The sequence below is a fragment of the Arthrobacter sp. P4_F10 genome (assembly GCF_056401435.1).
The window spans coordinates 56577-112773 of the sequence record NZ_JBFUJJ010000003.1 but is presented as its reverse complement, the minus strand read 5'-3'; the positions used below and the strand labels follow the sequence as shown (position 1 = coordinate 112773).

The window sequence follows — 56197 nt, the reverse complement described above, 5'->3', positions numbered from 1 at the left end:
CTATTGCCTTCGGTGTTGGCGATCAGGAGGGCGTATCCATGTTTCCAGGCCTCATCCTGGGCCCCGTGGATGATCTGGCCTGCGAAGGGTGTGGTTGCGATGGAGTCKGCTACGAGGCCGATGAACCGGGAGCTGCCGCTGACCAGGGTTTGGGCCATCGCATTGGGCCGGTAGCCAAGGTCCCGAATCGCGTCCCGAACCCGTTTCCGGGTGGCGGCAGAGATGCGGGCGTCCTTTTTCATGTTGACGACCAACGAGACGGTGGCGGTGGAGACGCCGGCTGCTTCCGCGACCTGACGCAGGGTGATGGGGTGGGCGCGCGTGGGCTGCTTCGGGGGTGCAGCCTCAACCGATGGCGTGCCCGAACTATTCTCCATTGAAATCATGTGCCCTCCTTCAGGAGTATATCCGTCCGTTGCTGCTGTCATCCCTTGGTCGCCCCGCTTTCCAGGCCCTGGATCATCGCCTTGTTGAGCACCAAGAAGACCAGCAGCAGCGGGGTGATGGTGACGCAGACGGCGGCGAACGTGGCTGTCCAGTCGGTCTTCCCCATGGCTCCGATGTAGTTCTGCAGGCCAAGCGGGATGGTCTTGAGTTCCTCAGAGAGGACGAAGGTGTTGGCGAAGATGAAGTCGTTCCAGATGAAGATGCTGTTGACCAGCACGACGGTCACGACGGTGTTGACCGACAGGGGCAGGGTGATGAGCCCGAAGATGCGGTAGGGCCCCGCTCCGTCAAGTGAGGCCGCCTCGTACGTTTCCCGGGGGATGTAGTTAAAGAATGAGGAGAACAGGTAGATCGACATCGGAAGGGCAAAGCCGGCCAGGGGAATGATCATCGACGGGTAGGTGTCGAGCAGGTTGATCGTCGAGTAGTCGATGAACAGCGGCACGAGAGCGATCTGCACGGGCACGATGATGCCGATCAAGAACAGGCCGCGGACGACCTTGCTGAAGCGGAAGCCGAGGACCTGGAGTGCATAGGCTGCCATCATTCCCAGCAGCACGATCAGGAGGTTGGCTCCCATGGTGACGATGAAGCTGTTGAGGATGTTCATCCCGAGGTTGCCGGTTTCGAAGGCGCGGGCGTAGTTATCCCAGGTAAGGGACTTCGGCAGTGCAAACGGGTCGCCCGTCGCGAAGTCCTGTTCGGTGCGAAGGCTGGTGATGAAAAGCCATGCGAGGGGGTAGACCTGCACGATGACGATGAGGGCGATCAGCACCTTTGACAACGTGCCGTAGAGACTGGGCTTGCGCCGTCTGCGCAGCGGAGGCGGGCTGTCCGGTGAAGTCATGACAGGTCTTGTAATCGGGGCTGCTTGCGCGGTCATGCGTCCGCCTTTCGTTTGAGCATGAAGAGGATGAGCCCGACGGCGGCCAGGCATTCGACGACGATGAACACGGAGATGGTGCTGGCGTAGCCGAAGTCGGTGCTCGTGAATGCCGTCTTGTACATGTAGGTGGTCAGGAGCTCCGAGGACTGTCCGGGCCCGCCGTTGGTCATCAGGTAGGGGATGTCGAATCCGCGCAGGCCGTAGGTCGTAGCCATGATGGTGGTGGTGATCCAGACGGGCCGGATGTGGGGGAAACGGATCTTGGTGAACAGTTGCCACCGCGAAGCTCCGTCGAGGCGTGCTGCTTCCTCCAGTTCCAGTGGAACGGAGAGCAACGCCGCGTAGAGGATGAGCATGTACAAGCCCGTGAACCGCCATCCTTCCGGCACCGACACTGCGGCCAGGACGGTGTTGATGTCCGAGAGCCAGGGGCGTTCGAGGGCGCCGAGGCCAATCCACTGCAGGACCTGGTTGAGCAGGCCCACCGGGTCGATCGAGTAGATACGCACGAAGAGGAACGCGATGGCCACCGTCGAGATCACTGCCGGCAGCAGGTAGAGGGTTTTTATCAGTTCCCGGCCCCGGCTCAGCGAGGTGAGGAGGCTGGCGACCAGCAGGGCGCCGCCAAGCTGCAAGACCAGGCAGATGGCCAGATAGCCGAGAGCGTTGAAGAAGGAGCGCCAGAAGATGTCGTCGCCGGTGAACATCCGCACGTAGTTTGCCAGTCCCACGAATTCCATGTCGCTGATCCCGTTCCATGAGAAGAAGCTCAGGACCAGGGACTGGAGAATCGGGAACAGTACGGCAGCGCCGTAGAGCAGCAGCGGCGGAAGGAGGAAGACCAGGACTGATAGTCGTGACCTGTTGGGAAGCATGATGAGGCCTTTCGGGTGGGGACCGGAGCCCCCCACCGCAGCGGTTACTTGAAGAACTTCGGGGCGTTTTGCGCGACGGCGTTGTCCATCGTGCTGGTGAACTGTTCGGGCGTGATGTTGCCCTGGACGAGGAGCACGAGTTCCTGCTGCAGCCGACCGTTGGTGGTCGGGTCGAGCTGGGTGTCCCACGGCATGGCCTGTTCGTTCCCGAGGTCGTTCGCCTTCTCAAGGGCCTTCTTGTACAGGGGTGTTGCGTTGGCCGGTACGGCGGTTTCCACATTGGTCGTCGGTGAGAGCGCTCCTGTGGCTGCGTATTCGGAAGGGTACTTCACCAGGGCGAACTTCAGGAAGTCGCTCACGAGCGGGTCGTAGGTCTTGGTGTTGACCGCCATGCCGATGCCGGACGGGGAGACGTACTCGTTGGCCGCCGTGACGGATCCCTGGGTCGTCGGGAGGGTGAAGAAGTCGGTGTTATCGCGGACTGCCGGATTCAGTTTGTCGGTTGCCAGGCTGGGCAGTTCCCAAGTGCCGATGTTGTACATGGCGGCCTGGCCGGAGGTGAACTGGTTCTGGGCATCAGAGTATCCCTGGGAGGAAAAGCCGTCCTGGAAGCACTTGGCCTTGCCGAGCGCTTCCATCCACTGAACGGACTTCTGGCCTGCGGGGTCGGAGAACTTGGCTTCGCCCTTCTTTAGCTTCTGGATGAAGTCCGGACCGGCTTCCCTGAACGGCTGGTAGGCGACATACCGTTCGAGGGGCCACTGGTCCTGGCCGTCGATGGCGATGGGGGTGATGCCGGCCTTGCGCAGGGCGGTACACATGGCGGGGAGGTCATCGAGGGACTTCGGGACGGACACTCCGGCCTTCTGCAGCAGGGCTTTGTTGTACCAGATGAACTCCAGCTCGAACTGGAACGGAATCATGTTCAGCGACCCGTCGTCGAACCGCTGGTAATCAAGTGCGCTGGGCCGGTAGTTGTCGTAGACGCCTAAGTCTTTGAGCAGCTTCTCGGCGTCGACCATCTTGCCCTGTTTCGCCAGCTGCTGGGCGAACGGTGTGGCGTCAGTGTCGAAGAGTTCCGGAAGCTTGTTCGCGGCGGCGAGGGTCTCAAGTTTCTGGATGTATGAGGGCCTGTCGGGGGTGGTGATCAGGTTCAGCGAGAAACCCGGGTGGTCCTTGGCGTAGTCGTCCGCGAGCTTCTTCATGATGTTGATGACGGCGCCGTCGGCCGGCCGGGACAACAGCCACGAAATTTCGCGGGGCTTGATTTCCCCGGTGGGGCTCACGTTGGAGGGGTTACTGGCCCCTCCGCCGCATGCTGCCAAAGCCAGGGCGGTGACGGCTGCCACTGCGGCAGTTCGGAAAAGTTTTATCATTACGGCAATCTCCCTTGATTGGAGTGAGGATGGGTCGAGTTAGATATCGGTGCGCTGGCGTGTTTCAAGTTCGGTGATGGTGACGGATCCTTCTCCGGCGAAGATGCCGATCCGGCCCTCGGACAGGTCATAGAGCCTCGTGCTGAGGGACACCTGCCGGTCCAGGACGGCGACACAGAGGTCTCCGTCCACGACCACTTCGAGTACGTGTTCGCCGGGGCTGAGGTCACAGGGGCGTTCCAACTCGATGTCGTACGGAACGTCGCCCGAGACATGCCATTGTGCATCGCCGGTGATTTCCCGGGGCCACCGGTCAAACACCATGCGGCCGCGCTTTGGTTCCAAACGGAGAACGTAGGACCGGTCTCCGTCGGCACTGGAGCGGAGCAGCAGGCCGCATTCTGTGGTGCCGGGTGCGATCTGCAGAACCGCCTTGGCGTAGAACTGCGGAGGCAGGACCTCTTCGGACACAACGGCTGCGAAGCCGTCCGGAACAGTGAGCGTCGCGGGAAGGTCCCGGTCGAAGGACACCGGAACCTCGTCCCAGAAGCTCTCCACCAGTTCGTCGGCGAAGGAGAACGCCAGGGTGCCGTCGGGGTTCCGGTGTGCTTCCAGGACGGACATGGTGCCCGCCCACTGCCATGCGCCGTCGTCGGAGTTGTCTTCCTTGCTGGCGATCCAGCCGAAGAAGAAGCGGCGCCCGTCCCGTTCGGCCGTCTTGGAGGCATAAAAGGCGCGCCCGTCGATGCTGTCCAGGTCCGGCACCGTCCAGGGGCCGTCGGGGCTTTTGGCCATCCGGTAGCGGGTTGTGAACGACTCGGAGAACTCTGAGTAGACCATGTACCACCAGTCGCCCCAGGAGAAGACGTCCGGGCATTCATGGGTGATGTAGCGGCGCGGATCCCAGAACGGCTCGGTGTGCTGCCAGGTCATCAGGTCACTGGACACGCACTGGGCTATGACCCCGCGGCGGCGTTCCGGCCCGTCGGAGTGCCGTGCCGCCAGCAGCATCCGCCACTGGCCTGCGGCCTCGTCCCGGAAAACGAAAGGGTCGCGCCAGTCGCCTGACTCGTAGCCGGCCGGGGCGCCGAACGTCAGTTCCGGGTGCTTGACCCAGGTCGTCATGCCGTCCGTGCTCGTGGCGTGCATGACGAGCTGCAGCGGCGCTCCGTCGGAGCCGAGGTTCCGGGGGTTCTGCCCCGTATAGAACAGGTGGTGGATGCCTGACTCGTCGCACACGATGCTTCCCGTGTACGCGTTGAAGTCCAGGTCGGTTTCACTTCCGTGCTGGAGGGAAACGCCCTGGTCTTCGAACTGGGTGAGGTCTTTGGTGGTGACCAGGTTCCAGGACGTCCCGGGCTTGGGGTCGGTGCGGACCTCGTGAAGGTAGAAGAGCCAGAACTCGCCGTCCTTCTCGAAGGGGATGAGATCTCCGACCCAACCGTCGGCGGGCTGGAAGAATACTGAGCGTTTCATCGGCGCTGATGTCCATTCTGCTTAAGCGTTTGATCAAAATCAAAGATAGCCTGATGCAAGACTTTGATCAAGCGTTTTAGCAATTTAACGTGGACGCAATCTTCGGCCCCTACTCTGAATTGGTGGGGGTTGGCCCTGCTGGCAGGGGAATGAGGGGTCATGACGGAAGAACAAGCAGCCGGCATCGTGCGAGATCTGAGGGATCTCACCGCGGGCGATGCAATTGAAGCCTGGCACGACGGACGACGCTACCACCGCGGCAAGGTGCTTCAGACAGTGCCGTCTATGGGCATGTTCTGGATCCTGGACAGCGGCAGCGGAACCCGGAAGCTCGTTGAGTTCGAGGCCATGATCGTCCGGCTTATCGAACAAGAACGCTGAAACAAGCCAGGCCCGAAAAATAAGAGAGGGCCGGATCTTGGGTTAGGGGAAAAGGGGCCGGCACCTTCAAAGATCTCAGCCTAGGTCCAGGCATCGGGGGAGAGCAGCCGCACGGCACCTTCGGCGGCCGCGAGACTCACGCGCTGACCCCCAGGGTCGGGTACACGCGGGCCGTGAGCGGCTTGCCGTTGGCGAAAATCTCGACGGCGGATCGATCCAAAAGGACGCGCAGGTGCACCCGGCCGTCGGGCATGCGGACGGGGCCCAGTTTGTCCTCCATATCCACGGTGGGGTCGAGGCTGCTGCGGGTTTGGTCGAGACGAAGGGTGCCATGGCCAGCGGTTCCGGGGCCTTCAAGCGTGCGGCCAAGTTCAATGACCGTTTCCTCGTTGTCGTCCGCGGAAGTTAGTACGCCGAGGCGCAGCGCAGCACCGAGGCGCGTTGGACGCGCGGCCTGGAATTGCCATGGGAGCCTACTCCCGCGTCGAGGTGAAACATTTAGCCGATAACCGACGTTTCGTCGAGGCTCGCCGGCTTGTCGGCAGAGGCGAACCGGCCACGCAGCCAGGGACATGGGAAGGTCACGGGCGACGCTCTACGGAAGAATTCATGAACTCGGAGCCCGAGGATAGCTGGCGAAGATAAAGCTGGACTGGCAGGGCTGCGGCTTTCGAAAAGCACTGGTTGTGCCCGGATTTGTCGCCTTCAAGCCGGTTGCGTCGGCGACGGCAACGCGGCGCGTACCCGGGGGACCGGCCACGAAGGCGGCCCAATGCAGCGGAAGCTGGGGAATCAGATCGTATTGCCCCGTGAGGACGTCATCGATCGATGTTTGACCTGCAATGTATTGAGCATCATCTGTTCCTTTCGCTTCTCCTTTCCTTGGCATGCCTTGACCCTATGAGCACGGCGCGCGGCCTACGTCCCGGACACGCGGGCACGGCACATATACGACCGATCGCAGACGCAGCTCATCGTGGCCTCTCCTCGTTGAGGGAGCGCGGATCTGCGAGGATTATCCAGTGAGCATGAGGGGAATCGAGAACCTGGCCGGGCCGGACTGGGTCCTGGAGCTGCGCGTGGGCCTGGTTGACAGTGACCCGGAGATCTGGCGTCGGTTGGAGGTTCTGGGCTCCATGCCGCTGGGGCTGGTTCACGAGGTGCTGCAGGTGGCGTTTGGCTGGGAAGATGCTCATCTGCATCGGTTTGTCGACAGCGATCCTTTCGCGCCGCTGCGGCCGGTCAACGGCGAAGTTCCCGAGTCCCTGCAGTGGCTCCCGGCACAGTGGTGCGAGGAAGAGACCGACCTGGACGAGGACGGCTGTTCGCTGGATCAGCTTCTTGCGCGTGGATCGGGGGAGGCCTTCTATGAGTACGACTTTGGCGACAGCTGGCTCCACCGGATCGAACTGGTTTCCCGCCGGCCGGCTGACCGGGACGCCCCGCCGGCGCAACTGATTGACGGTGCCCGGCGCGGCCCGTTGGAGGACTGCGGCGGTTTTCCCGGTTATGAGGAGATTCTGGATGCCCTGGCCGACCGGACGCGCCCGGATCACGCCGAGTACTCGGCCTGGGCCGCGGAAATGGCGGGCACTGACGGGCCCTTCGACCCGGATTCCCTGAGTATCGCGGACGTCAACCGGGACATCGCCAGCCGTTTTGCAGCCATGGCAGCCGCACCCCCTGAGTAGGTCCGGGGACAGTTGCTTCTATCCCCGAAGATATTGGCGAAGCCCTGGGATGGCGAAGTCAACTTTCCCGTAGCCGGCGGATTCGATCAGGCCGGCGGCGATGAGCCGGTTCCGGTATTTTGAGACCACGTTGGGTTTGGACTTGATGAGGTTTCCGATCTGGGCAGCTGCGGACGGGCCGTCCTGCTGGGCCATGGCATCGAGGAACTCGCGGTCCTTCTCTGAGATGTCCGAGAGTGCGGACTCGACGACGACCAGGGTGTTCCGTCGCTGGGCGGCCGCGATGGCGGTGCGGACATTGTCCTGATCCAGGGTCCAGCCGGCCTTGTCCGCCGCCATCCAGAGGTAGTAGCCAACGAGCTGGATCAGGAAAGGGTAACCCTCGGTGGCTTCCGCCGCTTCGCTGATCAGCTCGGGGGAGACGTCGATGCCTCCCTCGCTGAAAAGCTCAAGGTAGGAGGCGGTGACTTCGGCGGTGGCTGCTTCGTGAAGGTTGATCCTGTCGGCCCGCCGCAGGAACGTGGCCACGCCTTCGTTGAGCAGATCGGACACGGCCGAGGGGAGGCCGGCGAAGATCAGGMCGATGGGCAGTCCGTCGCGGATGAAGTGCTGCACGTCGGCAGCCAGTTGGGAGATTTCGGTCCGGTCCACGGCGTGGATTTCGTCAATCGTGATGACCAGGCCCGTCCCCTTGGCCTCCAACAGCCGCAGGAGTTCCTCTCCGGTCCGGCGCCAGTCCGGAACGCGGTCCTGGGGCAGCTGGGTGGTCAGTCCGAACCCGGCGGCGGAGAAGGCGGTGATCTTTCGCGTCGGCGGGCCGTCCCCGAGCTCGTCAACCAGGCGCAGCATGTCGTCACCGATTCTGGCCAGAAACCCGGGGTTGGCTGTCCGGGAGATCACGGCCCAGCCGTGGTTCCTGGCGATCGATTCCGCTGCGCTGAGCATCACGGTCTTGCCGATGCCCCTGGACCCGGTAATGATCGTAAGGAGCCCCGGGGCGCCCGGCCCCTGCTGCAGCCCGTATTCGAACTCGTCCAGGAGACCTGCCCGGCCGACCAGATCCGGCGGGGTCGCCCCGGCGGTCGGCTTGAAGGGGTTTTGCACCGTTGCCTCCAATGCACGTGGTTGTGGGGTGAAAGATGGTGAAACCGGTGAAAGTGGTGAAACTCCGGCCAGCCTACCAGCCCGGGCCTCATCCATGATCTTCAACCGGCCTGGATCAGCCGCCGGCCCCGACGTCACCTCGGCGGGCAGCGGTAAACCTTGGTGGACGGACCTGCCGCTGGTGCCCTAACGGCCGGAATAGGCGTTAGCGGATACTGTCTGGCAGGCATGGGGTGCATGCGCCCAATTCACACACGAACCCGCTATTCCCACCATTTTCGAGGACCGCGGCGTGGGGCCCGATGCAATCTACCTCCCGGACCATCCAAACCGGCAAGGGCCGCAGAACGGCCGTCAACCGCCAGGACCGGGCGCCTCGGCGCCCGGCGCTTCCACCTGAGCGGATTGGGGGGGCGGGGAGTGCGCACGAGGCTGGTGAGATGTAGACTGAAAGGAGCGCAATTTGTCCTTACATTCTGACAACTTTACATAACGTCGGTTATCGGCCTTCGGTAATGGGTGGGGAGTTGCCGCGGAAGGGCTGTCCCTGGCATCGCCTCACGTGTCATGCGTTTCTCAGCGACCGTTTGCGTCGGCAGCAAGCCTCGGATTCAACGCTTCTTGCCCCCAACACCCGGCACGGACGCGACTTGTTTCATCCACGCCGCGATTTGGCGTTCGTCGATATCGTCCACGGATTCGAGCTCCACACCCCGCGTCGACTTGCCCATCCCCACCGGCGTCACCGGCGGTACAGGCTCGAGCGCAACGCCATTCACAAACATGAGCTTGACATGGCCGGCAAAGCCGCCGCAGCTGAAGCACCACCCGTCGCCGACGCCGTAGTACGACATGCCCCACTTCACCGAGCGCCGGAGGTCGGGCAGCGTCTTCGCCGCCAGCGCATCGACCGTTTCGGCGATGCCGCGCTGCGGCTGTGGCAGGCTGGCGATATATGCGAAGACCGGCTTGTCGCCGACAGCCGCTTTCGCGGGGCTTGCCCTGGTCGAAGAGTGAACCCCGATTCGCAGTCTTTAAGCCTCCGGCACCCGCAGCACCCCAACAGCGGCCACCAGATACGGCAACGGATCCGGGTCCGTTCCGGCGGCCCATTGCATCCAGGCCTCGAACGTCGCGCCGATCAGCGCGGCGCACAGATAGCCGGCAATGTCCTCGGGGACGCCGGCCGAAACCAGGTACGCCCTGGCCCGCTCGCGCTGCGGCGCCAGGGACTCATAGCTCCGGCTGGCCAGCTCGGGGTGTTCGGCGATCAGCCGCAGACGGCCACGCGTGACCGCCAAATCCGGAAGCACGGCAACCCCGGCGACAGCCACCTCGCGCAGCCGCGCCAGGACGCCGCCGTCGGAAGCCCCGCCGGCAGCGCGGGCTGACTCCAGCACCCGCCCCGACGCCTCAATCACCGGCTCCATGCCGCCCCAGACGAGCTCGGCCTTGCTGGAGAAGTAGCGGTACAAGCTCTTGCGCCCGATCCCGGCCTCGCGGGCGATGTCCTCCATGGAGGTCTGCTGGTAGCCGCGCTCGGCGAACAGCCGCAGCGCGATGGCGGCCACGGCGTCGGGATCAATCGTCACCGGCCGCCCGGTGGGGCGCGGAACGGTGGTGGTCACAGCATCCGAAGGCATCCCACCAGTATTCACCCTTACATAATGACACAGAGTGTCATAAGCTGGGCGGCATCACCGTCAGCAACGTCTGGAAGGACATCATGGGCAACGAAGCTACATGGCAGGAAGTCGCCACCACCGGCCGGTTCGCCGGCAAGACCGTCATCGTCACCGGGGCCGCCTCGGGCATCGGCCAGGCCACCGCCCTGCGGATCGCCAAGGAAGGCGGCCGCGTCATCGCCGCCGACATCAGTAAGGAACGCCTGGACGACCTGGTGGCCGAGAACGCCGGCCTGGACCTGGTCCCCGTGGCCGGCGACATCTCCACCGAGGAGACCGTGGCCGCCGTCGTCGCTGCCGCCGGCGGACGCATCGACGCGCTGGCGAACGTCGCCGGCATCATGGACAACTTCGCCCCCATCCACGAGGTGGACGACGACCTCTGGGACCGCGTCTTCCGCATCAACGTCACCGCCCTCATGCGCCTGACCCGCGCCGTGGTCCCGCTGATGCTCGACGCCGGCACCGGCTCCGTGGTCAACGTCGCCTCCGAGGCCGGCCTGCGCGGATCAGCCGCCGGCGCCGCCTACACCGCGTCCAAGCACGCCGTCGTCGGCCTGACCAAGAACTCGGCCGTGATGTACGGGCCGAAGGGTCTGCGCTTCAACGCCGTGGCCCCCGGCCCCACCATCACCAACATCGTGGCCAACTGGGGATCCCAGCTCGCGGCCGAACGCCTCGGCCCGCTGATGCAGGCCACCGTCCCCACGCCCGCCACCGCCGCGCAGCTCGCCGCGTCCATCACCTTCCTGCTCAGCGACGACGGCACCAACATCAACGGCGCCATCCTCGCCTCCGACGGCGGCTGGTCGGCACTGTAGGGCAGCGGCACCGAACGCAAGCGGACGACGGAAGGACGTGCCGTCGTCGTCCGCTTGTGTCGCTCGTTCACCTGGTCGTCGCCGCAACACCGTGGCAGTCACAGACCCCGTGTCGGTCACCAGGGACCGTTCGACGCTGACCTCGTTCGGCCCCGTCCGCTGTTGGGGTCTTGAACTATATTCGGACAAGGGAAAGGATCGGGCTGCAGTGCAGGCACAAAGGAAGGCGGATTTCTGAATGGCTGAAATGCCGCCGGCCACGGTGGAAGTGAGTAACGCGGTGGTCCAGCGCCTCGTCCGGGACCAGCGGCCCGACCTTGGCGATTGTCCGATAGCGCTGGTTGCGAACGGCTGGGACAACGCGACCTTCCGGCTCGGTGACGGCCTGGCCGTCAGGTTGCCGCGCAGGGCGGAGGCTGTTTCGCTGATACTTCATGAGCAGCGCTACCTTCCCGATATAGCTCGCCGCTCCCCGGTTGCGGTTCCTGTCCCAGTCCATGCCGGCAGGCCGACGTCGGACTTTCCATGGCCGTGGAGCATCGTGCGGTGGGTCCCCGGAGCCGCTGCGGCCGACGTCGGCCCGGCAGGCCGCGGGCCGGCGGCTAAAGGCCTGGCCGATTTTCTGCTGTCCCTTCACGTGCCCGCCGAAACCGGCGTCCCGGTCAACCCTTTCCGAGGTGTGCCGCTGACGGACCGTGACGCTGTGCTGGTGGAACGGCTCGGGGACCACGAACGCTACCCCCAGGCGGCAGCGCTGAAAGCAGTGTGGGCGCAGGCCCGTGCCGCCAAAGCCTGGGATGGTCCGGCGATGATGCTCCACGGTGACCTCCACCCTGGCAACATCCTGCTGGCAGACGACGGCTCCCTGGCCGGCATCATCGATTTCGGCGACGTCGGGGCAGGGGACCCGGCTGTCGATCTTGYGGTGGGGTGGCTGATGTTCGACGCCGGCACTCGCCACCGCTTCAGGGGCGCCTTTGGCTCCGCAGTGGAAGGGGACACCTGGATGAGGGCCCGCGGTTGGGCCCTTATCCTGTCCACCGCCATGCTGAGCAACTCCGACGACAATCCGCGGATGTTCAGCGTAGGAAAGTTCGGGATCAGGCAGATCCTGGATGACGGACTTCGCCTGCAACTCTGACGCCGGCGTTAAATGTCAGTGGCTCCTGCCATGCTGTGGGTATGGAAGGCAGAGCAGCTGCGGAGACGTTGGAGGCCATGGAGGCTTCCCTTGCCAGGTTGGCTGCATTTGCCGGTCGCGGAGCCGGGAACGCGGACTCGACTGGCGCTGACCCTCTTCGGGACGAAGCGGACGCGTGCCTGGACGGTATGGCTGAGGTGGGCAGCATGGAAGCCAGGCTGGCCGCGCTGAAAGTGCACTTCGCCGCCGGATATGCCCGCGCTGCCGTCGCCATGGCGGCCCCAGCCGTTTCCCCGCAGGAGCGCACCGCCCAGGAAATGGCGGTGACAGCAGAGGTGGCCTGTGTCCTGACCGTGAGTGAAAGATCGGCGGCGGCGCTCTTGGCGGAGTCAGCCACCCTGACCACTGTGTTGCCCCTGACGCTGTCTGCGCTGCAGGCAGGGAGCATTTCATGGCAACACGCGCGGGTGATGTGTGATGAAACGTCCGGTCTGGACCCCGCTGCGGCGGCTGCTTTGGAGGCTCATTTCCTGGACGTTGAAGCTCCCTTTGCCGCGCGTGGCTGCCCGGCGGGGGAGCTGGTGCCGGGCAGATTCCGGGTCAAAGCGCGCAGATGGCGTGAGCTGCACCATCCCGTGAGCATCGAAACGCGCCACCGCAAGGGCGTGGAGGACCGTCGGCTGGAAGATGTGCCGGACCGGGACGGCATGGCCTGGCTCTCGGCATATCTGACTGCGGATGTGGCGGTGGCTGCATGGTCCCGTGCCACGGAAGCGGCGCGTGCCCTGCAGGAGCCGGATGAATCCCGGACCCTGACCCAGCTCCGTGCGGACGTCGCCGCTGACTGGCTGCTGGCGGGGGTGGCGGAAGGAACTCCGTCACCCAAGGCGCGGGTCCTGGTGACCGTGCCGGTGCTGTCTCTTTTGGGCGCCGTGACTGAACCGGCCACGCTGGACGGGTATGGTCCCGTGCCGCCGAGCATCGCCCGCCGGCTTGTGGGGGATGGCGCCGGATCGTTCCTGCGTGTGCTGACCGATCCGCGCAACGGAGCGCCGCTGGAGATCGGACGGACCAGCTACCGGGTTCCGAAGGCGATGCGCCAATGGTTGCGGCTTCGGGACGGCCGGTGCCCTTTTCCAGGCTGTAATAACCATTCCCTGGATAACGAAGCGGATCATCTGTTGGCTTGGTCCGAGGGAGGCGGCACAGGGGTCACCAACCTGGGCCAGCCATGCCGGCGGCACCACCGACTCAGACACACCACAGCGTGGAGGCCGGTTGACGCGACCCGGGACCAGCCACCCGGCTGGATCTCACCTGCGGGACGCTCCTATCCAAGCGAACAACAAGACTGGGAGCCGCCACGCTGGCCACAGCTCCTCGGCCACGCGGGTGAAGGCCGGGAGTTGGAACCGCCCGACCGGCTCGACGTACTTGCCGGCGCCGTCGGACAGACCGGGCCGCCGTTACCCGTGGATCCCTTTCCTGACTGGGCGCTGTTCATCGCGGCGTAGGATCGGCGCTCCATGTTCCTGCCCGTTGCCGCCGCCCTCCCTCCACCAGGCTCCCTGGCCTGGCACCCTCCGCCGAGCCTGGGAAACTTTTGGCGGTTATGAGCTAACTTAGGTACAAAACAGGCGGAATGGTTGCTACTCTGGATTCTGCACCTAGAGAGAGTGAGCAATGATGCTTCTCGAAAGAGACCTCATCCAGTCCGTCGGCTTCCGCAACGTAACGGACGGCGGACGTGTAACCGGCTTTCAGTTCCGGGTCCGGATGCCTTCCTACCGGGGCATGGCCGCGTCCCTCATCGATGGCATCGCCGTTCGCGTTGGCGGCATCGTCGACGTCGGACCTGACGTTCCGCTGTGGACCTTCGGCGGGCGGACCTACACCCTGCGGCAGCTCTGGGAAAGTGATGGCGTGCGCTGGCCCCTTGAGGAAGCGGCAGTGGTCACCGTTCCCCTCGACGGCGGCCTGCCGCAGGGCGTCCACGAGCTCTCCATCGAGCTGCGGCTGCGGATGTCCTACATACCAGTCGAGCACCAGCCCACCGTGCACCGGACCAGCCGCAAGGTGACGCTCGCGCCGGAAGGCGGCGAAGGTACCTTCCGCTACGGCGTTTCCCTCTACAGCTTTATGGGCGATTACGGCACGGTGATGGACCTTGAGGCGGCGCTGGCCGCCGTCGCTGACGTGGGCGCCACCGGCGTCGAGATCCTCGGCGAGGGCCACGTTCCCAACTATCCGGAACCGTCGCCGGCCTGGATCGATAACTGGTTCGGCCTGCTGGAGAAGTATTCGCTGGTGCCGACGAACTACGGTTCCTGGATAGACACCCGTCTTCACCCGGGCCGCACCATGACGGTCGCGGAGGGTGCGGAGGCCCTGCAGCGGGACCTGCGGCTTGCCAACCAATTGGGTTTCGGCTTCGTCCGCCCCAAGATCGGCGTGGTGTCCAGCGATCTGGTCCCAGACCCCATCTGGACCGAGTCCGTGGAACGCTCCCTTGATCTGGCCCACGAGCTGGGGATCATCATCTGCCCCGAGATCCACTCCCCGACGCCCATCAAGCACCCCGTCGTCGAGGACTACATCGGACTCATCGAACGGACCGGAACCAAGAACTTCGGCCTGCTCATCGACACCGGAATCTTCCAAGACCGGCCCATCCCGCTGCGCGCAGGTGAGACCCGCGAGACCCGGCCCGCCTTCCTCGACGGCATCGGCGTCGACCCCGCCGACTTCGCCGATATCGCCCAGTACGTGGTGTTCGTGCAGGCGAAGTTCCACGACATCAACGAGCAGCTGGAAGACCAGCAGATTCCCTGGCTGCCCGTCCTCAAGGCCCTCAAGGAATCCGGCTACACCGGTTATCTCTCCAGTGAATATGAAGGCGAACGCACGCCGTGGCGCGCCATTGAGCAAGTGCGGCGCCAACACGCCCTGATCCGCCGCATCACCGGCGAACTTACCTGACCCATCCCATTTCCCAGTAAAGAGAACAACAATGCCAAACGGACTTCTTGACGATGCAAGCCTCCGCACCCACCCCGACGGTCTCGCGCTTGCCCTGACTCTGCCGTGGTACCGGAGTCTGTGGCTCTCCTCGGTCTCCAGCCTGCGGCTCACCGTCGACGGCCAGGATATCCCCGCCGAGAACTTGTCCCTGGAACTGGGCGGTGTCCGCTATGCGCTCCCGGACCTGCCCGCTCAAAGCGAAACGCTCTGGTACCTCCAGGAACATCCCTTGCTTATCGCCAAAACGGAGAGCCCTGTTGCCTTGGGCGAGCAGCACACCGTCCGGCTCATCGGTGAGCTGCGCCTGCCGTACATGCAGATTGCTCCCGGCCAGGACGGCGGTCCCGGCATGTACGTTCCCAACTTCGTGAACCAGGCGCTGGAGCTGACTGTCACGGACAGGGCTGCGGCGGCACCGGACTTGACGACGGTGGTCACGCCGCCCCCACCGAAAGCGGAGGACGATCCGTTCTCGCTGGGGCTCACCCTGTACTCGGCAAGTGCCGAATTCCGGGCCGGCTGGTACGACTTCGACGGTCTGCTGAACCGCGTGGCCGAGCTGGGCATCGGCCCCGGGATCGAGATTGTGGCGTCGCAGGTCCTGCCTACCTATCCCAACGTGACTGACGACTTCGTGCGCTCGTGGCAGGAGGCCTTCGACAAACACGGCTTCACCGCCAGCTCCTTCGGCGCCAATCTGGACATGGGACGCCGCCGTGACCGCGACATGACCCCGGACGAGGAGTACGAGTTCACGCAGACACTCTTCCACGGCGCCAAGAAGCTCGGTTTCCCGCTCGTCCGCATCCAGAGCGCGAAGCCGGAGCTGCTTCGCCGGCTGCTGCCGCTCGCCGAGGACCTCGAACTCAAACTTGCCTACGAGATCCATGCACCGCTGGGACCCAACTCGCCCGAGATCATGAAGGTTCGCGACGTCTACGCCGAGCTTGATTCACCGCTGTTGGGCTTCGTGGCTGACTTCTCCTCAACCATGCACAGCATGTCTCCCACGCTCCTGCGCGCGGTTCGCCGTGCCGGGCTGGACGATGAAGCGGTGGAAAGGCTGCAGGCTATCTGGGGCACTGAGGCGCCGATGCGGGTGCGGCAGGAGGAGTTCATTGCGTACCTGCGGGGACGTGACTTCGATCCTGCCCGGCTTGGGTCCTTCGCACACCTGGCGTTCAACATGCACGGCCACGTCAACCCGAAGGAGTGGGCTGACATCATGCCGCAAATCATGCACGTCCACGCGAAGTTCTACGACATTGATGAGCAGGGCAACGAGCCGGCCATCGACTATCCGGAACTGGTCCGCGTATTCGTCGAAGGTGGCTACCGCGGTTACTGGTCCAGCGAATGGGAAGGCCATGCCTTCGCTGAGCTCGGTGAGGTGGATCCGCTGCTGCTGGTGCGGAAGCAGCATGACCTTGTCCGCAAGAGCATGCGGACGGCGCTGGCATCAGCCTGACCTGAAAGACCGACGTCCCATAGCCTCGATGCCCGTCCGTTTTAGCCGGCCGGGCATCGAGGCATTTAAGGGGCTCCCTTGGTTGCGGCGGCTGCCACGATGTCAGCAGCCTCTTTGAAGAGGCCCCGCATCCACTCATGCTCGGAGTCGCGGTTGTGCACGGGGTGCCACCACAATGCATTAACCAGCGGCGTGGCATCGAAGGGCAGCGGCAGGATCCGAATCCCGCCCACGCGCAGAGCGAACGGCACCAGGGCCGCCTGGATGAGCGCGATCCGGTTGGTCCCAACCACAAAGTGCGGCAAGGACTGGAAACTTTCAACAACCACGTCCACGCGTGGCTCAACGCCCAACTGCTGGATCTGCCGTTCCGCCGATGTTGAGGCTGAGCGCGTCTGATAGGTCATCACCCAGGGAAGTTCAGCGATGTTTTCCATGGTGATTTGCTCGCCGACGGCTTCATTGGACGTGGAGACCATGGCCACCCACCCGTCCCTCCACAGGTCCAGGTAGGGCAGCCCGGTGAGGAATCCATGGGGAATCACCATGCCGTCCACCGATCGAAGGCGGTTGGCTGCATCCTCCACCACCATCGGATTGTGGAGCATAAACCGGAACCGGACTCCTGGGGCGCGCTCGGCTGCAAGCTCGGAAGCAACCCGGCCAATGGTAGTGAAGCCGTAATCCGAGCCGTAGATGGAGAACTCGCGCTCGGATTCTGTGGGCTCCCAGGTGGCCTGGCTTTCGAAGACGCGGCGGGCGGCCTCCAGCGCGGTGGTGGTGTGCTCCGCGAGCCGGAGGGCGAAGGGGGTGAGCTCATAAGCATTACCGCGGCGGGCCAGGATCGGGTCCCCAAAGTGGGATCGGAGCCGGGCGAGCGAGGCGCTGAGCGCCGGCTGGCTGAGGTGGAGCCGCTCGGCCGCCCTAGTAACGCTTCGCTCGGTAATGAGGGCATCCAGCGAGATCAGCAGGTTGAGGTCGAGACGGGAAAGCAGGACATGTTTCGTCACGGCGCAGCGATCCTTTGGAAGTGGAACCGTTTCAAGTGAGTTTATCAGCGGGATCTATAACATAGGCGAAGTCATCAGGCATCTGGATAGACCTTCCGCGGACCTCCGTTGGACTTATGTCCGTCATAGCGAATACTTATGTGTGTTTTAGGCACATCTCCTGCATACTTGTGAGTGACCGGGGTCACGACACCCGGATTTTGGACAATGAAGTCAGAAAGGCTGGACATGACACAGCACCGTCGCTATTCGGGCCTGAAGGTCGGCGCCCTCGCCGTCCCCACCGTCGCAGCACTCATTCTTACCGGTTGCTCGGCCTCCACCGGCAGCAGCTCCTCTTCGGGTGGTTCCCAGGAATTTTCACTGTCCTTCGCGACGTCCAACACCATCGAGAGCCCCTTCCAGGTGTTGGCAGAAAATTACATGAAGTCACACCCGAACGTGAAAATCACCTTCAATCCTCAGCCGAACGACTCCTACGACCAGACCCTGCGCACACAGCTCCAGGCCGGAAACGCCTCAGACGTCGTAGTGACCTCACCCGGCTCCGGCACCGGCCGCAGCATCCTGCCGCTCGTCCAGGCAGGTTTCCTTGAACCGCTTGACGATGCCGCGAAGCAACTGCTCCCCGAAGGAAGCGCCAGCACCTTTGGATCCGACGGCAAGGTGTACGGCCAGGCCACGGAAATCACGATCTCTGCCTTGGTGAGTAATGAGACGGCAGCTGATGCAGCCGGTGGCTTCCCCGCCGACTTTTCTTCCCTCCAGCAGCAGTGCAAGGCTCTGGAGTCCTCCGGTAAATCCCTCTTTGCCCTTGCCGGATCAGCCCCTCCCAACACGGGGCTGATGGCGATGTCCCTGGCAGCCTCGCGCGTCTACGCGGAAGACCCGAAATGGAACGATAAGCGCGCCGCCAAGGAAACCACCTTCGCCGGCTCGGACGGTTGGAAGTCAGCCCTCGAAGCGGTTAGTACCTTGAAGGACGCGGGCTGCTTCCAAAAAGGTGCTGCCGGAGGCGGCTTCGACGCCATCACCAAGGGGCTTGCCAGCGGGACGTCCTTGAGCGGCTTCATCCCGGCCCCAAGCTGGAAGCAGCTGCAGTCCGCCGCTGGGGGCTCCCAGTTCGCCGTACGGCCGTTCCCGGCGGAACAGGGCTCAGGTCAGAGCTACGTATTTGCCAGCGCAAACTACGCCTTTTCCATCAACGCAGCCTCCAAGAACAAGGACGCTGCCAAGGCCTTCCTCGACTGGGCCGCCCAGCCTGAGCAGACCAAGGCCTTTGCAGAAATCGACGGTGCCCTGCCGGTCAGCGGACTCGACAAGTACGATTTCGACGGCGGCGCCTACAAGAACGTCGGCGTCCTGATCAAGGACGGCAAGTACGGCCCCCTGCCCAACATCCAGTGGCCGAATTCCGCCGTCTACGACGCACTGGCCACGGGGGTCCAGGGCATCATCACCGGCCAGAAGAGCCCCGACCAGGTCCTGCAGGCCATGGACGCGGCCTGGGAACAGTAGCAGTTCTTCACCATCAACGTTCCGACGACTCAAAGGGACAAGCAAGGAATACCAATGACTGCGACGATGCAACCGAAAAGCGAAGCAGCTGAAGCACCCCGGCGAGGCAAGCGTACGCCGGGGACGGGTGAGAACACCCGTCCCCGGCGTGGGCCCATGCAGTTCGGACACTGGTGGTGGGCGCTGCCCGGGATCGCCCTGGTGTTTGCCATCCACTACGTGGCAACCGGTATCGGCGGATTCTTCGCCTTTACCAACTGGACGGGCATCGGCTCGTTCAAAATCACGGGCTGGGCAAACTTTGAGGCCATCTTCAAGGACCCCACGAAACTCGGAGCCCTCTCCAATACCCTCTTTCTGGCCTCTGGCTCGGTTCTCCTGGGCAACATCGCCGGGCTGGTCATTGCGCTGGGCCTGAACCGCGTCCTCAAGACGCGCTACATCCTCCGGACCCTCTTCTTCATGCCGGTGGTGCTCAGCCCGCTAGCCACGGCCTACATCTGGAAATATATCTTCGACTTCGACGGTCCGCTCAATGCTTTTCTTACGGCAATAGGCGCCGGCGACCAAGCCAAGCCGTGGCTGGCCGACCCGCAGTGGGCCATCTGGACCGTCCTGGTGGTGCTGGTCTGGTCTTCCACCGGCTTTGCCATGGTGATTTTTATGGCCGGCCTGGCAGGTGTCCCCGTGGAAGTGGAGGAGGCGGCGGCCATTGACGGCGCCAACCTGTGGCAGCGGTTCCGCAACGTTACCCTGCCCGCCATCCGCCCCGCCGTCGCCATCGCCACCACGCTGGGAATCGTCCAGGGGCTGCGCGTCTTCGATCCCATCATGGCGCTCACCGGCGGCGGACCGGCCGGAGCGACGGAAACGCTGGCCACGCTGGTTTACAAGCAGGCCTTTGCGCTCGGGAACTTCGGGGGCGGTGCCGCCCTGGCCCTGGTGCTCGCCGCTATCATCCTGATCTTCGCCGTTCTCCAGCAGCGGCTGACGCGTTCGAACCCTGAGGACTAAGCCATGTTCCGCTACACCAAACTCACCCTGCTCCGCGAAGTTGGCCTGTGGGCGCTCGCCCTGCTGTTCCTCGCGCCGTTCTACTTCCTGGTGACAACTGCCCTGAAACCGGACAACGAGTTGTTCACCACCTCGGCCCTGGCTCCGCCAACAAGCCCCGACTTCAGCAACTTTGTCGACGTCCTCACCGCCACCGGCAACTCCAACGTGGTGATGGGCCTGGTCAACAGTGCCATCATCACTGCGGGCAGCATCGTGGGGCTCATCGCACTCGGTTCCATCACCGGATACGTCATCTCCCGCAGCACCCGACGCTGGAGCAAGGGCGCGTATTACCTCTTCCTGATCGCCATCATCCTCCCCGGCCAGCTCGGCGCCGTCCCTCTCTACATGGGTGCACGGGCCCTTGGACTCACCGGATCCGCTTGGGGCCTGATCATCCTGTACACGGGCATGCTCCTGCCGTTGTCGATCTTCCTCTACGCAAACTTCTTCCGCGGCCTCGGCACGGACTACGAAGAAGCGGCCACCATCGACGGCGCCAGCAAATCCCAGATTTTCTCCAAGGTGGTGTTCCCCATGATGGCCCCAGCCACGGGAACGGTCACCATCTTCGCCGGGCTCATCGTGTGGAACGACTTCTTCACGTCGCTGATCTTCCTGGGCGGCTCCGCCAACCAGACACTGCCGGTGGCCATGTACTACTACATCGGTTCCCTGGTCTCCCAGTGGAACTCGATCTTCGCGATAGTGATCGTCTCCATGATTCCCATCCTGGCGCTGTTCCTGTTCGCACAGAAGCGGTTCATCCAGGGCTTCTCCGGCGGCCTGAAGGGCTGACCCGCGATGGTGGACAACCCCGCAGCGTTCGAGCGCTTCGTGGAGATCTTCTACACCCAAAAACGGGTGCGTGAAGCCTTCGACTTCCTTGTGGCCGGCGACTACCGGCAGCACAACCCGACCATTCCTGACGGGCCTGAGGCGGCAGTAAGAATGCTGACGCCGAAGTTCGACGGATCGCCAGACTCCCGGTTCGAGGTTCAGCGCATCCTGGTGGACGGTGACCTGGCGTTGGTGCATGTACGCGCTTCAGGTCCCGGGCGACCCGACGCCGCCGTCGCAGACATTTACCGCTTCGAAAACGGGCGGATTGTTGAGCATTGGGACGTGCTTCAGCCGGTTCCTGAGCATCCGGTCCACGACCACCCCATGTTTTAGACCACTATTTCAATTCTCTAGGAGACATCCATGTTCCAACTTTCGCCCAATATCGACCTTTTGTTCGCCGAAGCAGGCGAAAGTGCTGCTGACCGGGTTCGCGCGGCGGCAGCGGCCGGCTTCGACGCCGTCGAAATGTGGGGCCCGACGGGCAAAGACATTCCGGCCCTGAAGGACGCACTCGAGGAAACCGGAGTCCAGCTCACCTCCCAACTGGCGGAACCGCGCATGCAGTTCATGATCCCGCCCCGCAACCACGATGCTTTCTACACCGGTCTGGACGCCGGCGTCGAAGTTGCCCAGCAGCTCGGCTGCCCCCGGATGGTAGTGGGCAGCGGTACCGGATTCGGTGGGCGCAAGCGGCAGGACCAGCTGGACGAACTGATCGAGATCTTTACCAAGGGCACAGCGCACATCGAGGGTTCGGGCATCACGCTGGTCCTCGAGCCGGTGAACGTCAGGGTTGACCACCCGGGAGCCCTCCTGGACCGGACCTCGGAAGCCGTCTACATCGCCCAGGGCGTCAACTCGCCCAACTTCGGCGTTCTCTACGACCTCTACCACTCCACGGTCGAGGGCGAGGATGTGGCGGCCGAGCTCGCCAATGCCGGCGACCTCATTAAGTACGTGCAGATCGCCGACGCTCCGGGGCGCGGGGAGCCCGGTTCCGGTTCCATCGACTGGCGCGCCCGGCTCACGGACCTGAGGAACAGCGGCTACGCCGGCCCCATCGGGCTTGAGTACTACCCGACCATCGACTCGGCGAAGTCCGTCCGGCGCATCCAGGAACTGGTGGCGGGACGGTGAGCGGGAACCGGTATCCCGCTGCGGTCGACGTCGCCATCGTCGGCAGCGGCCCCACGGCATCGGCGTACGCACGGATCCTCAGCGAGGAAGCCCCTGGCGCCACCATCGCCATGTTCGAGGTGGGCCCCACAGTCAGCAATCCACCCGGGGCGCACGTCAAGAACATTGAGGATCCTGAACGCCGAAGCCTCGCGCAGCGGGCATCGGAAGGCCCCGGTGCAGGTGCCGAGACGGTGAACTCACCCGGCGCGGTCAAAAGCGGGGAGCGAAGGGCCAGGCCCGGAACCTACCTGCTGCAGGACGGCTACGCCTTCCCCGGCGAGGACGGGATGCCCGTTGCCGCCATGTCCAGCAACGTGGGCGGCATGGCCGCCCACTGGACCGCTGCCTGCCCCCGCCCGGGCGGCAAAGAGCGCATTCCGTTCCTGCCGGACCTTGAAGAGCTTCTTGACGACGCCGACCGACTGCTGGGGGTGACCACCCGCGCCTTTGACGGGGCCCCGTTCTCCGACCTCGTCCGCGAACGTCTTTCAGCCACGGTGGATCAGGGTCGGGACCCTGCCCATCGCGTCCAGCCCATGCCGCTCGCCGTACACCGGCGGGAGGACGGCGGCCTGGTCTGGTCAGGTTCCGACGTGGTTATGGGGGATGTGACCCGGGAAAATCCGCAGTTTGAACTTTATGATGAGTCGCTGGTGACGCGCGTGCTCCTGGAGGATGGCGCTGCTGCCGGCATCGAAGTCCAGGACCGCCGCAGCGGCGAAACCCATCAGGTGGCCGCCCGCTACGTTGTGGTGGGTGCGGATGCCCTGCGCACGCCGCAGCTGCTGTGGGCTTCCGGGATCCGGCCCGACGCCTTGGGCCGCTACCTCAACGACCAGGCGCAGGTGGTGTTCGCGAGCAGGCTGCGCGATGTCACGGCTCCGCAGGGCCGGGCAGCCGCCAACGGCGCGCTCAGTGAGCAGAGCGGAGTTGCCTGGGTTCCCTACACGGACGAGGCGCCCTTCCACGGCCAGATCATGCAACTGGATGCGTCACCTGTTCCCTTGGCCGATGATGACCCCGTTGTCCCGGGCTCTATCGTGGGGCTTGGCCTGTTCTGCGCCAAGGATCTGCAGCGAGAGGACCGGGTGGTGTTCGAGGACGGCACCCGCGACTCGTACGGGATGCCCGCCATGCGCATCCACTACCGCCTCACCGGGCGGGACCATGAGGTACTGGACCGCGCCAAGCAGGAAATTGTCCGCCTGGGCAAGGCTGTAGGCGAACCACTCGACGAGCGTCCGTTCGTCATGCCGCCCGGCGCATCGCTTCACTACCAGGGCACGACCAGGATGGGTGCAAGGGACGACGGCGAGAGCGTGTGTTCGCCCGACAGCCAGGTGTGGCAGGTCCCCGGCCTCTTCGTGGCTGGCAACGGCGTCATTCCCACCGCAACGGCATGCAATCCCACGCTGACGGCCGTCGCCCTCGCCGTGCGCGGGGCCCGGAAACTCACAGAAGAACTCAACAGCTCTTTACTTATGTCTGAATCAGACAATAGACTGACTAAATAATGAATAAGTGGCGCGATGCCGCTGCTATTTCGTTCAATCACAGGCAAGGCATGCCGCAGACAAGGAGGTCTCGATGATCGCCGACCGCATAATCGAGCAGGGAACACTGATCACCCAGGACGGCCGTACCGCCGTCGAAGTCCGCATCCCCTGGTACCGGGCCCTGCCGGGTTCCTGCATCGCTGGAGCTGCATTGACAGTGGACGGCGTCAGCGCCCCCGAGGGCTCACTGCGCTGGACCATGAACAACCGCACTTTCAGCTTCGAGGAACTCGTGGACGAGACCGGCGAATGGTGGTTCCCGCTGGACTCGGCAGTCCTTTCGGGCGACCTTCCCGTCCCGGACAGCCGGACCGAGCACGAGGTCAGGGTGGACCTGAAGCTCTACATCCCCTACATCATCACCGACCACGGCGTGCTGCACATCGAAGAGCACGACACCAAGACCATGAAGGTGGCACAGCGATGACCAGCCTCGGCACGCCGATCCAGGGCGTCACCCTTTACAGCTTCACCCGGGCCTTCCACGCCCGGCAGTACGACCTCGATGGCCTCATCCGCAAAGTGGCGGCCGAAGGCTTCGGCCCAGGGCTCGAAGTCATCGGATTCTCCAGCCTGCGCGGCTTCCCGGACCGGATCGATGACAACTTCGTTGGCCGGTTCCGTGATCTTGTGGCCGAGGTTGACCTGGTCCCCACCTCCCTCGCAGTCAACGTTGACACCGGTATTCGCCGCGACCGGCTCATGAACCATGACGAGCTTGTCGAATACATGCGCAAGCAGATCGAAGTAGCCGCCAGGCTCGGCTTCCCGATCGCCCGGGTGCAGATCTCGCTGACTCCGGACGCCATGGAAAGCCTGCTGCCCGTGGCCGAGAAGTACGGCGTCACCCTGGCCCTCGAAGTCCACGCGGACCAGCACGGCGCCCACGAACGTGTCCTGGCCCTTCGCGACCGCTACGAGAAACTCAATTCCCCCTTGCTCGGCTTCACCGCCGACTGGGGTGCCACCGTTACCGGCTTTGCGCCCTCCCTGCTGGAGGCCTACCGCCGCCGTGGTGCTTCGGAGGAACTTCTCGGACAGGTGGTTGACCTGTGGAATGGTTTCCACGCCGACGGACCGCCAAACACGCAAAAGGTTCACGGCGAACGCTTCGGTGCCTTCATCGGCCTGGCGGCCCGGAACGGCCGGCCCGATCTTGGCATTGACTTCGCCATCAACGGAACAGGGCTTTTCGGTCCTGCACCGCTGGACACCTGGTTGGAGATCATGCCTTGGGTCCGCCACGTGCATGGCAAGTTCTTCGGCATCGACGAGACCGGCGAAGAGCCCTCAGTACCGGTCCGGGGCCTTGTCCGGCAACTGGTTGAGAACGGCTACACCGGCGCAATCTCCAGCGAATACGAAGGCTGGCACTGGAACAACTGGCAGGATCCGTTCGACATCATCCGCGGCGAGCAGGCCGTCCAGCGCTCAGCGGCCGCCAACGCCGGTTCGGCCATGATCACCGACGCTTCAGAAGCCCGCCGCATCCTCAATAGCCATCTCGCCCAGCCCGTCCGCGGCTGACAACGAAGGAACCAGAAATTATGTCAGAAGGCATCGCAGGCTCGGGTATCGAGCTTGGAATTACCCTCTATTCGCTCACCTCCGAGTTCGCCGCCGGGCTCTACACCCCTGAGACGCTGATCAAAGCTGTTGCAGATGAAGGCCTCGGCCCGGGGGTTGAGTTCAACATCGCGCAGATGCTGCGCACCTACCCCGACGTCGACGATGACTTCGTCCGCCTGTGGCGCGACAGCATGGACCGCTACGGCCTGACCCCCAGCGCAGTGGGCACCAACCTGGACATGGGCCGCCGCAAGGACCGGGACATGACACCCGATGAGGAGTACGACTTCTTCGCCGCGCAGCTGCACACGGCTAACAAGCTTGGTTTCCACCGCGTGGTGATCCGCTCCGCGGGCAAGGAATTGCTCCGCCGGCTGCTTCCCCTGGCCGAGAAGTACGACCAGAAGCTCGGCTACGAAATTCACGCACCGCAGGGCCCGAACGATCCCAAGATCCTGCAGATCCGCGAGATGTACGAGGAACTGGGAAGCGACCGGCTCGGTTTCACCGCAGACTTCAGCTCGACGATGCACAGCCTTTCCCCGACCCTCTTCCGCACGTTGACGCAAATGGGGCTGCCCGAGGAGCACTTCGCCGTCATGCAGGAGATCTGGCGCAAACCGTCGCCCATGCATGAGCGCAACCAGGAGTTCGAGGACTACCTCAGTGCCAACAACTTCGATCCTGCCCGTCTGGGCCCGTTCACCCGGCTGGCATTCAACATGCATGGACTGGTTCCGCCGGAGGAGTGGCTGGATATCATGCCGCAGATCTTCCATGTCCACGCGAAGTTCTACGACATCGACGAACACGGCAATGAACCCGCGATGGACATTCCCCGCATTGTGCGCCAGTTCGTCAAGGGCGGCTACCAGGGCTACCTGTCCAGCGAGTGGGAGGGCCACGCGTTCGCCGACCTGGGCGAATCCGATCCGATCGACCTCGTCAAGAAGCAGCACACGCTGATGCGGCATGCCATCGAAGAGGCCGTTGATCCAAATGCACCCGACTCCCACGCGACCCTGGTCGAGACAGTTAAGTAAGGAAAGTCATGGCAACTCACAATTCCCTGTTCCAGGATACCGACGTCCGCAGGCACCCCGAGGGGATTGCCGTGTCGGTGCAGCTGCCCTGGTACCGCAGCCTCTGGCTGTCCGCCGTTGACGACGTCGTTGCAACCGTCAACGGTGTGGAGATTCCCAAAGAGTCCCTCCGCTTCGAACTGCAGGAAAAGTCCTACTCCATAGCTGAACTCCCGGAGCAATGGGAAACCCTGTGGTTCGTCGCAGACAAGCCCGACGTGATCATCCCCCTGGACCGCGTCCCCGACGCCGGCGAGGAGATCGACGTCGAGGTCATCCTCACCCTGCGCCTGCTCTATATGCAGATCGCGCCCCTGCGCTACGTGGGCAACCGTGTCGCGGTTGACCGGAAAGTGGTGCTCGCATGAAAGCCTTGCGCGTAGCCATGATCGGTTATGGCTTCATGGGTGCTGCCCACTCCCAGGGCTGGCGGACGGCGCCGCGGGTATTCGACCTGCCTGCCGAGCCGGAAATGGCGGTTGTTGTCGGCCGCAACACTGAAGCGGTCGCTGCCGCTGCCAGCAAGTGGGGCTGGGCTGAGTCAGCAACAGACTGGCGGGACGTGATCGCCCGGGACGATATCGACGTCGTCGATATCGTCACCCCCGGCGACTCCCACGCCGAAATCGCGATCGCCGCGCTGGAAGCCGGGAAGCACGTTTTGTGCGAAAAACCACTCGCCAACACCGTGGCGGAAGCCGAAGCGATGGCCGAAGCTGCCGAACGGGCGGCTGCCCGGGGCATCCAGGCAATGGTCGGTTTCACCTACCGCCGCGTTCCGGCCGTCACCTTCCTCCGCAACCTCATCGCCGAAGGCGCCGTCGGCACGATCAACCAGGTGCGTGCCTCCTACCGGCAGGACTGGCTGGTGGACCCGGAGATGCCGCTGGCGTGGCGCCTGCAGAAGGAACACGCCGGCTCGGGGGCTCTGGGGGATATCGGTGCCCACGCCATCGACCTGGCCCAGTTCGTCACCGGCTTGAACCTGGAGAAGGTGTCCGGCGTTATCGACACCATCGTGAAGGAACGGCCGCTCCTGGATTCAGGCTCCGGGCTCTCCGGCGCTGCCAGTGTCGGCTCCGGCCAGGTGACGGTGGACGATATCGCCATCTTCACGGGCCGCTTCGAATCCGGCGCGCTGGCGTCGTTCGAGGCCACCCGGTTTGCCACCGGCCGGAAGAACGCGCTGCAGATTGAGGTTTCCGGGGACAAGGGCGCCCTGGCCTTCGACCTGGAGGACCTCAACAGCGTCCAGTTCTACGACCGTACGGCACCTGCGGATCGCCAGGGCTTCCGGAAAGTCCTGGTCACGGAAGCGGAGCATCCCTACGTTTCGGCGTGGTGGCCGGCAGGCCACATGCTCGGCTACGAGCACGGGTTCTCCCACCAGGTCAAGGACCTCGTGGAGGGCATCGTGGGCGGCACCGTCCCGCATCCGTCGTTCGCTGACGGGCTGAGGGTGCAGCGGGTGCTCGACGCTGTCGAGCGCAGTTCCGAAAATGATTCCGCCTGGACACGCGTCGCTGCCGGCGTTCCCGTGCCGGCCAGTTGAGGAGGGGAAGTACGTGGCACGACCAATTACCTTGTTCACCGGTCAGTGGGCCGACCTGCCGTTCGAGGAGGTGGCCCGGCTCGCCGGCGAGTGGGGCTACGACGGGCTGGAGATCGCCTGCTGGGGTGACCACCTGGACCCCTGGCGCTGGGACGACGACGCCTATGTGCAGGGCAAGCTGGACATTCTTGAACGCCACGGCCTCAAAGTGTGGACCATCTCCAACCACCTCAAGGGCCAGGCCGTCTGCGACGACCCGATCGACGAACGGCACCGCGGCATCCTGCCGGACGTCGTATGGGGCGACGGCGATCCTGAAGGGGTCCGCCGTCGTGCCGCCGAGGAACTGAAGAACACTGCACGGCTCGCCGCAAAGCTGGGCGTGAAAACGGTGACCGGCTTTACGGGATCGTCCATCTGGAAGTACGTGGCGATGTTCCCTCCCGCCTCCGAAAAGATGGTCGACGCCGGCTACCAGGATTTTGCCGACCGGTGGAACCCCATCCTCGATGTCTTTGACGAGGTGGGCGTCCGGTTCGCCCATGAGGTGCATCCATCAGAGATCGCTTACGACTACTGGACAACGCAGCGCGCCCTCGAGGCGATCGGGCACCGCGAGGCCTTTGGCCTGAACTGGGACCCGAGCCACATGGTGTGGCAGGACATCGACCCTGTGGGGTTCCTGTGGGACTTCAAGGACCGGATCTACCATGTGCACTGCAAGGACACGAAGGAGCGCCTGTCCAACGGGCGCAACGGCCGGCTCTCCTCCCATTTGGCCTGGGCTGATCCGCGCCGCGGCTGGGACTTCATCTCCACCGGCCACGGTGACGTGCCGTGGGAGGATGCGTTCCGGATGTTGAATTCCATCGGCTACCGCGGCCCGCTGTCCGTGGAGTGGGAGGACGCCGGCATGGACCGCCTGGACGGTGCCCCCGAGGCGTTGGCTTTTGTGCGAAGGCTTTCCAGCTATGAACCCTCGGCAGCGGCTTTCGACGCCGCTTTCAGCACGACGTAATTCGCATACAAGTGAGGCCGGCCCCGCGGGGCCGGCCTTTCCTGTGCCATGAGCTTCTTGTATCCGGTCAGAGGGCAGCGCGGGCCGCTGGTGCCGGCTCCACGAATGCTGGCTCTGCGAGGGCTGCTCCCGCCAGGGCCAGGTGGCTCCGCGTCATCTCCGTTGGGTCGTCCTGCAGCCACTCGTGGCCGCCCCATTCGCTGGTCAGCGTGCCCGTGAAGCCGGTCCCGCGCAGCAGGCTGCCGAGGTCATGCAGCGGCTGGGAAACCCGGCCGCCGTCGTCGTCCAGGTCCCAGAATTTCAGGTGGAAGGCGCCCACCAGGGGGAGGATGCCCTGCAGGTCTGCGGCGTCACTGCGGCCGAACCGGATGAGCAGGTTCATAAAGAGGGTGTGGATGCGCGGCGGAACCTTCCCTGCGCGGAGCAGGGCGGTGACGGCATCGAGGGTGGCGGGATCGCGCCAGTCATTCTCCAGGCGCGCCAGAAGATCGGAAGAAACGCCGCCCTGCCGCAACTCATGAAGGTAGGTGACCGGAAGGGCCGGCATGAGCATGCTGATGTCAACGAGTACCCGCACGTGCTCATCTGCCAGCCCGGCTATAGCATCCAGGGCTGGTGCCACCGAAGGGTTGTTTGGAGTCTGCTGCCCTTGGATTTCTTCGTACAGCACCAGATCGAGTTCATGCAGCAGCGGCTGCAGCAGCGTGAGCAGTTCCGTGCCCGCCTGTCCGATCGGTAACCGGATCCCGCGGGCGCCCACCCGGCGGGCGGCGCTGAGTTGGGGGACCAGGAAGTCCAGACGCTCCTGCAGCGAGCGGCGGTCGGTTGGGGACGTGAAGTCGTCGAGGCTGGCGCCAACGATGCTGACGCGTCCCCCTCTTGCCGCCAGCGAATCCCGCAGTTCGTCTACCTCGGCGTCCTGCGTAGCGGGGAAGGACCGCCACAGCAGCCCAGGTTCGAGTTCTATTGTCTTCGTCACGGAATCCGCGATGCCAATCACAACGTCCGCGGCTGTCCGCCGGGCTGCCGTGATCTCCGGAGTCCAGTTGAACGAGCTGGCGCAGAGGGTCCAGTTGTCAGGAAGTGCGGGGGCCATGTGACGCCTTCCCAATTACGCTTGTTAATGACAAACTTATGTCACTTTTAGGATAAAGGATGGAAGCCATGTTGCAAACCGCTTTGCGCGAAGATGCGCTGACGGCCACGCCGGAAGGCTTTGAACTCCGGCTCGGCCTGTCATGGATCCGCTCAATGCCCCTTTCCAGCGTAGCTGAGCTCGCAGTTGAGGTCGACGGCATCCCGGTGGCACCAGGGGATTTGGCGGTGGTGCTGGGGGCCCGGCGCGTGCGTGCGGACGCATTGCAGGCGGAGTCCGGGTGGTGGTTCGTGCAGGACAGGCTGGTCTTGGCCGGCCGGCGCAAGCTTTCCCGCGGGGTGCACGCCATCGCCGTCGACTTCCAGCTGCTGGTGCCCTACCTTCAGACGCATCCCGGTTCGCCGCTGGTCCTGCCGTTCCATCTGGAGGCCCGGCTGGAGCTTGACCGGGCACCGGTGCCCAGCGTCTCCCGCGACGTGGCCTGAGCGGCTATGCCCAGGCCGCGCAGTGGACCCTAGGCGGGAACAGCGGCCCGTTCCGGTGAGGGCCTGCCGTCAGCAAACCAGCGCGGGAAGGTGACATCGAACAGCTGCTCGCGCGCCAGCTCAGCTCCTCCGCGCAGGGGCTCGCGCTCATCGTTGACGGACAAGGTGATGGTGAGGTCGCGGGTGGCGAGCGGCAGGGACAGTTCGTAGACCCGCTGGCGCACTTCGGCCAGGAATACTTCGCCGGCCGATCCCATGGCCCCGCCGATGACGATGATTCCGGGGTTGAACATGTTCACTAGGGCTGCAATAGTCTCACCCGCTACCCGGGCCGACTTTTGAATCAGTGTGATGGCCAGCGGGTCCCCGGCCTGGGCCGCGAGGGTGATCTCCTCGAGGGTCAGTGTCCCCTTTTTTACCAGCGGAGCCAGGGAGCTCTGGGTGCCTTCCGTGACAGCCTGTTCCGCGTCCCTGACCAGGGCCCAACCGCTGGCCACCGCTTCGAGACAGCCGATCTTGCCGCAGCGGCATTGGGCATGGGAGTCGGAAACCCGGACATGGCCGATGTCGCCGGCCGCGCCGTTGGCACCGCGGTGGATCCTGCCCTGGGACAGCAGCCCGGCACCGATGCCCGAACCGATCTTGCAATAGATGAGGTTCGCAAGGGATTCGCGACGCCGGGCGCGCTCACCAAGGGCAAGCAGGTTGACGTCGTTATCCACCCACACCGGTGCGTTAAAGCGGTCCTCGAAGGGTGTGCGGACATCGAATCCATTCCACCCGGGCATGATCGGAGGTGCCACCGGTTGTCCCGTGGCGAAGTCAACCGGGCCGGGGAGGCCCACCACGACACCCCAGACGGGCACTTCGTGATCCTTTTTCAGCACGTCGTCAACGAGGGCCATCACTGCGTCAATGGTCTTCTCGGGGCCCTGGGCGATATCCCAGGTGCGGTGCGTGTGTTCCAGGATGTCGCCGTCAAGGGCAGTGACGCCAACCCTTATATGAGCGGCTCCGAGGGCACATATGACGATCCGTCCCTGCTCCGCGCGGAAGCGAAGGGTCCGGGGCGCGCGGCCACCGGAGGAGGCGCCGAATTCTCCATCCCCGAGAAAGCCGATCTCAATGGCCTGGTCCACACGCTGGCTGACAACGCCCCTGCCCAGCCCAGTGACCTTGCCGATTTCAGGGCGCGTTGTGGCCTCGCCCGTTCGCACCAGGTTGACGATCCTCAGCAGGCTCGTCACTTCATCCGTTTGTGCTCCAAAGCGGAGTGTGGACTCTGTCGTCATGATCACAATTCTCACACATAGGAGGGGACTAAGGTGGGGTTGAACGCGACTATAGCCGGATATTTCCGTACTTATGAATAATAAGGACAAAAGAGGGGGAGGCGACGATGCCTTGGAATATAGGAGTTCTTGGAGCCGGGCCGGGCGTCGCGGCCCTGCATCTGCCGGTGCTGGGGCGGCTGGCGGAGCTGTTCAAGGTGGTGCACATTGCCGATGCGGGAAGCGGGCGCGCCCAGGGCCTGGCCGAAAGGCTTGATGCCCGGTGGTCGGTGGGGGAGGCAGACCTGCTTGCGGACCCGGCTGTCCAGGTGGTGGCCATCTGCAGCCCGCCCGCTGAACACGCCCGCCAAATCCTGGCGGCTGTAGCCGCGGGGAAGCCAGCCATCTTTTGCGAGAAGCCGTTGGCCACCAGCAGGGAAGAAGCCGATGAAGTCATCTCTGCCTGCCGGGTCGCGGGAACGGTTCTTCTGGTGGGGACGAACCACCTGTTTGACGCCGCGTGGGGGCGGGCGAAGCATCATCTCGTGGCCCTCGGGGGCCGGGTGCAGGCGGTCTCCGTGACGCTGGCACTCCCACCGAATGAGAGGTACCACCGGCTGGTCGCCGAGGGTGGTCCTTTACAGGCAGCCCGGCGGGGACGTCTGGACCTCGGCAGTCCTGCAATTGCGGCCGGAGTCCTGCGGCAGTTGCTGACCGGTCTTGCGATCCATGATCTTCCGGCCGTGAGGGACATCGCGCCAGGCGTCGATGAGGTTGTCTACGCGCGGGTCGCTCCGCCGATCGGCTACCTTGTGGGGTACCGGGCCGGCGGAGTCATGGTCCAGTTGGCGCTTGCCATGCTTCCGGAGGGGCCAGACGCCCTCTGGAGGATGGGTATCGCCACCTCCCACGACCGCATCGAGGTGAATTTCCCGCCCGCCTTTGTCCATGCCGGAAGCGCGGCCGCCCGGGTGCGGAGCGCGGACGGGCAGTGGACGGAGTACCGGCGGGATCCGGAAGACGGGTATGTGGCCGAGTGGCGCCTGCTTGCGTCACTCCTTGAAGGCGGGGCTCCTGTGGAGTACGACGAACTGCTGGCTGACTCGCACTTTGCAATCGACCTGGCCGAGGCTGCCGCAGCGAAAGTTCTTGAAGGGGTGTCGCAATGAGTTCAGCAGATCTAGGGTTCGGCATCTTCACGGCGTTACCCTCCTATGTCGCCGCCGTCGCCGAGCTTTCCGTCAGCGCTGCGCTCACCGATGACATCAGTGGGGCGGTGGCTGTGGTGCCTGGATCCGGCGATTGGTGGCAGGGCATGCTGGCCGCCCGGGCCGGGGGAGCGGCAGCAGTGGTGATTGCGGACCCTGCTGTGCTCCCGCAGGAGGCGCTTGAATCACGCCCCTGGCCAGCTGACATCCCGGTCATCGTTGACCGTCCCCGGCTGCGCCCGGATGTGGTTGCCGATGCCCTCCGGGCCAGACGAGGCGGCCCGGCCCGGATCGTCACCGTCGAGTGTGCCGCCCCCGCGGCAGGTCTTGAAGCGGTAATCCGCGACGGCTTGGGCTGGGCGCGGTCCCTGGTCCGGGGCCCGTTGACGCTCCAGGTGTGCAGTGCCACGGCGGAAGCCAGGATTGCTCTGCTGGACTCAGGGGGATCCGCGGGCGGGGCAATACCGGTCACCCTTGGGGTGGCGGCCGCAGCGGGCCTTCACGCCGACGGCCTGCTCCAGGTGCTGGCCCTCGGCGAGGTGCGAACTGAAGTCACCGTGGACCGGCAGGCCGGGCTGACGAGGCTGGAGACGTCCACCGAGGACGGGACACTGAGGGCTCCGGAGCGCTATGAATCATCAGCCCGTCTGGCGCTGCGCCGGGCCATCGAGGCGCAGTCTTCGGGTCAGCCCGGAACGGAACTGGATGAGCTGCTCGAGGACATGTCCCTCACGCGCGCAGTGCTTGCTACATAAAGGGGCGCCCGCCACCGGCGTCTAATTCACGCATTCTTTTGTTGCTTTTCAACTAAAGTCGGGTAACATGAGTAACGGCGCCGGGGTTCCTTCCGAACCCGTTCTCCGTCGTGATGGTGCGCCGGAGGCACAATACGTCGCGTCGACGGCCCGATCGTTCGGGTAGATCACTATGCCACTTTCACCTTTGAGACTCCGTCTCCTTGTTATCTCCTTGCTCACGGTTTCCTTCCTCGGGGCCCTGGACCACACCGTGGTGTCGACATCCCTGGCCACGGTTGCGGGTGAGCTGGGCGCGCTGAAGCTCATGAGCTGGGTTGTTGTGGGATACACCCTCGCGAGCACAGTGCTGCTGCCGGTGCTCGGCAAACTAGGTGATGTCCTGGGAGCCCGCCGGATCTTCCTCGGTTCGCTGGTGATGTTCCTGGCGGCCTCCCTGGCCTGCGGCTTCTCGCAGGACATGGCATGGCTTATCGCCGCACGCGTCCTGCAGGGGATGAGCTCCGCAGGCCTGCAGCTGATGTCGCAGACCATCATCGCCAGGGTCACCTCGCAGCGGGAACGTCCGCGCTACATGGCCATCATTGGCGCAGCTTTCCCCATCGCGGTCCTGGTTGGCCCCGTTCTCGGCGGCGCCATCACCGATTACTGGGGATGGCAGTGGGTTTTCTGGATCAACATCCCGGTGGGCGCTGCAGCCCTGGCCCTTGCCTTGGTTGCCGTTCCCCACCTGGAGCCTGGCCCCATGCCCCGCCACTTCGATGTTGCCGGGGCGGCTGTATTTACCGCTGCACTGGTGGCCCTTGTCCTCGCCGCCACCTGGGCCGCAGAACGCAGCGCGGGCCCCGCCACCGCTGCCGCGCTCGCGGTCAGCATGCTGGGCTTTGTTGCCTTCTACTTTGTTGAGCGCCGCGCACCCGAACCCATCGTCCCGCTGCAGCTCTTCGCCAACCGGACCATCGCTGCAGGCACCGCACTCTCGGCGATTATCGGCGTGGGCCTCTTCTCCATCACCGCCTATTTGCCCACGTACTTCCAGATGGCGTACCAGACCACCGCCACCGTGTCCGGGCTCGTACCGATCGCAACCGTGTTCGGCATGCTGACCAGCAACCTGCTGACCGGATGGCTGGCCAGCAGGACGGGGCGGTACCGGATCTTCCCCATCCTGGGAACATCGTTGGGGGCCGCCGGACTATTTGTGATGGCGGTGCTGCCCGCCGGGCTTCCGCTGTGGGTTCCCATGATCGTTATGGCCGTTGTTGGGATGGGCACCGGCGCGTTCATGAGCCTGATCGTCACTGTGGTCCAGGGAGCTGCTCCGGCCAGCCAGACCGGCACCATCACCGCGACGATCAACCTGGTGCGGCAGGTGGGATCAACAGTGGCGACGGCGATTATCGGCGGGGTGATCGGCTTCGGCGTGGCGGCCCTTTTGCCGGCGGGCCTGGACGCTTCCACCCTGACCCCGCAACTGGTCCAAGGGGCTGCTCCGGCAGTCCAGGCCAGCGTGGCTCAGATCTACGGCTCAGTCTTCACACCCATCTTTATTGCCTTGGCGGCCACGTACGCCGTGGGAATAGTCGCGGCGGTCCTGCTTCCGCACGGGCGCCTCTCTGACGAAACCGTTCCCGCCCCCCAAACAACTTCCGAATCCCTTTCGGCCTGATTTCAAAGGAGACATCATGTCCAACCCAACCATCGCCATCGTCGGCAGCGGGCCCATCGGCTCCACCTATGCGCGGGTGCTCCTCGAGCAGGTCCCGAACGCGCGGGTGGTGATGTTCGAAGCCGGACCGCAGGTGACGGAGGTTCCCGGCGAAAGCGTCCGCAACATTGCCGACCCTGGCGAAAAGGCCCGTGCGCGCGAAATGTCGCAGGGGCCGCAGGCCGGCGCCTACCGTGAGTCGCTCGGCATCCCGGCAGCCACAGTCACCGAGGGAACGTTCACCGCCCGCCAGGGCACCCACCTTCTCGACTTCGGCGGCGCGGGCTCCGCCCACGCCTCGAGTTTTCCCGCGGCGGCTGCGGCCACCAACGTCGGCGGCCAGGGTGCGCACTGGACCTGCGCGACGCCGTCGCCCGCCTTCAGTGAAAAAATCCCCTTCATAGCGGACGACGAATGGGACGGGCTGATTGAGGACGCGAAGCAGCTGCTTCACGTCCACAGCGCAGCGTTTGCCGACTCCGCCGTTGGTGAGGCCATTCGGACCCTCCTCGATGAAGAGTTCGGCGCGGAGCTGCCGGATGGGTACGGCGTGGGCACCCTTCCGGTTGCCGGGGACCCGCAAGCGGACGGCTCCGTGCGCTGGGCGGGCGCCGACGTCGTCCTCGGCCCGCTCGTCGACAAGGACAGCCCGCTCTCGAAGCAGTTCGAACTCCGTGACCTCACCCTGGTCCGCCGCGTGGAACTGGACGGACACCGGGTCACCGGTGTCACCGTCGAGGACCTCCGCACCGGGGAGAAGTCATTCGTGGCAGCGGACATCGTGGTGGTGGCCGCCGATGCCTTCCGCTCCCCGCAGCTCCTCTGGGCATCCGGTGTGCGGCCGCAGGCCCTCGGCCACTACCTGACCGAGCATCCCGTGGTCATCTCCACGGTGGCGCTGGACGCCGAAAGGATGGGGCGGTACGCCACCGAAGGGGACCTTAAGGCCGAGCTGGCCCGGCGCGCACTGAACCCGGCAGACGCCGTCGCGGCGGTCAACCGCATCCCGTTCTCAGAGCCGGAACACCCCTTCTCCGTCCAGGTGATGTACACCGAGACCACGCCGTTCCCGATGGAGCCGGGAACCCCGTACTCCGAGAACCGCTGGGGCTACGTCAACATGGGCTACGGCATGCGCAAGCACCCGCGCTACGAGGATGCCGTCACGTTCGACGACAATGAGCCGGACTACCGGGGATTCCCCAACATGACCATCGAGTACGCCCTCACAGAACGGGAAGACGCGGAAATCGCCGAGGCAACCGAGCGGCTGCGGCGTGCCGGCAAGGCCCTTGGCGCCTTCGTTGCCGAGCCCCGGCTCATGCCGAACGGCTCGAGCCTGCACTACCAGGGCACCATGCGCATGGGTGAAACCGACGACGGCGCCTCTGTGGCGGACCCGTGGTCACGCGTGTGGGGCTACAACAACCTGGTGGTGGGCGGAAATGCGCTCATTCCGACGGCAACGGCCATGAATCCCACGCTGATGAGCGTGGCCATCGCCGTTCGCGGCGCCCGGAAGGTTGCCGAGGAGCTTAGTTCGCAGATTGCCTAGGTCAGCTGCTCGTTGGGGCTCAGACGCCCGCCGGCTGTGGCTGGGCTGACGTTGAAGCACGGATAACCTGTGGGTATGAAGAACCTGGACCTCAACCTGCTGCCCCAGCTGCAGGTCCTGTTGGAACTGCGGAACATCTCCCGGGCAGCCGAGAGGCTCCAGCTCAGCCAGCCGGCCACCAGCGCCGCAATGGCCAGGCTCCGGCGCCATTTCGACGACGAACTCCTGGTGCGGAACGGCCGCACCTATGACCTCACGCCCTTCGCACAGTCCCTGGTCCCGCTGGTTGATGAAGCCATGCTTCACATCCAGCGGGCCACGCGCGTGCGGTCCGGCTTCGACGCCGGCACGAGCGAGCGGGAATTCATCATCGCCGCCTCGGACTACGCGGCGGCCCTGATCGTGGGGCCGCTGCGGGGGATCCTGCGCGAGGAGGCCCCCGGAGTGTCGGTGGATTTCGTTCCCACAGCCAAGTCCGGGATCCAGGGCCAGATGGCTGACTACTCAAAAATCGACCTGCTCGTCGGGCCCACGGGGTACCAGATGCAGGGAGCCAGCAAGCAGCTGTTCCGGGACAGCTTTGTTGCTGTGGCTGACACCGGAAATCCCCTGCTCCTGCAGCCCCGGCTCACTGTGGAGGACCTGGCCACTGTTCCCCACGCCGTCGGCTATTTCGGTGAGGGAATCAGCACCCCGGCGGACAAGCTGTTCGAATCGCGAGGTATTCAGCGCCGAGTGGCGGCTGTGGTGGCCGGGTTCCTGTCTCTGCCACTCCTGGTGGAAGGGACAGACCTCGTGGCGCTCGTCCCCGGGATGCTGGCAGCACGGGCCCAACGCGGCGCGGATATTGTTGTGCTGGGGTTCTCCGAAGGCGCTGAAGCGTCCCTCGTGGAAGCGATGTACTGGCACCCGTCCCAGGCGGAGGACCCTGCCAGCGTCTGGCTGCGTTCCGTGGTCCAGCGGGCCTGTTCGCGGCTGCACGAACTTTTCCCCATCACCGCCCACCCGGTAACTATCCACGCGGCAGATACCACCTAGAGCTAAAGCGCCGTTCCCCATCCGGACCATCCCTGCGAGAGTCGAAGAAACGCACTTTCGAAAGGAATCCCCCATGCCTGTCTCCAGCCAGCGCCTGGCCGGCAAGACCGCCGTCATCACCGGAACGGCCAGCGGCCAAGGCAGGGCGGCGGCGCTCGCCTTCGCCGAGGCGGGCGCCGTGGTGGTGGGCTGTGACATGGACGACGACGGCGCCGCGGCCACCGTCCGCCAGGTCGCCGCAGCCGGGGGCCGGATGAGCAGCAGCCGGGTTGACCTCACGGACGAGGCCGCTGTGGCGGCATGGGCGAAGGACGTAGCCGCAAACCACGGCCAGGTCCACATCCTGTATGCCAACGCGGCGGTCACCCGCTTCGCCCCGGTGGAGCAGCTCACGTTTGCCGACTGGAAGTGGAATGTCGAACACGAGATGGATGTGGTGTTCCTGCCGGTCAAATACTTCTGGCCACAACTGATCCGGGTGCAGAACGCCGCCATCGTGCTGGTGGGATCCACGGCAGGAGTTACCGGTTCAATGACTAACGGCCGGCTGGCCCACACCGCCACGAAAGGGGCCGTGGTGGCCATGACCAGGCAGCTCGCGGCCGAAGGGGCTCCGTATGGACTGCGCGTCAATACTGTCAGCCCCGGAATGATCCGCACCGCAGCCACCGAGGGCAACCTCCTGGCCGCCGACCACCCCATGCGGTCCATCGCCGGCAGCATCCCGTTGGGCCGGATCGGCACGCCGGAAGAAGTGGCCAAATGCGCGCTGTTCCTAGCCTCCGACGAAGCGTCCTACGTGACGGGCGCCAACCTGATGGTCGACGGCGGCTGGTCGGCCGTGCTGCCGGGCTAGTTGAAATCGTGCACCGCGTCAGCGCATGGCGTCGGAGACAGACTTTGCTCCGCCGTGGCCTGACTGGCCGCCGTCCACCGGTATCTCGGCACCGGTCACGAAGGACGAGAGCGGGCTGAGGAGGAACAGCACGACGCCGGCCACTTCCTCCACGCTTCCAGTGCGCCCCAGCGGAGTCTCTGCCAGGGTGGCCTGCCTGAATTCCGGCTTAGCGCTCGCCGTCATGGGCGTTTCGATGAAGCCCGGATGGACAGTATTAATGCGGATCCCCCGCGGGCCGAGTTCCATGGCGGYCACCTGCGAGAGTCCCCGCAACGCCCACTTGCTGGCGGTGTAGGCCACCGGATAGTGCGCGGTCAGGCCTGCGACGGAACCGACATTGACGATGGATGCGGCACTGCCCATCAGCGGTGCGAGCGCCTGGATCCCCAGCAGGCTTCCGGCGACATTGACTTCATAGACGCGCTGCAGGTCAGCCACCGAGGCATCCAGCAACCGGCTCCGCTGGGTGATGCCTGCATTGTTGACCAGCCCGTCCACCTGCCACCCATGGGACTCGATCCAGGAAGCGAGTTCGGACCAGCCGGAGGCATCGCTGACGTCCAGCTGCCGGTACACCAGCGCACCGGCCGAAGACGATGACACGGCCAGCTCGGCTGGCATGGTCAGCGCGAGGTCTGTGGCGATGACACGGGCCCCGGCCTCCACCAGCATGCGCGCCTCGGCAGCGCCCTGGCCCTGGCCCGCGCCGGTGACCACCACAGTCCGGCCATCGAGCTGAAGGGAGACCACCCTACGTCCCGGAAGGAACCGTAAAGGCCACCCGGTTGCGCGGACGCTGCCGGGCACGCACGCGGGTCGCGGAGTTACGGCGTTCACCAACCGTGTTCACGATAGTCCCGATGCCTTCCACCGTCATGCGGACCACGTCTCCCGTCTTCAGCGGCGGGGGAGTCTTCGCGCCGTTCCGTCCCCAGAGCTCCGCGAGGCAGCCGCTGCCGCAGGTGCCGGAGCCCAGCACGTCGCCGGGCCGCACCACGGAGTCCTGCGAGGCGTAGGCGACGAGCTCGGCGAACGGCCAGCCCATGTTGGACAGCAGGTCCTGCCCGATGGCTTCCCCGTTGACTTCCACGGCCATGGAGATCGGCAGGAACCCTTCGGCGTCGTGCAGGTCCTCGAACTCATCCGCGGTGACAATCCAGGGTCCCAGCGTGTTGGCGAAGTCCTTGCCCTTGCACGGCCCCAGGCTGACTTTCATCTCCCGGCGCTGCAAGTCCCGCGCCGACCAGTCGTTGAGCACCGTGTAGCCCAAAATGTGCCTGTGCGCCTCAGCTGCGGTCAGGTTCCGGCCGTCGCTTCCGGGGACGCGTCCGACGACGGCGGCGACTTCAGTTTCAAAGTCCAGGTCCTCGCAGCCTGCCGGAATACCAATCACCTCGCCGGTACCGGTCACCGTATGCGGGTTGGTGAAGTAAAAGGTGGGCGCCTCGTACCATTCGGGCACCACGCCGGCCACGCCATCGATGCTCTTCCGCACGCCTTCGACGTGTTCCTCGAACGCGACAAAGTCCCGGATGGTGGTTGGCGCCAGTGGGGCGAGCAGCTGCACGGCGGCCAGCGGAACGGCCGGGCCAGAACCGATGGTCCGGCGGGCAACATCCAGCGTTTCTTCGAGCCCGGCGTCCAAGAGCATCTGGACCGTCTGGCCTGCGGGGAGGGCGTAGCAGTTACCGCTGTCAACGAAGCCGGACTGCGTCCGGCCGTCGTGGTTCCAGCGTGCGATCTTGGCCATGAAATTCTTCCTTAGGCTGTGCGGCGGTCGGCGAGGACTGAAGCGGGCGTAATGCCCAGGGCAGCCGCGTTGCCGGCCAGCACCCTGGCCTCGTCCTCGGCGGAAAGCTGTGACTCGATTACCTCGGCCGCGGGGCGGTCGGAGCCCATGTCGAACGGGTAGTCCGAGCCGAGCAGCACCTGCCCCGGGCCAGCGGCGGCCACGAGCGCCCGCAGTTCAGCCGGGTTGTGGACCAGCGAATCGAAGTACAGCTTCTTCAGATACGACGACGGCGGCTGGGCGCAGCCGTGTGCCTCCGGCCGGACGCGCCAGGCATGGTCGGAGCGCCCGATCGTCGTGGGAAGATACCCGCCGCCATGCGCGGCGAGTACTTTCAGGTCGGGGTGCCGGTCCAGGATCCCGCTAAAGATCAGGTGGGAGAGAGCCACCGCGTTTTCCGCGGGCTGGGAGACGGTGTTGGCGAGGTAGAAGCGGTCCAGTCGTTCGTCCAGCGAGCAGCCGAACGGGTGCAGGAACACCAGGGCACCCAGCTCTTCCGCGCGGCGCCAGAACGGTTCCAGCCTGGCGTCGGAAAGCTCAACCGTGCTGCGCTCCGGGTCTGCGGGGGTGGCGGCGAACGAGCCGATTTCCACGCCTAACAACCCGCACTCCAGCATGGCGTGTTCCAGGGCTTCGACCATCAAGGAAGGGTGCTGCAGCGGCACCAGGCCCAGGCCGTTCAGCCGTTCCGGGGCGCGGTCCACGAACTCCCGCACCGCCTGGTTGGCGGACCTGGCCACCTTCAGGGCCAGCTCTTCCCCGGCGAAATAGTAGTAGTGTGACGGCGACGGCGAGACCAGCTGCACGTCCACACCTTGGGCGTCCATGTCCGCAAGACGGCGGTCCAGGTCCGTCAGCTGCAGCCAGCGCTCCTTGATCATCTTTCCCGAAGCGGCCATCGACTCTGGTCCGTTTCGCCGGACTTCCAGGGCCTGTTGAGCGCCGAACCCCTCGGGATCAGCTTCGGCCACCAATTGCTGCAGGGCCGGAAGCAGGATGTGGGCGTGGACGTCCACCGTAGGTTTTTCAGCGGGGCCGGTGCTCATGCGGGCTCCCTAACCAAGCTGGAGACTGAATGCATGAGGCCCGGCACGTTGGCGTCCCGGACGCCGTCGAGCATCCACTGGCCCAGCTGGACGGAGGCGTCCACCACTGCTTTTGCCCGGTCCAGGCGGCGGTCGGTGAACTCTTTCCAGAGTGTCTCGGTAATGTCGTCGGCGCCGATCAGGAGATCGGCCAGCACGGCTGCGTCTTCCATTGCCATGGCAGCACCTTGCGCAATGGTTGGCGGGCAGCTGTGGGCGGCGTCGCCGATGATGATCGTGCGGCCGCGGTTCCACGGCCCGTCAACCAGGTGGGTCGTGAACCACGTGTAGTTGATACGGGCGCTCTGGTCCAGGTTGGCGCGGATCTCGTTCCACGGGCCGCCGTAGGCGGCGGCGAGTTCGGCCATAATGCGGGGGCCGTCCTCGTGCTTGCGCTCCTGCGCCCTTTCCACGAGGTAGGCATAGATGGTGTCAGGGCCGGTGGGGCAGTAACCGGCAATAAAGCAAGGCCCGCCGTACGTCAGGTCGGTGCGGACCACGTCCTGCGGCCGTTCCACGAACGCGCGCCAGATGCCCATGCCCGTGGACCGGGGTTCACTATCGATGCCGATGGCCTTGCGGACAGCTGAGTGCAGGCCGTCGGCGCCGACCAGGAGGTCGTAGCGGGCGGTGCCGCCGTCGGCGGTGCTCACGGTGACGGAACCGCCGTCGTCCGTTATTTCGGTGACCGTCTTGCCGTAGCTGATCCGTGCGCCTGCCTGCGCGGCACGCTCGCGGAGGATGGCGGTGAGGTCGGGGCGGTACATGCCCAGGGTGGCCGGGAGGTCATCGCCGCCGGTCCGCATGTCATCCAACACGGCGATGACGGTGCCGGCGGGGTCCGGGGCGCGCAGGCCGAGGGTGCTGAACGCGTAGCCCTTCGCCTCGATTTGCTCCCAGACGCCTAGCTGGCGGAGGACCCGTAGGGCGTTCCCCTGCAATGTGATTCCAGAGCCAAGGGTTTGCGGGGCATCGGCCTTCTCGAGGATTTCAACCTGGATTCCGGCGTCGGCCAGCAGGATGGCGGCGGTCAGTCCCGCGGCTCCCGCCCCGACGATTCCGACGTTCTGTACTGCTGCCATCGCTGACTCCTTTGTATTGACGGCGTAACTGATGATGGTTGTGGTGCTGTGGTACTGAAAGCTACCGGACGGTGATTACCGGAGGGCGATCGGGTTGACGGGCGATCCGACGGCGCCGGTAATGGGCAGGGGCGCCGCGGTGAGCAGGAAGTCGTACCTGCCGTCTGCCGCGCAAGCCTCTGCGAGGCCGTCCGGGTCCCACATTTCGCCGAGGAAAAGCCCGAGGTTGGGGATGGCGATCTGGTGGAGGGGCTGGAAGGCGCCGTCGAACTCGTTGGGCCGGACCTCGAAACCCCAGGTGTCCGTGGCGATCCCCGCGATTTCACTGCGGTGAAGCCAGGGTGCGGTGCTGAAGGACAGCCCCGGGGCTGAGCCGCCGGCGTAGTCGCCCCAGCCGTCGCGGCGCACCCGGGTGTGCTGTCCGGTGCGGATCACCAGGATGTCGCCCCGGCCAACCTTTGAGCTGGGGCCCTGCAGGTCGATGGTCCGCTGGAGGTGTTCGGGGGTGATGGCGAAACCGTCCGGCAGCTCGCCGTCGTTCCTTCCCAGTTCTGGTCCGAGCGCGCGGCCGACGTCCAGCAGGACGCCGCGGGTGACGATCTTGGCCGCGGCGGTTTCGATGCCGGTGACCAAGTCGCCTTCGGAGGTGACCACTTCCCCTGCGGCACGGCCGTTCCAGGCCTTGCCCTGGTCGAAGATGTGGCCCAGGCCGTCCCACTGGGTGGAGCACTGCAGCGGCATGGCGATGACGTCGTCCGCGCCGCCGAAGCCGTGCGGGAAGCCTTGGTTGCCCCGTTCTGCGTCCACGCCGGTGTCGGTCATGGTGTGGACAGGGTTGGTGCGTCGCCGCCAGCCCTTCTGCGGTCCGTTGGTGTCGAACGGCTGGGACAGCGAGAAGGCCTCGCCCGTCTTCACAAGGGCTGCTGCTTCAATGCGCTTGTCCGCGTCGATGAAGTTCAGGGTCCCAAGGACGTCGTCTTGGCCCCAGCGGCCCCAGTTGTTGTGGGCCTCGGCCATAGCGCGGATGCTGCCGAGCGGGTCCTCACGCCGGATGACCGGGGAATCAGTGGCTGATTCCCCGGTGCCGGTGGTGATTCGTGCTGTGTCCTGGCTGGTCACTGCTGGCTGCCTTCAGTTGCAACTTCGTCCTTGCAGTGGATGAGCTGGGTGCCCAGGCCCGTAATGGTGCCCTCCATGACGTCGCCGTCCTGGAGCAGCCTTCCCCAGTGCTGGCCGTTGCCGGCGGGGCTTCCGGTGAGCACCAGGTCTCCCGGGCGCAGCGGCATAATCTGGGAGGCCTCGCTGATCAGCTTGGCGACACCGAAAATCATGTCTGACGTGGACTCGTCCTGCATGGCCTTGCCGTTGAGCTTCAGCGTGACCTGGACGTCCTGCGGGTCGCCGAAGAACTTGGCGGGTACCAGCAGCGGTCCGGTGGGCAGGAAGCCGGGGGCGTTCTTGGCGCGGTACCAGTCCGAGCCGATCGCCGGCATGTCCTTGCGGAAGACATACTCACGGGTTGTGATGTCGTTGACCATGGTGTAGCCGAAGACGTAGTCCAGGGCTTCCTCGGGGGTGACCCGGAACGCCGTCCTGCCGATCACCGCGGCCAGTTCAAGTTCCCAGTCGTGGGACTTGGAGTAGGCAGGCAGGGTGAGGTCGTCCGTGGCGGACGCGATCGCCGTCGGGAGCCCGATGAAGAAGTACGGCGTTCCCTGGCCCGCGCGCTTGTCCATCATCGCGGCGGTCCGGTCCCGGACTTCGTCCTCGTCCTGGCCGGGTTCGCGGTGGGCTGCAGCGAGGTCGATGACGTGCTTGCGGTAGTTGGCGCCGGTCTGAAGGACCTGGACAGGCTCTACCGGGGCGAGGACCTCGATGTCGGCCATCGCCAGGCCGGTGTCCTCGCCGGCCGATGCGGCGATGGCGTCCAGCTGGCTCTCGGTGGTGTCCCAGTGCTCGATCAGTGTATTGATCTCCCCATCCAGCGGCACGACGCGGTCGCCGACCAGCAGGCCCGCGCGGGCCTTGCTGTCACCGGTCTCCTGGAACCGGATGAGTGCATATTGTGTTTCGGCCATGGTGTCCTAGCCCCGTCCCTGCTTGGCGTAGGGGTTCAGGAGGGCTTCCTTCATTTCGGGGGAGGCGCCTTCTTCGGTGGCGGTAAAGCCTTCCGCGGGAGGGAAGGATTCGGTCATGGAGTGCGGCATGGCGCCGTTCTTGTAGAAGTTGTTGGAGCCTTCGGAGGGCTTCCAGGTGTTGGCTTCCCAGTCCGGGACGTAGTTGCGGTATCCGCCGGAGTTGAGCTCGACGCGCAGGCCTGACGGGTCACGGAAGTACAGGAAGTTTTGCTCGCCCACGCCGTGGATGGAGGGGCCGTATTCCATCGGAGTGCCGTTTTCCATCATGACGTCCGCGGTGCGGAGCAGATCCTCGGTGGCATCCACCCAGAAGGCGATGTGGTTAACGCGTCCCGCGCGGCTGGAGGTGTCCAGGACTACGCCCAAGTCGTGGGACTTTTCGTTGGTCGTGAGCACGGAGAAGACGGTGATGGGTGCCTCGTCCAGGTCCACGAAGGCCATGACGCGGAAGCCCAGGGCCTCGTTGTACCACTTGGCGAAGCCTCGGACATCGGAGGAGGCCACGGTGACGTGGTCCAGGAAGCGGGGCGCTGCGGCGTGGCTGCTGCGGCGCTCCGGCCGGTCCGGGTAGGTGGATTCAAAACCGGGCTCAGCCACGAACTTCTCAACGTCGAAGAAGAGGCGCATGGGGTGGCCATAGGGGCCGGTGAATTCGTAGGCCTTGCCGTAGCCGTGGCCGCCGGCGGTCCAGCTGCCCTGGACACCGGTTGCTTCGACGCGCTGGGCTGCGGCTTCCAGGGCGGCCTGGGAGTTGGCGCGCCAGGTCATCCGGCCCAGGGAAGCTTCCGGACCTTCGGTGAGGACCAGGCTGTAGCGGTAGTAGTCACCCCAGCAGCGCAGGTAGACGTTGCCGTCCACCCGGTCGATGATGCGCATGCCGAACTTTTCCTCGTAGAACCGTGCCGAGGCTTCGACGTCGGGGGTGGTGATCTCGAGATGGGCAAGATGGGAGAGGGGAGTTTCCACGTTGAATTCCTTCTAAGTACTGATTGCCTTGAGTGGGGTCGCTGCAGGTCTAGTAACCAGACTGAGGCAAAAGAGGTATTCGGTGAAGAGGCGTTTCCTGATGCCACCTATTTGTATGGCAGATACTTGGCCTGAGTGGTCGATCCGCGCGCAATGCCGTACCCGCTGCTCCGGCTTCTGAACCAGTGTCGGGTTCCTAGCCCGCCGCGGGCGCGGTGCGGGTGGTTGTGCCGAGGCCCGCGGGCGCCGCGAGGGTGCCGGCGCTCCTGCCAACTCGTGAGTAGATTCCTCCGGCCACCTGGAAGCCCAAGCCCCCTTGTCGGTTCGATGTTCGGGTAAAGAGTACATTCTGAAGACATGACAGAGATCCGCTGGCTGGAAGCGTTCGTTGCCGTGGCCGAAGAACTGCACTTCGGCCGTGCTGCGCAGCGCCTGCACACTTCACAGTCCCCACTGAGCCAGACGATCCGGAAGCTTGAGGCGGATCTGGGGAAGCGGCTCTTTGAGCGCAACACGCGAAGCGTGGCCCTCACGCCGGCGGGGTATGCCCTCCTGCCGCGCGCGTACCGTGTGCTTCGCGAGATGCGGCTGGCCCGCGAGGCGGCCCAGGCGGAGATTGAGGGCGTCCGGGGCAACATCAGGATCGGATTCTCCGGAGCTGTGAACCACCTGACCCTCCCACCGCTCACGCGCGCTGTGCGCCGGCGTCACCCGGACATCAAAATGGACCTCACCAGCGGTGTGCGCACGGCCGACGGATTGGCCAGCGTCGCGAAGGGCACCCTGGACTTGGCCTTCGTGGGCCGTCCCGAAACCCCGGTCCCCTCGGTGATGACGCGCTTGGTCGCAAGCGAGGAAGTCGGTGCGGTACTGCCGCTGGATCATCCGCTGGCACAGGAAAAATCCATACCGTTGCAGGCTCTGGCGGCTGATGACTTCATCTCGCCGCCACTGGACGGCTCGTCCTCCATGACCGAAGTGATGCTCGCATCCTGCATGGCGGCCGGTTTCCGCCCTCACATTGTCCAGGAGTTATCGGACCCCTACATGGTGCTGACCTTCGTGGCCGCCGGTGTGGGAGTCACCCTCATGAGCAGCGGGATAGCCGGGATCATACCCTCCGGGGCAACGTACGTGGCCCTCGATCACCCGCAGCACTTCATGAATCACGCCATCGCGTGGTCCGAGGAAAATGACTCCGCCGTGCTGACGGCTGTGCTCGCCGTCGTCGAAGAGATCTTTCCCGAGAACCCCCAACTGACCCCACCTCATCAAGTCGAATTGCAACATAGTGATAGATCATTTTAGTCGTGGACTAACTAAGTGATCGCAGCCACACTGGATGGAGAAGCCGCATAGCGCGGCACACCGTTTTTGCAGCGGGCCTATACCAAGAGCCCCCGGGACGGTCCCGTTACCTGAAGGGAACACCATGTCAGTGTCGACATTGGCGCCAGCACGCCCCAAGAACAATGCGAAGATCGCAGCGGTTTCGGGGTTCGTGGGCAGCGCCCTTGAGTACTACGACTTCTTTATCTTCGGCTCGGCGGCCGCCCTGATTTTCGGCAAACTGTTCTTCGCCCCTGGCCCTTCCGCGATGCTGCTGTCCTTCGCAACCGTCGGCGTTGCTTACGTCGCCCGTCCGCTGGGGGCAGTGATCTGCGGACACCTCGGCGACAAATTCGGCCGCAAGAAGGTCCTGCTGCTCACCCTGCTGCTGATGGGCGCATCAACATTCCTCATCGGCTGCCTGCCCACGTACAACGACATTGGAATGGCAGCGCCGGTCCTCATCGTGGCTCTCCGGCTTCTGCAGGGCCTCTCCGCCGGCGGCGAATCGCCGGGGTCAAGCTCCCTGACGCTCGAGCACGCACCTGACAAGAAGCGAGCCTTCTACACCAGCTGGACGATGAGCGGCATCATGTTCGGCATCGTGCTCTCCACGCTAGTGTTCATTCCCGTGGCATCCATGCCCGAGGAACAGCTGCTTGCCTGGGGCTGGCGCATCCCGTTCCTCGCCAGCGCCGTAGTGACCGTCATCGCCTTTGTGCTTCGGCGCCTCCTGGAAGAGCCCCCGGTATTCGCGGAAGTCAAAGCGCACGACGACGTGGTCAAGGTTCCACTCGTCACCCTGTTCCGGCACCACTGGGCCACCGTTCTCCGTGTCACCGCCATGTCGCTGTTTACCATCATCAACACCATCATCAACGTCTTTGCGTTGTCCTACGCCACGTCCGTCGTCGGCGTTGAAAAGGGCCTGATGCTGACAGTCATCGCAGTCGCCAACCTCGCCGCCGTCGCCATGGGCCCATTGGCCGGCATCCTCTCGGACCGGATCGGCCGCAAACCCGTCTTCGTCACCGGTCTGGTGCTGCAGATGGCGATGATCTTCGTGTTCTTCTCGGCCCTGTCGGCGGCGAATGTTCCGCTGATCTTTGTCACCGGCATCCTCCTGATCGGTTTCGCCTACACCGCCACAAACTCCATMTACCCCGCGTACTTCCCGGAGCAGTTCCCAGTCAAGGTCCGCTACTCCGGTATGGCCATCAGCCTCATGTTCGGACTCCTCCTGGCAGGATTCGCGCCGGTCATTTCCGAGCTGCTGATCGGTGGCAACAAAGCCAACTGGGTTCCTGTCGCAACGTTCGCCGCCGTGGCCTGCGCCATCTCCGCCATCGCAGCGCTGCTGGCACCCGAGACGTTCAAGACTCCGACGGCCCTGCTCGGACTGAAGAAATCCGACCCGAGGCTCTACACAGCGTCGTCCGTCACCCCGGAGCCGGCAACGCGGCAGTCCCGTGCGGCCGACGACGCTTCCGGCGCGGTTGCCGATACGGCACGGGCATGAGCCAGCAGACCCTGGCGGGCACCTGGGCCGTCCGGCCGCGGGAAGCCGATATGTGCCATCGGTTCGTGGTGGGCTTGCTCGGCTCCGGTATCGGCGGATCGCTCACCCCGGGCCTCCACGAGGCCGAAGCCGACAGGCTGGGCCTTGCCTACACCTACCGCGTCATCGATCTGGACTCCATCGGACACCCTGCAGAACGGTCCGCGGCCCTGGTGCGGCATGCAGCTGATCTCGGATTCGACGGACTGAACGTCACCCACCCGAGCAAGCAACTCGTGCAGGACGGCCTGGATGAGCTTTCGCCCGATGCCCGGATTCTGGGTGCCGTCAACACCATCACCTTTCACGACGGCAAGGCCGTGGGCCACAACACGGACCACACCGGATTCATCGGCGGCCTCCGGGCCGGCCTCCCGTCGGCCGTGACCGACTCGGTGGTGCAGCTCGGAGCGGGAGGAGCCGGCGCGGCAGTGGCCTTCGGGCTCCTCAGCGCCGGAACCCGGCGCCTGGTCATCGCCGACATCGAACCTGCCCGGGCCGAGGCCCTCGCCGCCCGGCTTGCCCCGCACTTTCCGAAAAGCCACCTGTCAGTGACCCGGACGGATGCTGTCGCCGGAAGCATCCGGGAGGCAGATGGGCTTGTGAACTCAACACCCATCGGCATGACGGGCCACCCCGGTGTGCCCGTGGATCCCGAGCTGATCCACTCCGGGCTTTGGGTAGCGGACGTGATCTACCGGCCGCTCGAAACCGAACTGATCAAGGCAGCGCGGGGCAAGGGCTGCGCCGTACTCGACGGCGGACGCATGGTCGTGGGTCAGGCCGCCGCCGCCTTCGAGCTCTTCACCGGCATCAGCGCCGACGCCGACAGCATGCTGGCCACGTTTCGACAGGCGGTCAGCTAGCCATGGATCCTCAAACACCCAGCACTATCGCCGAGTCCCGTTGCCTCGTGGTCGGGGCGGCCAGCGGCATCGGGCGGGCGACGGCGGCACGCCTTAGGGCGTCCGGCGCCACGGTGGTCGGAGCGGACCTGCCCTCGGCCGCGTGGCCCGATGAACCAGGCACCTCAGCACTCGCCATGGACGTCACCGACCCGGCATCCGTTGTTGCGGCCGTCTCGGCGGCGGCCTTGGAGATGGGAGGGCTCCACGCGGTCGTGAACTGCGCGGGCATCCTGGGGCCCGTGGCCCCGGCAGCCGCCACATCGGTCGAAGACTTCGAACGCATCATGAAGATCAACCTGACAGGGGCATTCATTCTCTCGCAGGCCGTCCTGCCGCGAATGGCTGAGGCAGGCTATGGGCGGCTGCTCCATATCTCCTCGACGGCGGGCAAGGAAGGCGTGGTCAATATGCCCGCCTATTCTGCCAGCAAGGCCGGGATTCTAGGCCTGGTCAAGTCACTCGCCAAGGAGTTCGCGCTTTCCGGCGTCACCGTCAATGCCCTCGCCCCGGGCAATGTAGTGACCCCGCTTTTCGCGGAAGTGCCGGCGGAACAGCAGGCGGCCCAGGCCGCCAAAATCCCCATGGGCAGGTTCGGGACCCCCGCCGAAGCGGCCTCCCTCATCGAATTCATCGTTTCGCCGGCGGCCTCCTACACCACCGGCTCCGTTTTCGATCTGTCCGGCGGCCGGGCCACGTACTAGCCCGGCCCCAGCCTCCTGCCGGACCGCACCACATTTTCCTACCAGCACCAGAAAGATGGCACCTGTTGATGATCACCCCATCACCTGTCACCGCCCGCCCCCTTCGCATCGGAATTGCAGGGTGCGGGGCGATCTCCCGCAACCATCTGGAGGCGTTCCGTGCCCTTGACGACGTGGCCATCGTGGGTGTCTGCGACATCGACCTCCAGCGCGCCCAAGACACCGCCGAAGCATGGGGGATCCCTGCAGCGGTCAACACAGTCGAGGAACTCTTGGGCCTGGACCTGGACATCGTCTCGGTCTGCACCCCACACCCCACCCACCAGGATGTGGTGCTGCAGGCCGCTGCGGCAGGAGTCCACGTGCTCTGTGAAAAGCCCATCGCCACTGACTTGGCGTCCGCAGAACGCATGGTGAAGGCCTGCGACGATGCCGGTGTGAAGCTGGGTGTGCTCTTCCAGCGCCGGTTCTGGCCGGCAGCCCAGCGCATCCGCGCAGCGATCGACGACGGCACACTCGGCCGGCCCATCATGGGCCAATGCTCGGTGATGCTTCACCGCGATCCGGAGTACTATTCCCGCGACGCTTGGCGCGGGACGTGGGCCAACGACGGCGGCGGGGTGCTGATGACCCAGGCCATCCACTACATCGACCTGCTGCAGTGGTTTATGGGAGACGTGGCCGAGGTCTACGGCAAAATCAACACCTACTTCCACGGCGAACACATCGAAGTGGAAGACTCAGCGACCGCCGTCATCACCTTCACTTCCGGCGCCATGGCCACGCTCGAAGCGTCGACGGCGGTGTCCCCGAGCCTGGGCGTGCAGATCCGGGTCACGGGCGAGACCGGCGCCTCCGCCTCCCTGACCGAATTCCCGGAAGGCAGCGACGGACGCGTGGACCTGTGGGCCGTGTCCGGAACGATCAGCACCGATCCTGTTTACCCGAACGGTGTTGACCCGAACGTCAGCCTCACGACGATTAATGGCCAGCTCATCCCGCACCACACCGCGCAGGTCCGCAATTTTGTCCGGAGCCTTCGCGGAGGCGGTGAACCGGCGATCACCGGCCACGACGCGACGAAGGCCTTGCGGATACTGCTGGCAATTTACGAATCGTCCCGGACAGGCAATCCAATCCGCTTCGCCCCGCTGCCTGAAAGCACACGACCCCTCGCACCGATTGCGGGTTAAGGAACAGCAATGGAAAAGAACACACGCTACGCCGCCCGCCCCCTGACACTGGGCCGCAATGGCCGCACCCCGAAAACCCTTCGCAACCGGCTCGCCTCCGCACCGATGGAGCGCAACTACGGCACCACGGACGGTTACATCACGGAGCAGTACATCGACTACCTGGTCACCCGTGCCAAGGCAGGACTGGGCATGGTGACCACAGAGGCCACCTATGTCCGCGCCGACGGCAAGGGCCGCACCCACCAGCTGGGCCTGCACACAGATGAGATGATCCCCGGCCTGCGCAGGCTCACCGACGCCCTGCACGCGGAAGGCGCGCTGGCCGCCGTCGAAATTAACCACGGCGGCCGCACCGCCCAGTCCGCCCTCTCCGGGTACAAAAACGTGGCGCCATCACCGGTGGCGTGCGAGGTGGCGGGCGGCGAAGTTCCCCGTGAACTCACCGTCGAGGAATGCCACGAACTGGTGGAAGCCTACGCCCAAGCTGCCCGCCGCGCGGTGAAGGCCGGTTTCGATGTCATCAACATTCACGGCGCCCACGGCTACCTGATCCACCAGTTCATGTCACCGATCTCCAACCACCGCACGGACGAGTTCGCCGCACCCGAACACTTCCTGAACCTGGTCATCGACACCGTGCGGGCAGCGGTCCCGGACACCCTCGTGGGTATGCGTGTGTCCGTAGTTGAAGGTCCTGCAGACGGCATCTCCGCCGAACAGCAGGTGGCCATCATTGCGAACGCGCACCTGGAGCACCTGGATTTCCTGGACATCTCCGCCGGCAGCTACGAGGCCGGCGAATGGATCGTGCAGTCAGGCGAATGGAAGCCGGGCATCCTCGCCGACTACGCCAAGGCGTACCGGCAGTTCGGCCTGCCGCTTGGCCTGGCCGGCCGGCTGAACTCGCCGGAAATCATCGAGCAGGTCCTCTCCGAGAGGACCTGCGACTTCGTCAGCCTGGCCCGGGCCATCCATGCTGACCCGACGTTTGTGGGCGGCGTCCTGCGTGATGAGCGCTACCGCCCCTGCATCGCCTGCAACGTCTGCATCGACAACCTGGGCCTGGGTCAGGTGACCTGCACAGTCAACCCCGCGGTGGGACGCTCCCGCGTCCCGGTCCCCACACCAGCCGTCCGCGAAGGGTCCCGCGTTGTGGTGGTGGGCGCGGGTCCCGCGGGCCTCACCGCCGCCCGCGAGCTTGCCGAAGCCGGGGCGAAAGTGACCGTACTCGACGATGGCCCCCGCGCCGGCGGCCAGTTCGCCCTCGCGGAACGGATGAAGTCCACCCCGGACTTCCACCGGTTCGCCGAATGGTCTGCCGGGGAGAACGCGCGGCTTGGCATCGAGGTCCGGCTGGGTTCGCGCGTGGACACTGACCACCTCGACGGCCTTGTCCGCGACACCGCGGCAGACGCCATCGTGCTGGCAACCGGCGGGCTCGCGCCCGCCGCCGGGTTCATTGGCGAAGAGAGCGCCAGCGTCCTGGATGTGCGCGAATGGCTCACCGCCCACCCCGAGGTCATCGACCCTGACGCGCCGCATCCCGTCATTCCGGATGCCGTGACGATCTGGGGTGCGGACTCCGTTGCCATGAGCGTGGCGGACACGCTGGCTGGCCGGGGGACTGCCGTGCTGCTCATCGGACCGCAGGCAGCCCTTGCCCCCGAGTCCGGCCGCCGCGCCAAAATCCTGGCCGTGCCCCGGCTCGAAGCCAACCCGCGGGTGCGGATCCGGCTCGGTGCGACCATCGAGGAATACGACGGCGGCCGGATCCGGATCAGCGGTCCGGGCGTTGCCTCTGGAGGCGAGTGGCTGGAGGCGCCGGGACCGCTCCTGGTTTCGCGCTCCGTGGTTCCCCTGGACGGCTCTGTCCCAGCGGACATTCGCGACGCCGAACTGAGCTGCGAGGCCGGAGTGCCGGTGACACTGGCCGGGACAGTGGTGGACCAGACGCCCGCCATCGCCTCCAACGCAGTGAAGAGCGGCTACGACGCAGCACAGCGGATCGCCTCTCTTCTGAGAGCCGGGGCTGCCGCCAACAATGAACTTAGCCTGAACGGAGCACAGTCATGACCGGAAACGCGCACAGGTCCGTCGGCCTGGCACAGCTTTCGCTGCTGAACACCGCGCCGCCTGAACTGGTGGGGGTCGCTGCCCAGGCAGGCTTTGATTTCATTGGCGTCCGGGTGCGCGCGGTGACGCCCGTGGAACGGCCGTACAACCTCCAGCCGGGGTCTTCACTTTTACGGGAGACCCTCACACGGATACGGGACACGGGCGTCACGGTCCGGGACATCGAATTCCTGCTGCTGGATGGCAGCGACCAGCGTGAAGCATGGCTGCGCATGATGGAAGCGGGCCAGGCACTGGGGGCGAGTTCCCTCACAGTCGCAGGAGCCGATCCGGACAGCTCCCGGCTGGTCCACACGTTGGCCCGGATGACCGAGGACGGGCACGGTTTCGGGATCACCCCCACCCTTGAAGCGATTTCCTATCAGCCTGTTGCTTCGATGGCCCAGGCTGCGGACATTGCCCGGCAGGCCGGCTGCCGCCTCGTGGTGGACACCCTTCATTTCAACCGCTTCAACGGTGACGGCGCTGCCGGCCAGTGGGCCGCACTGCATGCCAACGCAGATTTGGTACCGCTGCTCCAGCTGTGCGACGGGCCCGCGGAACGGCCAGCCGGCCGCGAGGCACTTGTGGTCGAATCCCGGTCGGAGCGGGAGGTGCCCGGCGAGGGTGAGTTCAGGCTTGCGGAGGCGGTGGCCGCTTTGCCGGACGGGCTTCCGGTCAGTGCGGAGACGCCGTCGGACCGGCGGGTGGCTGAACTCGGCGAGCTTGGGTGGGCGCGCCTGCTCAAAACAGGGGTGGACGCCGTGTTGGCAACGGCCGGAATTGACCAGACAACAGCAAATCTCCAAGGGACGGGAACCAGATGAGCGGCATGACAAAAGAGATCACGACAGCAGAAGTCACTCCCGGCGTGCACATCCCGCTCATCGGCCTGGGAACCTGGCCCCTGACGGGTGAGGATGCCGCAGCGGCGGTGCACCAGGCCATCAGCAGTGGCTACCGGCACATCGACACGGCCGAGAACTACGCCAACGAGGCCGCCGTGGGGGAGGGGATCCGCCGCAACGGAATTGATCGAGGGGACCTTTTCCTCACTACCAAGTTCAACACCCAGTGGCACAGCCGCAACGGAGTGCGCGATGCCTTCGGCGAGGCGGTGAAGCGGCTCGGAACCGACTACTTGGACCTGTTCCTGGTTCACTGGCCCAACCCCTCCCAGGGGAGGTTCGTTGAAGCCTGCGAAGGACTGCAGGACCTGGTCAAGGACGGCTCAATCCGGGCCTGGGGCGTGTCAAATTTCAAACCCGCGCACCTACGGCTGGTCCAGGACGCAGGCCTGGCCGTGCCGCTGAACCAGGTCCAGGTTGATCCTGAGCACGGCCAACCAGGTCAGCTTGAGTTTCACCGGGAACATGGGATCCTGACCGCCGCCTACAGCCCTTTGGGCCGTAACGGGAGCTTTCTTGAGCAGGCCGCCGTGCGCAGCCCTGCCACGGAACTCGGCAGGACCCCGGCCCAGATCGTCCTGCGCTGGCATGTGCAGCACGGCCGTGTGGCTGTGCCGAAGTCCGCGGACAATCAACGCCAACGGGAGAACCTGGACGTCTTCAGTTTCGCCCTGACCCAGCAGCAAATGGCCGCGATTGACGCACTCGAAACCGGTGCGCCGCCGCGCCTGGACTCCGACACCTACTTCCACTGAGAAAGCACTGAAAATGACGGCACCCGTAATTTCTTCATCTGCCCTCCCGAGCCTGGACTGCGATGTCCTAGTGATCGGCTCCGGCGCCGGCGGCCTCTCCTCGGCAGTTTCCGCTGCCTACCACGGACTGAAAGTTGTGGTCGTTGAAAAGGCCGACGTCTGTGGCGGTGCCACGTCCTGGTCCGGCGGCTGGGCCTGGACCCCCGGCAACCCGCTGGCCAAAGCCGATGGGGTCAACGAGGACCGCGAACTCTTCCGCACCTACCTGCGCCACCGGCTCGGCAGGAACTATCAGGAAGACAGGGTGGAGGCGTTCCTCGAGGCGGTACCTCACATGGTGGGCTTTTTCCAGGACAAAACCAGCCTGCAGTTTGTGCCGGGAGCCAAGATCAAGGACATCTACGGCAGCACCCCTGGTGCAGGCACAGGGCACCGCTCAGTAGGACCAAAGCCGCTGAACGCCCGCCGGATCAAGCCCGAACTGCGCGCCAAGATGCGCCACCAGCTCTATGAGACCTCGTTTCTGGGCATGGGCATCATGGCAGGTCCGGACCTGACAAAATTCCTTTCCGCCTCCCAAGGAAACATCCGGGGCATTTTCCACGCAGCCTGGCGGGTGGGCTTGCACCTCCTGGACCTCCTCACGCACCGCCGCAACATGCAGTTGGTCAACGGGACCGCGCTCACCGGCCGGCTGCTGAAGTCCGCCGATGACCTCGGCGTGGAGATCCGCGTCTCCACGCCGGCCAGGTACCTGCTCACCGACGGGTCCGGCAAGGTGACGGGCGCCGTCGTGACTTCCCCGGAAGGCGAACTGCAGATCAACGCCTCCCGCGGCGTCGTGCTGGCTTGCGGCGGGTTCCCCCATGACGTCTCCCGCCGGAAGGAGCTGTTCCCC

54 protein-coding genes (2 of these 54 only partly in view) are annotated in these 56197 nt (G+C 65.0%); 35 read left to right on the top strand and 19 right to left on the bottom strand.

From position 1 onward, the window contains the following. The 5 genes in view from AC1DR1_RS05410 to AC1DR1_RS05390 are tightly spaced (at most 44 nt apart) and all read right to left on the bottom strand, a layout consistent with a single transcriptional unit that may run on beyond the window. Positions 1–386, bottom strand: partial view of a LacI family DNA-binding transcriptional regulator gene (locus AC1DR1_RS05410; RefSeq protein WP_476992284.1) — the 5' portion only. The gene continues 694 nt to the left of window position 1, outside the view; 386 of the gene's 1080 nt are visible here — the first part of the coding sequence; the start codon lies at positions 384–386; its stop codon lies off the left edge, out of view. Positions 387–424: 38 nt separating this feature from the next. Continuing rightward, positions 425–1330 carry a carbohydrate ABC transporter permease gene (locus AC1DR1_RS05405; protein WP_229992091.1) on the bottom strand — a complete coding sequence of 302 codons (906 nt, stop codon included), beginning with the start codon at positions 1328–1330 and terminating at the stop codon, positions 425–427. Further along, a complete protein-coding gene (locus AC1DR1_RS05400; protein WP_229992090.1) occupies positions 1327–2208 on the bottom strand; it encodes a carbohydrate ABC transporter permease in 882 nt (293 codons plus the stop codon). Before AC1DR1_RS05400 ends, AC1DR1_RS05405 begins: the two co-directional genes overlap by 4 nt. A 44-nt stretch (positions 2209–2252) precedes the next feature. After that, positions 2253–3584 carry an ABC transporter substrate-binding protein gene (locus AC1DR1_RS05395; protein WP_229992089.1) on the bottom strand — a complete coding sequence of 444 codons (1332 nt, stop codon included), beginning with the start codon at positions 3582–3584 and terminating at the stop codon, positions 2253–2255. A 39-nt stretch (positions 3585–3623) separates the two neighbouring features. Then, positions 3624–5060, bottom strand: coding sequence for a glycoside hydrolase family protein (locus AC1DR1_RS05390; protein WP_229992088.1), 1437 nt, complete (start codon positions 5058–5060; stop codon positions 3624–3626). A gap of 159 nt (positions 5061–5219) precedes the next feature. Between AC1DR1_RS05390 and AC1DR1_RS05385 the strand changes: the two genes are divergently transcribed. Beyond that, positions 5220–5441 (top strand): hypothetical protein, encoded by a 222-nt coding sequence (locus AC1DR1_RS05385; protein WP_476992283.1) that lies wholly within the window; start codon positions 5220–5222, stop codon positions 5439–5441. A 136-nt stretch (positions 5442–5577) separates the two neighbouring features. Here the strand turns inward: AC1DR1_RS05385 and AC1DR1_RS05380 are convergent, their stop codons facing one another. Further along, positions 5578–6015 (bottom strand): GH32 C-terminal domain-containing protein, encoded by a 438-nt coding sequence (locus AC1DR1_RS05380; RefSeq protein WP_476992282.1) that lies wholly within the window; start codon positions 6013–6015, stop codon positions 5578–5580. Positions 6016–6469: 454 nt separating this feature from the next. Between AC1DR1_RS05380 and AC1DR1_RS05375 the strand changes: the two genes are divergently transcribed. Further along, entirely contained in the window at positions 6470–7132 is a 663-nt protein-coding gene (locus tag AC1DR1_RS05375; protein WP_229992111.1) for a plasmid pRiA4b ORF-3 family protein, read from the top strand. Positions 7133–7150: 18 nt separating this feature from the next. On the opposite strand, the gene AC1DR1_RS05370 is transcribed toward AC1DR1_RS05375, so the two are convergent. The 3 genes from AC1DR1_RS05370 to AC1DR1_RS05360 all read right to left on the bottom strand — a co-directional run bounded on the left by AC1DR1_RS05370 (position 7151) and on the right by AC1DR1_RS05360 (position 9879). Next, the gene (locus AC1DR1_RS05370) at positions 7151–8236 is read right to left on the bottom strand and encodes an AAA family ATPase (protein WP_476992281.1); all 1086 of its coding nucleotides are present in this window, start codon (positions 8234–8236) and stop codon (positions 7151–7153) included. Positions 8237–8847: 611 nt separating this feature from the next. Then, complete coding sequence (locus AC1DR1_RS05365) at positions 8848–9159, bottom strand: DUF1801 domain-containing protein (protein WP_290369304.1); 312 nt, start codon at positions 9157–9159, stop codon at positions 8848–8850. A 111-nt stretch (positions 9160–9270) separates the two neighbouring features. Then, positions 9271–9879: a TetR family transcriptional regulator gene (locus AC1DR1_RS05360; protein ID WP_364744318.1), complete on the bottom strand. Its 609-nt coding sequence runs from the start codon at positions 9877–9879 to the stop codon at positions 9271–9273. Positions 9880–9962: 83 nt separating this feature from the next. On the opposite strand from AC1DR1_RS05360, the gene AC1DR1_RS05355 reads away from it, so the two are divergent. The 5 genes from AC1DR1_RS05355 (at position 9963) to AC1DR1_RS05335 (ending at position 16372) form a co-directional block, all read left to right on the top strand. Continuing rightward, the gene (locus tag AC1DR1_RS05355) at positions 9963–10742 is read left to right on the top strand and encodes an SDR family NAD(P)-dependent oxidoreductase (protein ID WP_229992084.1); all 780 of its coding nucleotides are present in this window, start codon (positions 9963–9965) and stop codon (positions 10740–10742) included. Between the two features lie 238 nt (positions 10743–10980). After that, positions 10981–11883: an aminoglycoside phosphotransferase family protein gene (locus AC1DR1_RS05350; protein ID WP_476992280.1), complete on the top strand. Its 903-nt coding sequence runs from the start codon at positions 10981–10983 to the stop codon at positions 11881–11883. Between the two features lie 41 nt (positions 11884–11924). Further along, on the top strand, positions 11925–13397 hold the full coding sequence (locus AC1DR1_RS05345) for an HNH endonuclease signature motif containing protein (protein WP_414645469.1): 1473 nt from the start codon (positions 11925–11927) through the stop codon (positions 13395–13397). 172 nt (positions 13398–13569) lie between these two features. Then, positions 13570–14862, top strand: a complete 1293-nt coding sequence (locus tag AC1DR1_RS05340; RefSeq protein ID WP_476992328.1) for a C-glycoside deglycosidase beta subunit domain-containing protein — start codon at positions 13570–13572, stop codon at positions 14860–14862. Positions 14863–14893: 31 nt separating this feature from the next. Beyond that, positions 14894–16372: a C-glycoside deglycosidase beta subunit domain-containing protein gene (locus AC1DR1_RS05335; RefSeq protein ID WP_364744327.1), complete on the top strand. Its 1479-nt coding sequence runs from the start codon at positions 14894–14896 to the stop codon at positions 16370–16372. Between the two features lie 65 nt (positions 16373–16437). Here the strand turns inward: AC1DR1_RS05335 and AC1DR1_RS05330 are convergent, their stop codons facing one another. Next, positions 16438–17382 carry a LysR family transcriptional regulator gene (locus AC1DR1_RS05330; protein ID WP_476992279.1) on the bottom strand — a complete coding sequence of 315 codons (945 nt, stop codon included), beginning with the start codon at positions 17380–17382 and terminating at the stop codon, positions 16438–16440. Between the two features lie 228 nt (positions 17383–17610). Here AC1DR1_RS05330 and AC1DR1_RS05325 point away from each other — a divergent pair, with 228 nt between their 5' ends. The 12 genes from AC1DR1_RS05325 to AC1DR1_RS05270 all read left to right on the top strand — a co-directional run bounded on the left by AC1DR1_RS05325 (position 17611) and on the right by AC1DR1_RS05270 (position 28758). Then, on the top strand, positions 17611–18900 hold the full coding sequence (locus AC1DR1_RS05325) for an ABC transporter substrate-binding protein (RefSeq protein ID WP_364744329.1): 1290 nt from the start codon (positions 17611–17613) through the stop codon (positions 18898–18900). Positions 18901–18954: 54 nt separating this feature from the next. After that, positions 18955–19914: a carbohydrate ABC transporter permease gene (locus tag AC1DR1_RS05320; protein ID WP_414645470.1), complete on the top strand. Its 960-nt coding sequence runs from the start codon at positions 18955–18957 to the stop codon at positions 19912–19914. Between the two features lie 3 nt (positions 19915–19917). After that, on the top strand, positions 19918–20754 hold the full coding sequence (locus AC1DR1_RS05315) for a carbohydrate ABC transporter permease (RefSeq protein WP_229992078.1): 837 nt from the start codon (positions 19918–19920) through the stop codon (positions 20752–20754). A 6-nt stretch (positions 20755–20760) separates the two neighbouring features. Continuing rightward, on the top strand, positions 20761–21132 hold the full coding sequence (locus AC1DR1_RS05310; RefSeq protein ID WP_476992278.1) for a nuclear transport factor 2 family protein: 372 nt from the start codon (positions 20761–20763) through the stop codon (positions 21130–21132). A gap of 30 nt (positions 21133–21162) precedes the next feature. Then, complete coding sequence (locus tag AC1DR1_RS05305; RefSeq protein WP_476967054.1) at positions 21163–21939, top strand: TIM barrel protein; 777 nt, start codon at positions 21163–21165, stop codon at positions 21937–21939. Beyond that, a complete protein-coding gene (locus AC1DR1_RS05300; RefSeq protein WP_476992277.1) occupies positions 21936–23495 on the top strand; it encodes a GMC oxidoreductase in 1560 nt (519 codons plus the stop codon). The genes AC1DR1_RS05305 and AC1DR1_RS05300 overlap by 4 nt, the downstream gene beginning before the upstream one ends. A gap of 73 nt (positions 23496–23568) precedes the next feature. Next, positions 23569–23964, top strand: coding sequence for a C-glycoside deglycosidase beta subunit domain-containing protein (locus AC1DR1_RS05295; RefSeq protein ID WP_028275817.1), 396 nt, complete (start codon positions 23569–23571; stop codon positions 23962–23964). Beyond that, positions 23961–25064: a sugar phosphate isomerase/epimerase family protein gene (locus tag AC1DR1_RS05290; protein ID WP_476992276.1), complete on the top strand. Its 1104-nt coding sequence runs from the start codon at positions 23961–23963 to the stop codon at positions 25062–25064. The genes AC1DR1_RS05295 and AC1DR1_RS05290 overlap by 4 nt, the downstream gene beginning before the upstream one ends. 20 nt (positions 25065–25084) lie before the next feature. Next, positions 25085–26149, top strand: a complete 1065-nt coding sequence (locus AC1DR1_RS05285; protein WP_229992072.1) for a sugar phosphate isomerase/epimerase family protein — start codon at positions 25085–25087, stop codon at positions 26147–26149. Between the two features lie 8 nt (positions 26150–26157). Then, entirely contained in the window at positions 26158–26556 is a 399-nt protein-coding gene (locus AC1DR1_RS05280; protein WP_476992275.1) for a C-glycoside deglycosidase beta subunit domain-containing protein, read from the top strand. Next, positions 26553–27740 (top strand): Gfo/Idh/MocA family protein, encoded by a 1188-nt coding sequence (locus tag AC1DR1_RS05275; protein ID WP_476992274.1) that lies wholly within the window; start codon positions 26553–26555, stop codon positions 27738–27740. The genes AC1DR1_RS05280 and AC1DR1_RS05275 overlap by 4 nt, the downstream gene beginning before the upstream one ends. Before the next feature lie 13 nt (positions 27741–27753). Continuing rightward, the gene (locus AC1DR1_RS05270) at positions 27754–28758 is read left to right on the top strand and encodes a sugar phosphate isomerase/epimerase family protein (protein WP_476992273.1); all 1005 of its coding nucleotides are present in this window, start codon (positions 27754–27756) and stop codon (positions 28756–28758) included. A gap of 67 nt (positions 28759–28825) precedes the next feature. On the opposite strand, the gene AC1DR1_RS05265 is transcribed toward AC1DR1_RS05270, so the two are convergent. After that, on the bottom strand, positions 28826–29854 hold the full coding sequence (locus AC1DR1_RS05265) for a restriction endonuclease subunit R (protein WP_476992272.1): 1029 nt from the start codon (positions 29852–29854) through the stop codon (positions 28826–28828). Between the two features lie 68 nt (positions 29855–29922). Between AC1DR1_RS05265 and AC1DR1_RS05260 the strand changes: the two genes are divergently transcribed. Then, a complete protein-coding gene (locus AC1DR1_RS05260) occupies positions 29923–30339 on the top strand; it encodes a C-glycoside deglycosidase beta subunit domain-containing protein (protein WP_229992067.1) in 417 nt (138 codons plus the stop codon). A 29-nt stretch (positions 30340–30368) separates the two neighbouring features. Here the strand turns inward: AC1DR1_RS05260 and AC1DR1_RS05255 are convergent, their stop codons facing one another. Further along, a complete protein-coding gene (locus AC1DR1_RS05255; protein WP_229992066.1) occupies positions 30369–31631 on the bottom strand; it encodes an ROK family protein in 1263 nt (420 codons plus the stop codon). A gap of 107 nt (positions 31632–31738) precedes the next feature. On the opposite strand from AC1DR1_RS05255, the gene AC1DR1_RS05250 reads away from it, so the two are divergent. The 6 genes from AC1DR1_RS05250 (at position 31739) to AC1DR1_RS05225 (ending at position 38730) form a co-directional block, all read left to right on the top strand. Continuing rightward, entirely contained in the window at positions 31739–32779 is a 1041-nt protein-coding gene (locus tag AC1DR1_RS05250) for a Gfo/Idh/MocA family protein (RefSeq protein ID WP_476992271.1), read from the top strand. Then, a complete protein-coding gene (locus tag AC1DR1_RS05245; protein WP_476992270.1) occupies positions 32776–33573 on the top strand; it encodes a hypothetical protein in 798 nt (265 codons plus the stop codon). Before AC1DR1_RS05250 ends, AC1DR1_RS05245 begins: the two co-directional genes overlap by 4 nt. A gap of 214 nt (positions 33574–33787) precedes the next feature. Next, positions 33788–35242 (top strand): MFS transporter, encoded by a 1455-nt coding sequence (locus AC1DR1_RS05240; protein ID WP_476992269.1) that lies wholly within the window; start codon positions 33788–33790, stop codon positions 35240–35242. A gap of 16 nt (positions 35243–35258) precedes the next feature. Beyond that, positions 35259–36836, top strand: a complete 1578-nt coding sequence (locus tag AC1DR1_RS05235) for a GMC oxidoreductase (RefSeq protein ID WP_476992268.1) — start codon at positions 35259–35261, stop codon at positions 36834–36836. Between the two features lie 75 nt (positions 36837–36911). Then, positions 36912–37874 carry a LysR family transcriptional regulator gene (locus AC1DR1_RS05230; RefSeq protein ID WP_229992061.1) on the top strand — a complete coding sequence of 321 codons (963 nt, stop codon included), beginning with the start codon at positions 36912–36914 and terminating at the stop codon, positions 37872–37874. A gap of 73 nt (positions 37875–37947) precedes the next feature. After that, the gene (locus tag AC1DR1_RS05225; RefSeq protein ID WP_476992267.1) at positions 37948–38730 is read left to right on the top strand and encodes an SDR family NAD(P)-dependent oxidoreductase; all 783 of its coding nucleotides are present in this window, start codon (positions 37948–37950) and stop codon (positions 38728–38730) included. Positions 38731–38748: 18 nt separating this feature from the next. On the opposite strand, the gene AC1DR1_RS05220 is transcribed toward AC1DR1_RS05225, so the two are convergent. The 7 genes from AC1DR1_RS05220 to AC1DR1_RS05190 form a co-directional block, all read right to left on the bottom strand. Further along, a complete protein-coding gene (locus tag AC1DR1_RS05220) occupies positions 38749–39522 on the bottom strand; it encodes an SDR family NAD(P)-dependent oxidoreductase (RefSeq protein WP_476992266.1) in 774 nt (257 codons plus the stop codon). A 1-nt stretch (position 39523) separates the two neighbouring features. Then, positions 39524–40522 carry a fumarylacetoacetate hydrolase family protein gene (locus tag AC1DR1_RS05215; RefSeq protein ID WP_229992058.1) on the bottom strand — a complete coding sequence of 333 codons (999 nt, stop codon included), beginning with the start codon at positions 40520–40522 and terminating at the stop codon, positions 39524–39526. Positions 40523–40533: 11 nt separating this feature from the next. Next, the gene (locus tag AC1DR1_RS05210; RefSeq protein WP_229992057.1) at positions 40534–41607 is read right to left on the bottom strand and encodes an amidohydrolase family protein; all 1074 of its coding nucleotides are present in this window, start codon (positions 41605–41607) and stop codon (positions 40534–40536) included. Further along, positions 41604–42728: an FAD-dependent monooxygenase gene (locus AC1DR1_RS05205; protein WP_229992056.1), complete on the bottom strand. Its 1125-nt coding sequence runs from the start codon at positions 42726–42728 to the stop codon at positions 41604–41606. Before AC1DR1_RS05205 ends, AC1DR1_RS05210 begins: the two co-directional genes overlap by 4 nt. 75 nt (positions 42729–42803) lie before the next feature. Continuing rightward, a complete protein-coding gene (locus AC1DR1_RS05200) occupies positions 42804–43847 on the bottom strand; it encodes a cyclase family protein (RefSeq protein ID WP_476992265.1) in 1044 nt (347 codons plus the stop codon). Further along, on the bottom strand, positions 43844–44806 hold the full coding sequence (locus tag AC1DR1_RS05195; RefSeq protein WP_476992264.1) for a fumarylacetoacetate hydrolase family protein: 963 nt from the start codon (positions 44804–44806) through the stop codon (positions 43844–43846). Before AC1DR1_RS05195 ends, AC1DR1_RS05200 begins: the two co-directional genes overlap by 4 nt. 6 nt (positions 44807–44812) lie before the next feature. Further along, positions 44813–45832, bottom strand: coding sequence for a VOC family protein (locus AC1DR1_RS05190; protein WP_476992263.1), 1020 nt, complete (start codon positions 45830–45832; stop codon positions 44813–44815). 357 nt (positions 45833–46189) lie between these two features. Here AC1DR1_RS05190 and AC1DR1_RS05185 point away from each other — a divergent pair, with 357 nt between their 5' ends. The 9 genes from AC1DR1_RS05185 to AC1DR1_RS05145 all read left to right on the top strand — a co-directional run. Next, positions 46190–47140: a LysR family transcriptional regulator gene (locus tag AC1DR1_RS05185; protein WP_476992262.1), complete on the top strand. Its 951-nt coding sequence runs from the start codon at positions 46190–46192 to the stop codon at positions 47138–47140. Positions 47141–47264: 124 nt separating this feature from the next. Then, positions 47265–48680 (top strand): MFS transporter, encoded by a 1416-nt coding sequence (locus AC1DR1_RS05180; protein WP_476967038.1) that lies wholly within the window; start codon positions 47265–47267, stop codon positions 48678–48680. After that, the gene (locus tag AC1DR1_RS05175; protein WP_476967037.1) at positions 48677–49585 is read left to right on the top strand and encodes a shikimate dehydrogenase; all 909 of its coding nucleotides are present in this window, start codon (positions 48677–48679) and stop codon (positions 49583–49585) included. The genes AC1DR1_RS05180 and AC1DR1_RS05175 overlap by 4 nt, the downstream gene beginning before the upstream one ends. Positions 49586–49587: 2 nt before the next feature. Next, entirely contained in the window at positions 49588–50328 is a 741-nt protein-coding gene (locus AC1DR1_RS05170; protein ID WP_229992049.1) for an SDR family NAD(P)-dependent oxidoreductase, read from the top strand. Between the two features lie 68 nt (positions 50329–50396). Then, positions 50397–51521 carry a Gfo/Idh/MocA family protein gene (locus AC1DR1_RS05165; RefSeq protein WP_476967036.1) on the top strand — a complete coding sequence of 375 codons (1125 nt, stop codon included), beginning with the start codon at positions 50397–50399 and terminating at the stop codon, positions 51519–51521. Positions 51522–51530: 9 nt separating this feature from the next. Continuing rightward, complete coding sequence (locus tag AC1DR1_RS05160) at positions 51531–53597, top strand: FAD-dependent oxidoreductase (RefSeq protein WP_476967035.1); 2067 nt, start codon at positions 51531–51533, stop codon at positions 53595–53597. Further along, positions 53594–54463, top strand: coding sequence for a sugar phosphate isomerase/epimerase family protein (locus AC1DR1_RS05155; RefSeq protein ID WP_476992261.1), 870 nt, complete (start codon positions 53594–53596; stop codon positions 54461–54463). Before AC1DR1_RS05160 ends, AC1DR1_RS05155 begins: the two co-directional genes overlap by 4 nt. 5 nt (positions 54464–54468) lie before the next feature. Continuing rightward, entirely contained in the window at positions 54469–55299 is an 831-nt protein-coding gene (locus AC1DR1_RS05150) for an aldo/keto reductase (protein WP_476992260.1), read from the top strand. Positions 55300–55312: 13 nt separating this feature from the next. Beyond that, positions 55313–56197 carry the start of an FAD-dependent oxidoreductase gene (locus tag AC1DR1_RS05145; RefSeq protein ID WP_476967032.1) on the top strand. 909 nt of this gene lie beyond the right edge of the window, so only the first 885 of its 1794 coding nucleotides appear in the window; it begins with the start codon at positions 55313–55315; its stop codon lies off the right edge, out of view.

Coding starts and splice junctions, on each gene's coding strand:
- AC1DR1_RS05405 (WP_229992091.1), bottom strand. CDS start 1,330: ATGACCGCGCAAGCAGCCCCGATTACAAGACCTGTCATGACTTCACCG.
- AC1DR1_RS05400 (WP_229992090.1), bottom strand. CDS start 2,208: ATGCTTCCCAACAGGTCACGACTATCAGTCCTGGTCTTCCTCCTTCCG.
- AC1DR1_RS05395 (WP_229992089.1), bottom strand. CDS start 3,584: ATGATAAAACTTTTCCGAACTGCCGCAGTGGCAGCCGTCACCGCCCTG.
- AC1DR1_RS05390 (WP_229992088.1), bottom strand. CDS start 5,060: ATGAAACGCTCAGTATTCTTCCAGCCCGCCGACGGTTGGGTCGGAGAT.
- AC1DR1_RS05385 (WP_476992283.1), top strand. CDS start 5,220: ATGACGGAAGAACAAGCAGCCGGCATCGTGCGAGATCTGAGGGATCTC.
- AC1DR1_RS05380 (WP_476992282.1), bottom strand. CDS start 6,015: ATGTCCCTGGCTGCGTGGCCGGTTCGCCTCTGCCGACAAGCCGGCGAG.
- AC1DR1_RS05375 (WP_229992111.1), top strand. CDS start 6,470: ATGAGGGGAATCGAGAACCTGGCCGGGCCGGACTGGGTCCTGGAGCTG.
- AC1DR1_RS05360 (WP_364744318.1), bottom strand. CDS start 9,879: ATGCCTTCGGATGCTGTGACCACCACCGTTCCGCGCCCCACCGGGCGG.
- AC1DR1_RS05355 (WP_229992084.1), top strand. CDS start 9,963: ATGGGCAACGAAGCTACATGGCAGGAAGTCGCCACCACCGGCCGGTTC.
- AC1DR1_RS05345 (WP_414645469.1), top strand. CDS start 11,925: ATGGAAGGCAGAGCAGCTGCGGAGACGTTGGAGGCCATGGAGGCTTCC.
- AC1DR1_RS05340 (WP_476992328.1), top strand. CDS start 13,570: ATGCTTCTCGAAAGAGACCTCATCCAGTCCGTCGGCTTCCGCAACGTA.
- AC1DR1_RS05335 (WP_364744327.1), top strand. CDS start 14,894: ATGCCAAACGGACTTCTTGACGATGCAAGCCTCCGCACCCACCCCGAC.
- AC1DR1_RS05325 (WP_364744329.1), top strand. CDS start 17,611: ATGACACAGCACCGTCGCTATTCGGGCCTGAAGGTCGGCGCCCTCGCC.
- AC1DR1_RS05320 (WP_414645470.1), top strand. CDS start 18,955: ATGACTGCGACGATGCAACCGAAAAGCGAAGCAGCTGAAGCACCCCGG.
- AC1DR1_RS05315 (WP_229992078.1), top strand. CDS start 19,918: ATGTTCCGCTACACCAAACTCACCCTGCTCCGCGAAGTTGGCCTGTGG.
- AC1DR1_RS05310 (WP_476992278.1), top strand. CDS start 20,761: ATGGTGGACAACCCCGCAGCGTTCGAGCGCTTCGTGGAGATCTTCTAC.
- AC1DR1_RS05305 (WP_476967054.1), top strand. CDS start 21,163: ATGTTCCAACTTTCGCCCAATATCGACCTTTTGTTCGCCGAAGCAGGC.
- AC1DR1_RS05295 (WP_028275817.1), top strand. CDS start 23,569: ATGATCGCCGACCGCATAATCGAGCAGGGAACACTGATCACCCAGGAC.
- AC1DR1_RS05290 (WP_476992276.1), top strand. CDS start 23,961: ATGACCAGCCTCGGCACGCCGATCCAGGGCGTCACCCTTTACAGCTTC.
- AC1DR1_RS05285 (WP_229992072.1), top strand. CDS start 25,085: ATGTCAGAAGGCATCGCAGGCTCGGGTATCGAGCTTGGAATTACCCTC.
- AC1DR1_RS05280 (WP_476992275.1), top strand. CDS start 26,158: ATGGCAACTCACAATTCCCTGTTCCAGGATACCGACGTCCGCAGGCAC.
- AC1DR1_RS05275 (WP_476992274.1), top strand. CDS start 26,553: ATGAAAGCCTTGCGCGTAGCCATGATCGGTTATGGCTTCATGGGTGCT.
- AC1DR1_RS05265 (WP_476992272.1), bottom strand. CDS start 29,854: ATGGCCCCCGCACTTCCTGACAACTGGACCCTCTGCGCCAGCTCGTTC.
- AC1DR1_RS05260 (WP_229992067.1), top strand. CDS start 29,923: ATGTTGCAAACCGCTTTGCGCGAAGATGCGCTGACGGCCACGCCGGAA.
- AC1DR1_RS05255 (WP_229992066.1), bottom strand. CDS start 31,631: ATGACGACAGAGTCCACACTCCGCTTTGGAGCACAAACGGATGAAGTG.
- AC1DR1_RS05250 (WP_476992271.1), top strand. CDS start 31,739: ATGCCTTGGAATATAGGAGTTCTTGGAGCCGGGCCGGGCGTCGCGGCC.
- AC1DR1_RS05245 (WP_476992270.1), top strand. CDS start 32,776: ATGAGTTCAGCAGATCTAGGGTTCGGCATCTTCACGGCGTTACCCTCC.
- AC1DR1_RS05235 (WP_476992268.1), top strand. CDS start 35,259: ATGTCCAACCCAACCATCGCCATCGTCGGCAGCGGGCCCATCGGCTCC.
- AC1DR1_RS05230 (WP_229992061.1), top strand. CDS start 36,912: ATGAAGAACCTGGACCTCAACCTGCTGCCCCAGCTGCAGGTCCTGTTG.
- AC1DR1_RS05225 (WP_476992267.1), top strand. CDS start 37,948: ATGCCTGTCTCCAGCCAGCGCCTGGCCGGCAAGACCGCCGTCATCACC.
- AC1DR1_RS05215 (WP_229992058.1), bottom strand. CDS start 40,522: ATGGCCAAGATCGCACGCTGGAACCACGACGGCCGGACGCAGTCCGGC.
- AC1DR1_RS05210 (WP_229992057.1), bottom strand. CDS start 41,607: ATGAGCACCGGCCCCGCTGAAAAACCTACGGTGGACGTCCACGCCCAC.
- AC1DR1_RS05205 (WP_229992056.1), bottom strand. CDS start 42,728: ATGGCAGCAGTACAGAACGTCGGAATCGTCGGGGCGGGAGCCGCGGGA.
- AC1DR1_RS05195 (WP_476992264.1), bottom strand. CDS start 44,806: ATGGCCGAAACACAATATGCACTCATCCGGTTCCAGGAGACCGGTGAC.
- AC1DR1_RS05185 (WP_476992262.1), top strand. CDS start 46,190: ATGACAGAGATCCGCTGGCTGGAAGCGTTCGTTGCCGTGGCCGAAGAA.
- AC1DR1_RS05175 (WP_476967037.1), top strand. CDS start 48,677: ATGAGCCAGCAGACCCTGGCGGGCACCTGGGCCGTCCGGCCGCGGGAA.
- AC1DR1_RS05170 (WP_229992049.1), top strand. CDS start 49,588: ATGGATCCTCAAACACCCAGCACTATCGCCGAGTCCCGTTGCCTCGTG.
- AC1DR1_RS05165 (WP_476967036.1), top strand. CDS start 50,397: ATGATCACCCCATCACCTGTCACCGCCCGCCCCCTTCGCATCGGAATT.
- AC1DR1_RS05160 (WP_476967035.1), top strand. CDS start 51,531: ATGGAAAAGAACACACGCTACGCCGCCCGCCCCCTGACACTGGGCCGC.
- AC1DR1_RS05155 (WP_476992261.1), top strand. CDS start 53,594: ATGACCGGAAACGCGCACAGGTCCGTCGGCCTGGCACAGCTTTCGCTG.
- AC1DR1_RS05150 (WP_476992260.1), top strand. CDS start 54,469: ATGACAAAAGAGATCACGACAGCAGAAGTCACTCCCGGCGTGCACATC.